This window comes from Clostridium celatum, assembly GCF_021412605.1.
GTDB classification, from domain to species: domain Bacteria; phylum Bacillota; class Clostridia; order Clostridiales; family Clostridiaceae; genus Clostridium; species Clostridium celatum.
The window spans coordinates 1-57,671 of the sequence record NZ_JAJKGM010000019.1 but is presented as its reverse complement, the minus strand read 5'-3'; the positions used below and the strand labels follow the sequence as shown (position 1 = coordinate 57,671).

Genomic DNA, 57,671 nt, shown 5'->3' with positions numbered 1-57,671 from the left:
TTGCTAATTTACCAGATTCATTTCTTCCATAAGCTATACTTCCTGTTCCAGCAACCATATTTATTCCAGGTTTACAAGCTGTACCAGCAGCCCAACCATTAACTGCATCATTATCTATCATATATGGAACAGTCATTATTTCTTTAATAGCTTCATCTATTTTTAGCTTGTCCTCTTGACTTTCTCCATATCCAGGAACACCAGCAAATACAAATGCAATGTCCTTTGCTTCAATATTAGCTTCTTTACATAACTTAGATATATTAGTAGTTATCTCTTCCTTTATACCATTTATCCCAACTTGATGAATGTGAATAGTTTTACTTTCACAATCTCCAACCCTTTCAAGTTTATCGTTTACAAGAAGGTAACGAGTTTTTGTACCTCCACCATCAATTCCTAAATAATACATTTTTGTACCTCCAATAATCTCTCATAAATTAAATAATTTGTACTAAATATTTTGATTTTATACTTTTGTATTAAGAATTTATAGTTATACTAGGAAATTTTAATACATATTTATTATACTTTAATTTATTGGGTCTTTAAACAAAATTTTTATTTTTTGTGAGAATATATAAAATTTTTTCAAATTTTTCTAATACAATAAAATATAAAATTGCTTAATATATAATAAAATATATTAAGATAGCATTATTAATAATGGAGTTTAAAGTGGTTATTACACCGGGAATAAATAATTTAGAATTTGACTACAGCAATGGAATTAAATACTTTACCTTAGTAGCAGAAGAAGTTAAATTAGAACTTATAAAAGGATTATATGTAAAGGCATGGGGATATAATGAATCTGTTCCTGGCCCAACTATTATAGTGGATCCAGGGGATAATGTATGTATACGAGTAATAAATAAGCTACCTCAGAGAACTAGCGTACATTGGCATGGGTTAGAGGTACCTAATAATATGGATGGTGTACCACCTATAGAAGATTCACCTTATATAGAACCTAATGAGTATTTTGATTATAAGTTTAAAATTAATAATCCACCAGGAACATATATGTATCATTCTCATGTTGATGTTATGGTACAGGATAATGCAGGTTTATTAGGTGGAATAATTGTTAATGATCCAAAGGATAATAAGAGAAAACATTATAAGGATTATTTAATTTTATTACAAGAGTGGGCTGTAGATAAATTACCTTGGGCAGATATTAATCCAGGAGTTTATGATTTAACATTTAAAATGCCAGAATTTAATTTCTTCACAATGAATGGTAAGTGTTATCCAGAAACTAAACCTATTCCAGTAGAATATGGGGATACAGTTAGAGTTAGATTTGGAAATATACAAATGCATCATCATCCAATTCATTTGCATGGACATCAGTTTAAAGTAGTAGGAGCGGATGGATTTCCAATAAGAAGAAAAACACAAATTTATAAAAATACAATTTTAGTAGCATCAGGAGAAACTTGGGATATTGAGTTTATAGCAAAAAATCCAGGAATTTGGCCAATGCATTGTCATATGCCACATCATGTAACAAATAATGGTGATCCAGGTGTTGGTGGAATGTTTACTACTGTAAACTATGTATAACATAAATCATTGCTAAAAATTTTTTAGCAATGATTTTTTTATTAAAGAAGATTTATAACATATAAGTAATAATAAAAATGCTTGCAAAATTAGTATTAATAGAAGATTAATATGCTCAAAAGAACATTACTATGTATTTAGGAATAACTTATTAATAAATACTTTATGGAGTGAAATTATGGGTTATTATATTAGTGTGGAGTCGAAAATTAAAGTATATGTAGAAGATATTAATGAAAATGGAAATAAGACAATTATCTTTTTACATGGATGGCCAGGAAGCCATGAACTATTTGAGTATCAATATGATTATTTAATACAAAAGGGAATTAGATGTATTGCTTTAGATCAAAGAGGCTTTGGTAAATCAGATAGACCTACATGTGGATATGATTACGATACATTAAGTGATGATGTTAAAGCTGTAGTAGATCAATTAGAGTTAAGTAATTTTACATTATTAGGACATTCTACAGGAGGAGCTATAGCTATAAGATATATGGCAAGACATAAAGGAAAAGGCGTAGATAAACTAATACTTTGTGGGGCAGCAGCACCAAGTTTAATTAAACGTTCATATTTTCCTTATGGATTAAGAAGAGAAGCAGTTGAGGAAATAATAAAAGGAACATATAATGATAGACCTAAAATGTTAAAGGATTTTGGAGATACATTTTTTTATAAAAGACATAGTAAGTGGTTTATGGAATGGTTTTTGCAATTAGGATTCCAAGCAGCAAGTTGGGCTACTGCAGAGGTTGCTAATACTTGGCTTAATGAAGAAAAGTTGTTTGAAGATATTAAAGAAATAGATGTTCCAACATTAATTATTCATGGTATACATGATCAAGTATGTTTATTTTCTTTAGCAGAAGCACAAAAAAATCTTATTAACGATTCTAAGCTAGTAAAATTTAAAAATAGTGGTCATGGAGTCTTTTATGATGAAAAAGATAAGTTTAATGAGGTAATGTTAAGTTTTATTGAAGAGTGAGATAAATACGTGCTTAGTTATACAGTCATTATATATGGCGAGATACACTTTATGTTTTAAAATATATTGATATATATAAATAAAGATACTAGTACTTAAAGAAAAATGGTAATTAATAAGAAAATAGTTTATTTATAAAACATATGTATAAGCTATTAAAAATTAAAGAAAGGAGCTATGATAAGATTTAATTAAATTATTAAATCCTATATAACTCCTTTTTAAAAATTTATAGTTAAAAAATAATTAATCTATTATAGGGAACTATCGCTTGCAACTACACCAGCTGCAGAACAAGTTACACTTGCTGGATCAGAAGTATTTGGAAATGTAAAAGTTCCAGTGAATTTTACTGAACATTGATCTCTAGTAGGTGTGTTAACAGTTGCACGTACACAACTACAGCTTCTTAATTTTAATCTTAAAATTGCACAAGCTTCAATAGCTGCTTCATAAGTGCATACATTATCAACAACATTATTTACAGGTGCATTACATATAGCAGATAAATATATAGAAGAGCCTGTTGGAGTAGTACATTGAGATGCAGCAGTAGCTACTGGAATAGGTGCATTTATAATAAATGGAATAGAACCTACTACTCTTATATTATATCTATTACAACAACTTGCATTACAACATGGTTCAATTTTGCAAAATAAAGCACTTAAATCATATAAAATTGTAGGTGTTGCAAGTGTATTAAGGTGAAAGTTAGTTGGTAAGTTTGCTGAACAGCAAAAGGTAACAGTATTATTAAATGAAGTAGCACAAGTATCGTCAACAGCAACGAATTCCATACATGAACAATCTACTTTTTCAAAATCATTATACATAATTATTTCTCCTTTGTTTTTTATTATTAATCATTAGTTATAGTATATATTATGGGAGAAAAACAAATATGTTACATAAAAAATAATATTATGAGAAAATTTCTTGTTAATATATATATACAATATTTACTTTATAGAGTTTTTACAAATTATATGTTAATATAATTATGTTACTAAATAAATTTAAGAGGAGATAACAGTGATAAAGAAACAATGTAAGCAATGTGGAAAAGAATTTGTATTATCAGATTCGGAAATTAAATTTTTTAAAGAGAAAAAATTAGAGCTACCTAAAAGATGTAGTGAATGTAGAAAAGAAAATAAAAATAGTAAAGTTAATAATAATGACAAAGTTAATAATAATGACAAAGTTAATAATATAAGTAATGTTAAAAAAGATAATAACTATAAAAGCCATAGCTATGATAATAAAAGAAGTGGAAATAAAAAAACATTTAGAAGCATTATAGCAACTGGATTAGTAGTTTTAGTTTTACTTTTAGGTAAAATATTTAATATAGAAATTAACTGGCAAGATTTAAGTACAAGCTTTGGAAATGAACAAACTAATGTTTCTCTTGAATTTAGAAATGAAACTATGTGGGAAGAGCATTTTGTAAAACATGGAAATGAGTTTGATTATGACACAAAAGAAGAATACTTAAGAGGAGCAAATGAAGTTATTAATTCATCATCTTCTAAACATAAAATAGAAGCAGAAGATGGAGATGATATATATTATGATGTTAATAAAAATGAAATTGTATTTGTATCATCAGATGGATACATAAGAACATATTTTAAACCTAGTGATGGTATAGAATACTTTAATAGACAGTAAAATAAATGTTTATATGAAAATATAATAAAAAGTTTAAAGGGACAGTAAATAGATGTGTTAAAAAACAATTTATTTACTGTCCCTATTTTAATAATTTGAATAATATAAGTATGTAGAGAAAAGAGGTGATAAAAATGAAAGCTATAAATGTAGGAGATAAATATTACTTAGTAGAAGCAGATGGAAAAACTTTATTAGAACTAACAGTGAAAAACGTATTAGAAAAAGATAATATTAGATTAATATTTTTTATAAGCGATAATAGTTGTGATTTTTGGAATGGAGCATATTCAGTAGAGGAATCTAATATAGGAAAATTTATTTTTTCATCAAAAGAAGAAGCATTATCACATATTATAAAATAATTATTTGTAAAAAATATCGATAAAAATATAAAAATAAAATATATTTTTAGGAGAATTTAATAAAAAAAGCAATAAAATATTTAAGATTTAATTTATAGATTTAAAGCAGTGTCATATTTTGACATTGCTTTTTGTATATATATTTAATTTTATTTCAATAAAATTAAATATATAATATTAATATAATGAAAATAATATACGATAAAATGTAATAATTTAATAAAAAATAAAATAATAAAATAGCAGAGTGTTAATATTGACAAAGAGGAAAAAGATTGATATTCTTTTAAAAGATGGTAAAAAATAGAATAAAAAGGGGGATAAAAAATGAAAAAAAACAAAAAAGCAAGTAATAATTTGGGGAAAAGGCTTGCAAGTGGTTCATTAGCAGCAACATTAATAGTATCATCAATGATGCCTAGTAATGTATTAGCAAATTCGAAAAGAGAGGAATTAAAGGATATTTTTAATGAATTAGTAAATTCAGAAAAAGAAAGTTTATATTCTAATTCTTTAGAGATTAAATTGGAGGAAAATCCAATAAAGGATGGAGTTGATATAACTACAGACGAATATCAATCAGTAATTATCCAATTCAAATCCTTACCATTAATAGAAGCTATGGAACAAAATAATGGAGTAGCTACATATTCATTAGAAAATGAAATTAATAATGACCATCAAAAGTTTAATGAATTTTTAGCATCTATGACAAAAGAAAGAAGTGCTAGTTATTCAATAAAACATTCATACTATAACACTTTTAATGGAGTAGCACTAGAGGTAAAAGGAACAGATATTGAAGCTTTATTAGAGAGTGGTGTAGTTAAAGCAATTTGGAAAGATGAAGTTGCTATGACTGAACCAGAAGGCCTTGTTACTGAAGTAGAAAGTTATGATTTAAGCTCAAGAATGGTATCAAGTACTCCTTTAATTGGAGTTGATAAGCTTAGAGCAGAAGGAATAACTGGAGAAGGGATTAAAGTTGGTGTATTAGATACAGGGATTGATTATAATCACCCAGATATTAAAGCTAACTATAAAGGTGGATATGATTTTGTAGATGATGATAATGATCCTATGGAAACAACATATGATGATTGGAAAAATAGCGGACAAGTTGAATATTATGGTGAAAGTAGCTATTATACATCTCATGGTACACACGTATCAGGAACTATAGCAGCAACAGGAAGCAATACAGAAAGTGAATTTGCAGTAACTGGTATAGCACCAAATGTTGATTTATATGGATATAGAGTTTTAGGACCATATGGAATGGGCTCAAGTTCAGATATAATAGCTGGTATTGAAAAAGCTGTAGAGGATGGAATGGATGTAATAAACTTATCATTAGGAATATCTGTTATTGATCCATTATATCCATCATCAGTAGCTTGTAATAATGCAGCTTTAGCAGGAACAATTCCAGTAGTTGCTAATGGGAATGCAGGACCAGAATTTTCTACCTTAGGTTCTCCAGGAACATCACCATTAGCTATTTCAGTTGGAGCTAGTAGTACAGCTATTAAATTAGAAACTTTTGATGTTTCTCTTTTAAATGGAAGTTCTGTTAGTGGTAGATTACTTAGTAAAAATTATGAAGGATTAAATACATTTATAAATCAAGAGTTTGAAGTTGTTTATGGTGGCTTAGGTTACGAATATCAACTTGAAGAACTTGATATAAATGGAAAAGTTCTTTTAATAGATAGAGGAGAAATTACTTTCGTTGAAAAGCTTACAAATGCCAAAAATGCAGGAGCAGTTGCTGTAATTATAGTTAATAATATTGAAAATGCAGAGTTAAATGTTTATTTAGGTGAAGCAGTAGATACTCTTCATAGTGTTGGAATAACAATGGAAGATGGACAAGCTTTAAAAGAAGCTATTGCAGATAGTGAAGAACCATTTAAATTAAGCTTTGAAGTTAATGGATATACTGCAACAGAAGCTGATTTATTAGCTGATTTTAGTTCAAGAGGGCCATCGTCTGATGAAACTATTAAACCAGATGTAGTAGCACCAGGTGTATCTATATTCTCAACTTATCCAGAATATATAAATAGTCCAGAGGATGGGATTGATTATAGTGCAGCATATTCAAGAATAAGTGGTACTTCAATGGCAACTCCTCATGTTGCTGGTGTTGTAGCTCTTATGCTTCAAAATAATCCAGAATTATCAGCTTCAGATGTTAAAGTTGCATTGATGAACACATGTGATGAATTAGCTGATGATTATGCTATTAATGCAATGGGCGCAGGAAGAGTAAATGCTTACAAAGCAGTTCACTCTGATATTGCAGTTAAGGTATTAGATACAACTAATAGCTTAAATGAAAATGAAGAAAAAATAGAAATAGATTATATTACAGGTTCATTATCTTATGACAGAATAAGAAAAGGCAATGAAGATTCTAAAAAATCTTTACCAATTCAAGTAGATAATAATGGAACTGAAAGCAAGAACTTTAATGTTACAGTAAGATACTTAGGTGAAGATGAATTAGCTCAAAATGCAGAATTAAATAACGTGACAGTTAGTGTACCAGAAAATATAGTTGTTAATGCTGGAGAGTCTGTTAATTTTGATGCAACTATAAATCTTCCAAAAGATGCAGAAGTGGGAAGATATGAAGGATATGTAATATTAACAAATTCAGCAGATGAAGTTGAAGAGTATGTACTTCCTTTTTCTTCAACGTATGTAGTACCAGGAATTGAATCAATAGAACTTTCAAGACCAGCAGTAAGTAATGATTTAGAAATGATGCATTTTGCTAAGATTTTAGGAGCAACTGCAACAGTATCAGTTTCTTCTCCTTTAAAATCAGTAGCATTATACGTTAAGGATTATGAAACTAAAGAAGTATTTGGATACTTAGGAACAGCAGATTTTTCTAACGTACCTGGTGGTTCAAGCTTTAGCTTTTATGCTTTAAATTCTAGAGCAGCATACTTCCCGATGGAAGATGGAAAAGTAACTGAAAATATTACAAGATCATTAAAAGACGGAAAATATATAATTGAATTTGTAGCAAAAGATTTGGAAACGGATGATGTATATGTAGTTGAGAAAAATATACTAATAGATAATGAAGATGCTCAAATGACACTTGAAAAAGAAGGTGGGGTATATGAAATAAGTGATGATATGTACACTGCTGAAGAGTATTTAGGTCAAGAATATGAAGTTTTCTGGATTCATGGCAATGTTACAGATAATAGTATAAGTGAACTTCAACAAATGGGATATAAAACAGATGCTTCTGATATAATAATAAGTGGATTTGTAAATGGAATGCCATATTTATCATTACCTATAAGTGAAAATGGAGATTTTAAATTTGGTATAGAAAAATCAGATTTAAGGTATGGACAAGTGTATGAATTTTCACCAATGCCGATAGATGTAGCAACCTCACAAAACTTATTTAAGCAACCAAGATACTTCTTTGTTAAGGAAGGTTCTCCATATACAGGGGTAACATTAAGTAAGGATGAAATGTCATTAAATGATACTATTACAGCTACAGTTACAACTCATAATTTATCTGAAGGTAGCACTTTTGATATGACTTTATCTTATGCAAAAGGCTTTGAACTTTTAGATTTAAGAGTTAATAGTGAGCTTCAAAAAATATTAGATGAAAATAACTATACTGTAAATATAGAAAAGAGCATAACTGGGACAGTTATTAAAGCTCTTAAGATAAAACTTTCAGTTATTGATAAAGATGGAAATGCAGTTAATATTTCAGGTACTAATGGAATAATAGATGCAGATTTTAAATTAACTTATGATAGTGAAAGCGAATTCTATAGAGAATATATACAATGTGAAGGCTTAGAAATCAAAGATAAGGATGGAAATTATGCAGATATGTCCTTTAACTCAACTTATGAAGGGGTGGATATAGTTCCAACAACTTCAACAATATTTGTAAGTCAATTAGCCGAAGGATTTAGTGAAGCACTTACAATAGGTTCTTATACTGAAGATTTAGATAAGTATATATGGGTTGAAGATAACAATGGAAATAAATATGAAGTAGAATATGATGATACTATGGCTATATACTTAGCAGTTAATCTTCCTGTAAGTGAAGAAGAGTATACGGTAGTTAGTGCGCTTCCAGGACACTTCAGAAAAGAAGCAAGATTTATTCCATATAGAACTATAGATGGTGAAACAGTTTCAAAGGTATACTATTTATTAGGTTCAGAATTCTATAGATATATTGCAGCAGGAGATGTAAATGGTGATGGATGGGTAGATATCTTAGATGCTTTAGAAGTTGAAAAGTATTATGGTCAAAACGTTGATTATAAGGTAAATCCAGTAGATTTTAACTTTGATGGTGTAGTTAATCAATATGATATGGACTATATTGTATATAATTTTGGACAATACAATGAACAAGTGGCAGAAGGTCAAGCACAAGAAGCTTATGAAGGTAGAACATTAGATGATATATTAGATAATATTGGATATAATTTAGAGATTAGATTAGAATCTGTTTCATTGGATAAGGGAAATCTTTCTTTAGAGATTGGAGAAAGTGATAAATTAAGTGTTACACTTAGCCCAGAAACTTATACAGGAAAAGTTACATGGAAATCATTCTGCGATGATATTGCAACTGTTGATGAAAATGGTGTAGTTACTGCTGTTAATTCAGGAATAACTTATATAAAAGCATCAGTAGATAATGGACAAGCTAATGTATATTGTTATGTGGAAGTAACAAAAGATGGAGTAGTTATTCAAGTAGAAAGTGCAACTACAAATAATGAAGACTACGAAATGAAGGTTGGAGAGGAGCAAGAATTAGAATTTACAGTTAATCCAGAAGATGCTGTTATTAAGTCAGTAGATTTTGTTTCAGCAGCTAATAGTATTGTTACTGTAGTTGATGGAAAAGCAATAGCTAAATCTCCAGGAACTACTATAGTTACAGCAGATATAAATTCAGGTTCGGCAACAGTAACTTGGGAAATAACTGTAACAGAAGCTGATATCGAAAATCCAGAAAACCCAGGGGATTCTGATGATAAAAATGATGGAGGCAATGACTCAGATGATAAAAATAATGAGGATGATGGTTCAGTAGATGTAAAACCTAATCCAAGTGAAAAACAAAATAATAATCATAAGCTTCCTAATACAGGTGGAAGAGCAAGCATGCCAATATTAGTTGCAGCTATAGTTATGATTGGTGCAGGAATAAAAATTAGAAAACGTAAGTAAAAAAATATATTAAATAAATAAGAAGGTATGTATCAAAGTTTATTTTGATACATACCTTTTCTTAGTTTAAGACATTTAATCCTAAGTCTAATAAATTAGCAAATAATGATAGTGTATTAGTTGATGGAACAACATTATTTTTTATGTCTAATAATTTTCCAAGTCCATAGCTAGTATATATATTAACAGTTGGGAAAGTATTTTCATCACCTAAATCACAAATAATATCAGTTTCTTTTAAAGATACCATATTGGTATTATCAGTAGGGTTTATAAACTCATAAAGTCTAGTTTTGTAATTATGTCTTAAAACTTTTACTTTATCAGTAACTTTTATTTTATTAGTTTTATTTTTTATATCATATTTAGATATAGATGATGCTATATTATTAATTACAAAATAACGAACATTTCTTTTAAAATCTACTTTATCTTTAAATTCTTTAAGTCTTTCTAAATTTAAATTAATATCTACTGATATTTCTTCTTTTTTTAAGTTATTAAAGCTTTCTTTTATATAATTTATTTCTTCATTATCATTTACTTCTTTAGCTAATATATCCATACAATTTCTATAGATATCTTCAAAGTAATTAAAAGGAAGAGCATATTTGATATTATTTAAAATTAAATAAACCTTAAATTTAGAATAACTAGCACCAGTTTTAAATGAGTAATTAATGTCAACTAATAACATCTCATTTAAATCAGATGTATAGAAAGTTACTTTTTCAATTCCATTACTATATTGGGAAGTATAATTTTCATTTTTACATAATGATTGTGTATATTGATTTATTATATAAGTACCTTTAAATCCAAGTTCATCAATAGAGGCTACTCTTAGAGAGGTCTTTACTGATAATTTTTTTAAATTAACGTATGGTCTATTTTCACATACATTATTTTCAGATATTATTCTCATAATTTATCTCCTTATTATATGTTATGTAATTAGTCGTTAAAACAATAAAAGTTTAAATTTATACAAAAAAATAAATCTTATATAATATAAGATTTATTTTTGGTAGCGGGGACAGGACTCGAACCTGTGACCTTTGGGTTATTAGCCCAACGAGCTGCCAACTGCTCCACCCCGCGATATTATATTGTGCAAAATTCATTGCTTAACTTATTGAATTAAGTATATCAAAGTAAAGTTATAAAGTCAAAATTGTATTGTCTCATATTTAGTCTTAAGAAGAGATAGCATAGAATATAGTAGTATATGCTACTATATAATCCTTAATGATACTAATTATGTAGTGTATTATAAAATCACATATGATTTCATAAAAGAAATCATTTTAGCAGTTTTCTATATGATTTGTACAGTAATTAAAATAAGCAAAAAAAATAAACCCTATAGTAAGAATAAGATCTATTTATTGGTTGCGGGAGTAGGACTTGAACCTACGACCTTTGGGTTATGAGCCCAACGAGCTGCCAACTGCTCCATCCCGCGATATTATGTTGTGCAAATTACTTTGCCTAACTTGTTACTTAAGTATATATCAATGAAACAATAAAGTCAAAATCAAATTATGTCGTATTTAGCCTTAAGAGTGTAAGAACATAGCATATAGTCTTATATTCAATGATATAAGGCTATATGCTATGAATATTTAAGTACATTTTAATTTAATATTTTAGAAATAGATATATATTTAAATACTAAGAAAATATAAATTAAATCAAAGATAAAGCAAAAGCTACCTAATATTAAGACAAGATTATTTTCAAGTATAATACCAAATAGTATAGTTGGGGTTAAGGTTCCAATACATTTACAGATTGCAATAGTACGGTTTTGACCTAATAAACTATTTCGTTTAAATAACAAAGAAATAAATAAAAGTGACATTATTAAGTTTTGTAAAAAAGCAGAATACCAAGCACCTAAGCTAGTTTCTATAAATGACGAAACTAAAGGTAAGCTTTTAGATGTTGATTCTCCAAATTCAATAAGGAAGCCATATTCTATAATAAATGACATAGCAAATATTAAGATTGACCAAGGAATAAAATACTTTTTAAAGGCTGTTTCTTTAAAATCATTTTTCCCATATTTAAAATAAGTATAAATTATTATAAAGTCAAAAATACACCAAGTTAAATTAACATAATTTTGGATATTAGTTATACAAGTTGAAAATCCTTTAATGGTATAAATAAGCTCCCAAGATATATTTAGAGATAATGCAAATAAAGGCATTGAATAAGTCTTTTCTTTAAATCCAGTTCTAATCATTGAAATATATACAATGGTCCAGCATATTCCACTTATTAAAGATAAAATTAGCCCAAGTATTGTCATAATATACTCCTTTTATATTTTTAATTTAGGATAGTATATTATTGAGTTTTTTTATTTATGAATACAAATAATATTTATACTAAATAGTTAGATGTATTATTACATAATAAAGGGGATAATTATACATAACATGTTTTGGCGATTATAAGATGTGTTAAAAATGTAATTATATTAAATCATCATTAATTTAACGGTGGAGCTTTTGGCCCTGAAGGTGGAATTATTGTAACAGTTATATTAATTATTTCTTTCTTTATTGTAAGAGAATACTATAAAGATAAAAATATAAATAATTTTTTAAATGACAAAATAAATAGTATTATATAAAAAATATCTTTAAATTAGAAATAATAAAAAATTAATAAAGTAAAAACACCTAATAAGAGCAATTAAATTCTATTAGGTGTTTTTGCATTTAGAATATTATAAATTTCACTAGTTTACTTTGATGATAAATGTGAGATAAATGATTTCTTAAAATCTGACATATTTGATTTTTCGTGAGGGGCAAGATTTTTTAAGTATAAGGAGGAAAGTTCCTTAATAAGTTCTATAAACATAGACTTTAGTTCAGCGTCCATGTTTTTTATTGCAGATATTATAATAGGAATATTTTTCTTGCGGTTTTGAGAGAGTTCAATAAAACTTTTAGAGCTAGTTGAATTTAGTATATCAAATAAGGTATTTATAAGTATCTTACGTTTATTATCATCAACTTCGCTTAACCATTTATTTAAAGTATCATTTGTATATTGTGCACTACTAGAGATTTTTTCTAAGTAATTAAAATCACAATTTGATATTTCCCAAGAAAAAGGATTATGTTGTTTTAATCCACCAAATTTATTGCTTTTTATTACATGATAATCTTCATGATTTTCTAATAGCATTCCAATAAGTGATGAATGAGGAAGTGTTTTGTGAATTTTATCTTTTATACTATTAAATTTATCACTTTGTATTATTTCTTTTCTAAAGCCAGGTCCATCATGACTATAAATACTTTTAATACGAGTTGAAATTCTATAATTACAATTCATAGCTGAGTAAACAGCAATATTTCCTCCTTTTGAATGTCCTCCTATATAAAGGTCATGGGGAATTATTTTAGCAATAGTATTAAGATAATTCACCCCTTCTATTTGGGATGGAACAGGACTTGTAAAAGCCATATTAAAATCCTCTTTCCATCCTACGACAGTATAGTCTGTACCACGAAAAGCAATGTAAGCAGCAGTATTATTTAATATAAATGTTATAGCTGAAAATTGTTTTTCAAAAGTAGAATCAGTTTTAGATATATAGTAATTTATTCTTATATCTCTAAATCTTGGACTTGCAGCAAGTGCAAAAAGTAAGGCTTTAGTATTTGTTCCATAAGGAATGGAGTCAAACATCTTAGGGAAACATTCGGTTTTAAGCAAATCTTTAAAAGTAATATGTTTTTTGTTTTCATGGACATGTCCTACTAGACTTCCAAAGTTTATATAGCAAATTTGAGAAAGAACTAACGAATCTACAGGATTAAAAGGTTTTTCAGTTATTGTATGTAACTCATTCTCTACATAATTAATTATATTATCCATAATTATCTCCGTTTAAAATATTAATCATAATTAAATATAATATTTTTTATAATATTGTTTTGTTTCAAAAAAAAATAAAAATACTAAAAAGGATATTTAAAAATTATCTAAAAAGGTATTTTAAATAATAATAAGAACTTTCTTTGGAATATTATAGGAAAAAAGGTTGACCTATGGAATTTATTTAATATAAAATATAAATATATATGCAAATAAGAGAGTTGATATTAGAAATGGTAATAAGAGTAGATGAAGAAATAGTTGCGTTAGACGAATTAAAAAGTGATGGTCAATATGCTAAAATATTAAGTAAAAAAATAAATCTATTAAGTGTAGTTGAAGCAAAGGATGTAATAGATAAATTAATAAATTATTGCAAAGAAAATGATTTACAGCAAGCTTATCCATGGTTTTTAATTGAAAAGGGAAAAGTTTATTATAAGAACATGGATTTTGAAAATGCAATAATATATCATATAAAAGCTTTTAAATTATTTAAAATTCAGGAAGATAAAGATGGTATATTGAACTCTATAGTTTCTCTTATAGCTGATTATGGTAGAGATGGCAAGTATGATTTAGCAATGGAATGGGCATTAAAGGGCATAAATCTTGCTGAAGAGTATAACAATCAAGAAAGCCTAGCGGCCATTAAAGTAAATATGTCAGGGTTATATATGGAATTAGAAGAATTTGATAAAGCAAAAGAAGTTTTAGATGAATTAATAAAAGCAGCTTATTTTGAATATAGAGAACACGAAGTTATTACTTATATAAATAAAGCAGAATGTGAGAGAAATTTAAAAAATTTAGATGAGGCTGTTAAGTCTATAAAAAAGGCATATAAGATTTCTAAAGATTATGCTCCTAAAATACTATTTAATGTTTTAGTAGTTAAGGCAAATATATATGTAGAGAAACAATGGTATAGTGAAGCAGATGATATTTATAAAGAAGCTTTATTAATTGCTAAAAATATAGACTGCTTTATATGGGTTGTAGAAATATTATTTAATTGGATTGCTTTAGATTTAAAGATGAAAAACTTTGATATTGCTATATCTAAGTTGCAGGAAATTGAAAGTATACGAGAAAATAATGGGGCAAGTATAGATGAAGCATTATTTTGTAAGTTTTCTAGTGAAGCTTATAAAGGTTTAGGAATGTATAAGAAAGCATATTTTTATTTGGAAAGATATGTGGAATTTAAGAAAGAGGCTGAAAAAAATAAAAATATTAAGCTAGATATATTAGATGATAAGAAGCAACAATTAATAGAAAAGACGTATAAGGTGTTATATAAACAAGCAGAAGCTTTATATAAAGTTGGACAAAGTATAATATCAAACTTAGAAAAAGAAGATATTTTAAATGTTATAATAAGTGAAGTAAAAAGTTTAATTGAATTCGATTTACTTCAAATAGTTATTTATGATGAAAGTATTTGTAAGTATAAATATGAACTTATTTTAAAGGAAAAAGAGAGAATATCTGTAGATAATAGATATGTTAATGAAAATACTTTTACGTCTTATTGTATAAATAATAAGAAAGAGATATTAATTGGAGATATTATAAAAGAGTATAAAAAATATATAAGTGGAGACATTGAGGCTTTAGAAAATAATAAAATAGATCAAAATTTAGAGTCGGGAAGAATTGCTCAATCCTTAATGTTTGTTCCAATAATTATAGGAGAAAATATAATAGGTGTTATTAGCACTCAACATTGTGAAAAAAGTAAGTATGGAATTAAGGAGTTAACAACTTTAAAAATATTATCTACTTATATAGGAATTGCTTTAGAAAATTCAAGATTATATAAAGAAGTTAAATATTCTGCGACTCATGATGTATTGACAAATATATATAATAGAAGAGAAGTACTTAAAAGATATTATAAATTACATAACAAAGGAAAGCATGAGGGCTTCAATTTATCTGTAATGATGATTGATATAGATAATTTTAAAAATATTAATGATGTATATGGTCATCAATGTGGAGATGAGGCTATAAAAAATGTAGCAGAAGCTATAAATTATTCTATTAGGAAATGTGATATAGTAGGAAGATATGGCGGAGAGGAATTTTTGGTTGTAGTTGTTGATACTGATGATACAAATACAGAGATTATAGCAGAAAGAATTAGACAAAACATAGAAAATTTAAATTTTGTTTTCGAAGATAAAGGACAAGTTGATTTAACTATAAGTATGGGGGTTAAATTAATTGATAATTATGAAATACAAGCAAATAAGATAATTGGTATTGCTGATGAAGCTTTATATAAAGCGAAAAATAGTGGGAAAAATAAGGTTATAATTTCAGAGAAATAAAAAGTAAAGCTTGCACCTTAACTTTATGGAGCAAGCTTTACTTTTTTTAATGTTGCTTATAACCATTACCAGCACCAGTTTTAGCTTTTATTTCATGTAAATTAAGCTTTCTATCGGAAGCATGAAATATTGCATGAATTTTATGGCTCTTATGGGCGTAGGCTCTGGAATCAGAAATATTTTCTTTTATATTATTACTTGAAAGATCTTTAAAACCATTACCAGCACCAGTTTGAGATTTAATTTTATGTAAGTTTATTTTACCTTCAATATTTGTAACTATATCATATATTTTTTTAGATTTATTAGTGTTATTGATAAGTGAGCTTTTAGAAGTAGAAGTATGATGTTTAAATCCATTACCAGCACCAGTTTTAGCTTTTATTTCATGTAAGTTAAGGTCAGTATTACTTTCATTAAGTACTTGAGATATCTTTTCACTTTTTGACATAATTACCTCCTAAATTATTTAAAAGTTATGTTAATATTGTTTTATGTTAAATAAAAATAAAAATACATTATTTAAAGGAAATTAATATTGTAAATTATTTTGAATAAAAGAATTTTTTGTATTATAAGTAAATATAAGAAGCTATTAATAAGTTGAAATAAGAAAAGGTTTGCTCCATAATGTATCGTAAAATACAAAGGTATGGAGCTTTATTATAAATAAAATAATATAAATTATACAAAAGCTTCACCAGACTTATTTAAATAATCTAATTCAGATAATGCACTAACTCTAAGTAAATTCATAAATATAGCTACCCAGTATGAAAAATATAATTTTTGGTATGGTGAAAGTACATAAGTATTTTCGGTAGCTTCATTTTCAAAAATTTTTTCTTCTAATCTTTTTGCTGAAACTATAAATAGTAGTATATATCCATATAAAATTAGTTCGCCACCTTGAAGAGTTATAGAGGTAGCAGTTTGGCCAGTGTTATTTATACCTAAGGTATCAAGAATATCTATATTAGATCCGTACACAAATAAGGCATATCCGATTACTAAAAGGGAAGAACCGAGTTTCTCAAGATTTGCAAGTTGTATATCTAAATCATTTAAATAATTTTCTATGTCTTCAGCCATAGTATCTTTATTCTTACATTTCAATTTAATATCCTCCATGTATTAAGTGATAAAACTTTAGTTACTTTAATTTAAGTAAGGTTAAAAAAATATATCTAGAATCTTATATTATAAATAGAATATAGCTTTATAAGTAATAGTAAATTCAATGAATATATAAAGAAAAGTTAGTATATAAATACTATTTTAATATATGATTTTTATGGCTGTTTTGTACGAAAGATAAAGTATAGATAAAAATATATAAATAAAAAGTAGAAAAATAAAATACGAAATATTTAGTATAAATAAAATAATAGGATTAATTTTGAAAGTAGATTAATATAATCTAATATGTAAAGGTATACATTAAATGTTTGGAGGGATAAATATGAAAATAAAAGTTAATTCACTTTCTATTAAAAAAGATTCAAATTTATCTAATGAAAAGAAATTTATAGTGTGGGATTTAAAGTTTAATGTAGAGGCAGAAACCTTAGTTAAGGATAAATATGATTCTGATATTTTAAAATGTATCAAAGGAGCAATTAATGAAAATAATAATGTAATATCATATAATGAATTAAGTGAGGTAGTAGATAGTAATTGTATTATAGGAAATAATTTTTGGAGTGAGGAGAATTTTCTAAAAGCATGTAAATTTGAATATAGAGATTATTTAGATTTTTCAACTTGCAAAATTTTATATGAATAGAGTTTTAATATTTATAATAAAAAATAGTGTTATTGCATAACACTATTTTTTATTTATTTTAAAGTAGTATTTTTATAGTTTAAGTATTATTAGTAAAATGTAAAATTAAATGATGAATAAAAAGTTTAAAGTATACATAAATTTTAAAAATACGATTATGAGGGGATAAGAAAAAAGTATGAGTGGGTTTGAAATTTTTACAGGTATATTCGGAGGATTAGGTTTGTTTTTATACGGAATGAAGCTGATGGGGGATGGCCTAGAAAATGTCGCAGGTGAGAAGTTAAAAGGTATATTAGAAAAAATAACAAATAATAAAATGATGGGTGTTTTTGTAGGAACTATAGTAACAGCTGTGATTCAAAGTTCTAGTGCAACTACAGTTATGGTTGTAAGCTTTGTTAATGCAGGACTTATGTCATTAATACAAGCAACAGGTGTTATATTAGGTTCTAATATAGGAACAACAATAACAGCACAAATGGTAAGTTTTAAGCTAGAAGTTGTAGCACCAATATTTATAGGAATAGGTGCGATATTAATGTTAGTATCTAAAAAGAAAAAGATACGAGATATTGCTGTGATTTCAGTAGGTTTTGGGATATTATTTATGGGGATGAACTTAATGTCATCATCTATGCAGCCTATAGCAGAACTAGAAGTTTTTAAAGAGATAATCATAGTAATGGGGAAATATTCAATACTTGGTGTCTTAGTTGGTGTTGTAATGACAGCTATAGTACAAAGCTCTTCGGCAACAACATCAATATTAGTAGCTTTAGCTTCGGCAGGAACAATTGATATGAAAATTGCTTTTCCTATAGTATTAGGATGTAATATAGGAACTTGTGTTACAGCCATAATAGCATCTTTAACGGCAAATAAAACTGCTAAAAAAGCAGCTCTTTTACATTTATTATTTAAAATATTTGGAACTATAATATTTTTACCACTTTCAGCTTATGTTATAAGAATTGTAGCATATTTAACCCCGTATAATTTAGGTAGGCAAGTTGCCAATGCTCATACAATTTTTAATATAGTGATAACCATAGTTGTATTACCTATATCAAATTATTTTGTTAAGTTTGTAAATAAGGTTTTACCTGATGATGAGAAAAAAGAAATATGTGGAGCAATATATTTAGATAAAAAGCTCTTAGAAACTCCTGTTGTAGCAAGTACTCAAGTAGTCAAGGAGACTGTAAGAATGGCCCAAATTGCAAGAGATAATTTTCAATTAGCAATGAAAGCATTTTTTTATGGAGATGATAATGATATAAAAAATGTATATGAAAATGAAAATATTATTAATATATTAGAAAAGGATATTACTGATTATTTAGTGGAGTTTTCACAACATAATTTACCTAAGGAAAATGCAGAGTTAATTAGTGAAGTGTATCATACCATTAATGATATAGAAAGAATAGGGGATCATTGTGAAAATATTGTAGAACTGGCTATAAATAAATTTAATAATAAAATTGAAATATCTAAAGAAGCATTAAATGAGATTAAAGAAATTTTTGAAGTAACTTTAAGCTCTGTAGATATAGCTATAAGAAGATTTATTAAAGAAGATGAAAATGAAGATGAAGTTGTTGATGAAGTAGAAGAGCGCATAGATATGCTTGAAAGAAAATTTAGAAATAATAATATAATAAGATTAAATTCTAAGAAATGTTATACAGATGCAGGATTAATATTTTTTGATTTATTATCAAATTTAGAAAGAATTGGGGATCATGCAAATAATATAGCTACAGTTAAAGAAAATCATAACCATAAGATTCATGTTTAGTGATTTATAAATTAGAAAAGTAGTAAAGTTATAAGAAAAATTTATGTTTTGTATAAAATTATTTTTATATAAAATGTTTATTATAAATTTTGTTATATAAATAATTAAAAACTCATATAAATTTAATATGTAAATGTTCAGATTAAATTTATAGGGGGAGCTATAATGCAAAAATTAAATTACTGTTTAGATTGTCAAAGAGTATTCACAATAAATGATAAATGTGAGTATTGTAACTCAACTAATATTAAGGAACTAAAGAGAGGTAAATCTGTAAATGTAATTGGTAGCAAAAGTAAAGGTAATTATTTAAGATATAAGGAAGGAAAGGTTAGTTTAATAATTTATACAGAAGATAATAAAAAGTTAATTAAAGAATATGATATATCTAATATAAGGAAAATATTATAATATCAAATTTAGGCCAAAGGTTATTTTACAAAATATGCCTTTGGTCTAAATTTTAGCAGAGATTATTAAAATTAGGTTTAACATAAAAGATTTCATTTAATAAAGACTATAAAATTAAAATTGACAATAAAATTATATAAATTGAATTATATAACAGGAAAAGCTATACATAAACAGGATAAAATGCTATAATTAAAGTAGAAAAATGTCGAATGAATTATAGGTAATTAAATGATAAAAAAACTTTCAAGAAATATAATTGGAGATTTATCCAAATATAATAACTATACTGAAGAACAAGAAGAGCAAATGGAATATACTCTTAGAGTATTTTTATATGAAGTTATAAAAATTATAATTATTGTGCTGATATTAGCTGTGTTTGGACATTTAAAAGAGGCTATATTAATACTTGGAATTATGTCAATTACAAAACCATTTATAGGCGGATATCACGAAGACAGCCAAATTAGATGTTTTTTGGCTACATTCATTTTGGTATTAGCAATTATTTTATTAGCAAATACTAGTGATTTAAGTTTAGTAGGCTGTTTTATAATAAATTTAATGAGTATTTTTTGTGTATATAATAAGGCGCCAGTTATAAATTATAAAATGCCTTTAACTAGAAAAGATCTTATTAAAAGAAATAGATTTATAGGAATTACTAATATAATAATTTTAAGTATAATTTCATTAATTATGTTTAAAGTTAAATGGTTTTCTCAAATAATAGTATGGGCAAATATTATACAAGTTATGTTTATGTTTAATAAATATGGAAAGTAAGCATAGGATTAGGAGGTGAAGGTATGAAACTAAAAAAATACTTAGGATGTTTTATATTAATGTTAACAAGTGTAATGATAAATTCAGGAACAGCATCACTACTTACAATAGGTGTAGAAGAAATACCAGACTCAATGAAAGGGCTAAGATAGTTTTAAAATGATATTTTTAGTAGATTTAATAAACACTGTATTACAATATGTTATGATTATTGGTATAATAAATTTTTGTGTTGATGAAAAAAGTAAAAAGAATAAGTTTGAAATGATGATTTACATAGTAATTTTATGTATAGTTACTGTGATTATATCTTCAATTATGGGAGCTTCGGGTTTAGGCGCTATTGTAAGCCATATAGTTGTTATGCTTTTCGGAGCAATTACATATAAGAAAGATCATTTAGGAGCAACAATAGGATTTAGTATGATATATTTTGCTATATGCATAAATTTATTAATTTGCTCTAATATATTTTTCCCATTTATTCAGCCAAATTTACCAGCAGAGTATGTAGAATTAGGTATGGTAATATTTATGTACATGCCACAATTTATAATGGCATTTTTGGTGCTTAGTAAAAGGGAGTTATGCTATAAAATTTATAAAAGTATTAGGTCAAAAGTATCATCTATAGTAACATTGATTATAATAACTGTAGTAGTGGATTTTATAGCATCTTTTAATAGCATAATTCATGGGAGAGATAATCCTATAATGCAAGAGATAATATTTATATTATTAGGAGTTTTTATAATTGGAATTACTATATATTTTTCTTATATAGAGAAAAAGGCAAAGGAAATAGACTTATTAAATGTAGCCTTAGAAGAAAAAATAAATGAACTTAAAAAGGTTAAACATGATTATGGAGCTCAAATTTCATACCTTTATGGTCTTCATCTTATGGGTAAGCATGAGAGGTTAGGAGAGTTATTAAAAGATATAATAAATGGACATAATACTATTAAACAAGAGATAAAGATAGCAAATAGTGATTGCTCAACTATAGCTATGATTATGAGTAGTATAGAGCATACAGGAATTAATGTAATTATAGATGAACAAGCTAAATTAGAAGATACAAGTTTAACAGAGTTAGAAATACAAAGAGTTATATCTAATATTGCGAGAAATTCTGTTACAGCTATGAATAAAAGAGGAATTATAACTATTAGAACATATTACGGAATTAAAGATGTTATTATTAAGATTACAAATGATGGTCCTAAAATAGATGATAATATTATAGAAAAAATATTTAATGCTGGATTTACAACCAAAAAAGATATAGATAAAGAACATGGTTTAGGACTAGCTATAGTAAAAGAAATTATAGAAAATCATAGAGGAACTATATCTGTACATAGTACCGTAGAAATAACAGAATTTATTATTAAACTACCAAGGGTAATGGATATTATAAAAGTTAATGAGATAAGCTAGAATTAGTTTATCTCATTAACTTTTTTATTTATATTTCTATTAGTAATTAGTTTTATATTAAAAATAGTAAATTAAGTTTTTATTATATGAATTTATTTTTAAGAATAGAAACTTTTTAATTTATTATTTGTATAGGATACATACTATGAATTAAGTGCTTATGTGACTTAATCACACATTTTATATATTTAAGGTATAAAATAGTAAATAATATATATTAAATATTAAAAATATTTAATAGCTTAGAATTTTAGTTATTAGGGGGAAGTATAAAATATGATTAATGAAATTAATAGCAATATAAATAGTAATATAAATAAGCTTTATGAAACATATCCAATACTTGCACAAATAGATGAAAAAAATGAAGGAATTTTAAAAGAAAAAACTATATTTAAAGAACTTATTGCTGATGAATATTTAACTGCAAATGAAGGAGAGTGTATGGGATTCTTATTTGTTATAAGTGGAATGATAAAGATTAGTAAGATAAATGAAAAGGGCGAAGAAACTAATCTTTATAATATAGAAAGGGGTCAGTTATGTCATGAAGCACTAAGCTGTTTTATGAATTGTAAATCTTTAAATATTATAGGAAAAGCAATTCAAAATTCTAAAATATGTGTTATTCCATTTGATATAGTAAATAGATATCTATTACAAGATAAACTATTTTTACAGTATATATATAAGGATTTATATGAAAAATTTAAGCTTATTATAAATGTTAAGGAAGAGGTTAAACATGAATCTTTAGAGAAGAGATTAGTTAAATTACTTATTGAAAAAAATAGTAGAAATATTTATATAACACATAATGATTTAGCATTCGAGCTTGATTCTGCAAGAGAAGTGGTAAGTAGAAGGTTGAAGGAATTAGAAAGACAAGGATATTTAAAATTAAGTAGAGGAAAAATAACAATAGAAAAAGATTTAAATGATATTTTAAGGTGATATAATCACAAACTATTTTTAAAATGCAGAATAAACTATAGTAGTAAGGTAATTACACAAAGAAGTTTAAGAGAAAATTTTTAAAAATTATACGAAAGATAAAATTAAAGTTTTGGAGGAAAAATTTTATGTTTGGATTTTTTAATAGAAATAGTGGAAAAGTAGTTAATGTAAATGATATTGATAATTTAATTGGGAATATAGAGCTTATAGATATAAGAGAAGCTTATGAGTATAAAGAAGGTTCAATAAAGACAGCAAAAAATATACCGATGCAAACACTTTTAAGTAACCCTGATAAGTACTTAAAAAAAGATAAGGAATATTATATAATTTGCCAATCAGGGGGAAGAAGTTCTATGGCTTGTAATGATCTTAGAAAAAAAGGGTTTGATGTAATTAATGTTGATGGTGGAGTTGGTTCTTATTTGGGAAAGCATAGAGATTAAGTAAAGTATAAATAGGGATAAAAGAGTTAAGATACATTACCCAATCAATGAGTTTAGTGATAGTAATAAAAGATGTACTTAATAAATTAAGTAGTTAGAGAATTTAGGATAAGGGATAGGTGAAGTAATATGAAAAAAAGAATTTTAATTGTTGGTGGAGTTGCTGGGGGTGCATCAGCTGCTGCAAGACTTAGAAGAAATAGTGAAGATGATGAAATTATAATGTTTGAAAAAGGTCCTCATGTATCATTTTCAAACTGTGCTCTTCCATATCATTTAAGTGGAACAATTCAAAGTGCAAATAGATTAGTTTTAATGAGTCCAGAAAAGTTTAAAGCTCAATATAATATAGAAGCAAGAGTTAGTAGTGAAGTTTTGTATATAGATAGAGAAAATAAAGAAATTGAAATTAAAGATTTATTAAGTGGTGAAATTTATAAAGAAAAGTATGATAAGCTTATTCTTTCACCAGGGGCAAAACCAATAGTTCCTAAGATTAAAGGAATAGAAAATATTAATGTATTTACTATAAGAAATGTTGTAGATATAGATAGATTAAATAAATTTATTAAAGATTTAAATGTAAAAGATGTAGTTGTAATTGGCGGAGGTTACATTGGAGTTGAAGCAGCAGAAAATTTAATTAAAGGTGGATATAATACATCTTTAATAGAAGCTACACCACAAATATTAAAACCTTTTGATTATGATATGGTTCAAATACTTCATAAAGAAATGGTAGACCATGGGGTTAATTTAATTGTAGAGGATAAAGTTGCTAAATTTGAAAAAGATACAGTTGTTTTAGCTTCAGGAAAGGAAATAAAGGCTAATGCTGTAGTAATGGCTATAGGGGTAGCACCAGAAGTAGAGCTTGCAAAGAATGCAGGAATTAAGCTTGGTGAAACAGGAGCTATAGCTGTAGATGCAAACTATAAAACAAATGATAAGGATATTTATGCAGTAGGAGATGCTATAGAAGTATATAATGCATTAACTCATAGCTATACTAAATTATCACTTGCAGGTCCAGCACAAAAGGCAGCAAGAAGTGTAGCAGATAATATAAATGGAAAGGTTACTGCAAATAAAGGATATATAGGTTCAAGTGCAATTAAAGTATTTGACTATAATGCAGCATCAACAGGATTAAATGAGTCTTTAATAAATACTTTAGGGATGAAAATAAATTATGATATAGTTAGAATATCAACAAATGATAAGGTAGGAATAATGCCAGATTCAGCACCTATGCACTTTAAGCTTATATTTGAAGTTCCAACAGGAAGGGTTTTAGGGGCACAAGCTATAGGAAAAGGAGATGCTGTTAAGAGAGTGGATGTAATTGCAACAGCTATTAAGTTTAAAGCTACAGTGGAGGATTTAAAAGACTTAGAATTATGTTATGCGCCACCATTTGGAACAGCAAAAGATGTTGTAAATTATTCTGGATATGTTGCATCTAATCTTTTAAGTGGTTCATTTAAACAAGTTAATGTTGATAAAGTAAGGGATTTAGTTGAAGAAGAGGCTTATATAGTAGATGTTAGGGAAAGAATGGAGTTTGAAAACGGTCATATTAAAGGAGCGATAAATATTCCTCTAAGCGAACTAAGAGAAAGGGTAAATGAAATTCCTAAAGATAAGCCAGTTTATTTACATTGCAGAACTGGTCAAAGAAGCTATAATGCAGCTTTAGCTCTTCAAAATTTAGGATATGATAATGTAATAAATATAACAGGAAGCTTTTTAGGTTTATCTTTCTATGAGGCATATAATGATAAATTAAAGACTAGAGAACCTATAGTAACTAATTATAATTTTAAATAATTTATAGTAATATTAACTCCTAATATAAATACAAATATTGTATTTATATTAGGAGTTTTTTTATATTTACTTAGAATTTTTAGAAATAGTAATAATTAAAACAAGACATAATACATTAGTGGATGTATAATTATAGTAAATAAAGTAAAAAAAGCAAAAGAAGTACATGGAAGGAGAGATAAAATGAAAAAAAAACTACTTATTATAGTATTGTTAGTTACAACGATTATTTTACTTATAGCTGTTGGAGTATATGCTAAAAGTATTAGCAATCTTAAGCTTGAAATTGAAGGTGTAGATATTAGCAAAGATGAATATATTCGTGCCATGAATAGTAAAAAATATGATATTACGCAGTATTTTATAAAAGAATATGGTGCAAAGATAACTAAGAATTTTTGGGAAGAGGAATTTAATGGCGAATATCCATATAAGATGCTTGCTGATAGTACTATAGATGAATTAGTAAGAATTCATAGTATTTATGAAATAGCGAAAGAAAATGGGTATGTTTATTCTGCAAAATATGAGGACTTTATAAACCGTTTAGAAAATGAAAATAGGACAAGAGCAGAGAATATAAAAAATGGTAAGCCCATATATGGACTATCTAAATATTCAGAGGATTTATTTTTAGAATATGAAACAGACCAACTTCAAAAAACTTATTGTAATGATTTAAGTAATGAACGTATGGAAATTACAAATAATGAAGGAAAAGAATATTATGATAAAAATAAAGATAGATTATTTATAAAAAATGATGATTTTGAGCTAGCTTATGTAAAGGTATACTATGGATATTTAGAGTTAGATGATGAAGAAGTCAAAAATATAAAAAAACATATGATAGAGATAAGTAAAAAGATTGATGATAATAATTCATTAACAAGCTTAGTTGAAAATGATGAAGTATTAAAAGAGTATTTTACAAATGAAACAATTTTATCAGAAGAGTTATCGGCAAAGGCGAAGATTATAGAAGACATAATAGAAATTTCTATGGAACTTTATAGTGGAGATGTAACACAAGTCTTAGATCAAAATGGGTGTCTATATTTGATACAGTGTATCAATAGAATAGATTATGATTATATTCCATATGAGGAGGTGGTGGATAATGTGAAAAAGGCATTGCGTGAAGAACATTATGACGATATTGTTGCAAAGCGTGCTGAAGGTTTAAAGGTTATTAAGGATGATAATAACGTATATAATTTCACAAAAAATAATATAAAATAGGGGGATAGTTATGCGAAAAACAATGTTACGGTCACTTAGTTTAGTACTTACTGTAGGTATATGTACTTCTTTATTTACAGTAAAAGCATATGCCGCAGATGATAATAAACGTACTATAGGTAGAGATTATTATATAAGTAGCATTAGAGGAGATAATAAGAATGATGCAACTACTGAAAATAAACCATGGGAAACATTAGACAAGCTTGAAAGAATAGAATTACAGCCAGGAGATAGGGTATTGTTAGAATCAGGTTCTGTATTTAATGGATTTATTCATCTAAAAGATGTCAGTGGTACAAAGGAAAATCCAATTGAAATTACTAAATATGGTGGTGATATAAAGCCAATCATTAATGGTAATGGGGAAGGGATTTGGTATCAAGATTATATACAGTCAATGGCTAATTCTGGTCATAGAAGTAAGGGATATGTTTCTTCTACAATATTACTTTATGATACTGATTTTATAAATATAAATAATTTGGAGATTACTAATAAATCAGATGATTTTAATTACTTAAATTCAAATGATAAAGTGTCAGAAAGAATGGATCGTACAGGTGTTGCTGGTATTGCAAAAAATGGTGGAACTATGGAAGGTATTCATTTAGAGGATTTATATATCCATGATGTAGATGGAAATATTCAAGATAAACACATGAATAATGGTGGGATCCAAATGAATGTTTTAAAGCCAGATAATGAGACTGAGACTGGAATAGCAAGATATGAAGATATACTAATAAAAGGATGTCATGTTAAGGATGTATCTAGAGGGGGAATTATTTTTGGATACACCTATAATCATAGTAAGTTTACTGGAGCTGAAATTAGTGATGAGATAATTGAAAAGTATGGACACAGTAAAATTACAATAGAAGAAAATTATGTACAAAATCCAGGAAATGATGCGATTTGTGTTATGTACTCAAATAAACCATTAATACAAAAGAATGTTTCTGATAAAGCAGGAGTAGATATGTTAGAGTATAGCTATTGGCAAAACTTCTGTGCAACAATTTGGCCATGGAAATGTAAAGATGCCATTTTTCAAAACAATGAGGCTTTTGATACAATAGGACAAAATAATGGAGATGGACAAGCGTGGGATATTGATTGGTCCGATGGAACAATTTATCAATATAATTATAGTCACAATAATGGTGGTGGAGCTATGCTTATATGTTTAAATGAAGCATATAATGGAACGTTCCGATATAATATAAGCCAAAATGACTTAAAAAGTTTAATTACATTTCAAGGAAATCCATTAGTTAAGATATATAACAATATATTTTATATTGGTGGAGATTTAGAAACTAGAATTCATAATCTGCAAAGCGAAAAGACTACAGGAGAAGGATATTTAGCAAATAATATTTTCTATAATGTTAGTATAGCTAATCCTAATGATGAATGGGAGCCATCAAATAATAAAGAGTTTACACATAATATATATTATGGATATAATACAGTGCCTAGTACAGATAAATTTGCTATAACTGAAGATCCTATGTTTATAAATCCGGGATCAGCTCCAATAACTACAATTGGGAGTGTAAACGATTTGAATGTGTTTGATGGATATAAGCTTGAAGATAGCTCACCAGCAATAAACTCTGGAATATATATTAATGGAAATACAGATAGGGATTTCTTTGGAAATATAATTGGCCTTATACCTGATATAGGGGTATATGAAACAGATATTGGTAATGAAGAAGCTGTAAATGAAATTTATTCAGATATTTATAATATTAGTGAAGATACAATTAGTGGTGTACAGAATAAAACAACGGTAAAAGATTTTTTAAATAACTTTAGATATTCCAATGGAGTTAAGCTATCTGTAAATAACGAGAATATAACTGTTGATGAGAGTGATTTTATAAGCAATAGATATAAATTAAAAGTAGAGTTTATAAATGGGACTATTAAAGAGTATAAAATTAAAATTGAAAAGGTAATTGTAGAATATAGTCCAGAGGGAATGGTAGTCACAGCAGGTAGCGTAGAAATGCAGAATGTTCAAAGACCAGCATCAAATGTTTTAGATAATAACACTTCTACAGTATGGCATAGTTTATGGGCAGGAGATACATTAGAAAATCTTTGGATAACAATTGATATGAATAAAGTACAACCTATATCAATGTTAAAATATGTTCCTAGACAATCTGGAGGAAGTAATGGAATTATTACAAAGTATGAAATTTATGTGAAAGAAAATGAAAGTGACCAATGGGTTAAGGTTAATACAGAGGGAGATACGTGGGAAAATAATGGTGAAACTAAATATGCATATTTTGAAACTTTAAATGCACGTTTTGTAAAACTTCAAGTTGTTGAAAGTGTGTCAGATTCGGAAAAGAAGTTTGGGTCAGCAGCTGAAATAAGACTAGGATTAGAGAAAGAGAATTAGGAGGTGATAAGTATGAAAAAGAAAATTCTATCTATAGTGTTAACAGGTGCAATGGTATTTCAAGTATTTACTTCAACATTAATAGTTAAGGCAGAAACTATAAAGAATGAAATAGGTACAACTTATTATGTAAGTACATTAAATGGAAGTGATAATAATGATGGATTATCGGAAAATAAGGCATTTTATAGCTTACAAAAGATTAATGAAATAGAGTTAGAAGAAGGTGATAAAGTTCTATTAGAAGCTGGTTCAGTTTTTACAAATGACTTTTTACACATTAAAGGTAGTGGTTCTGAAGAGGCTTCAATTGAAATTGATAAATATGGAGAAGGAAATAATCCGAGAATTGATACAAATGGGCAAGGTATATGGTATCAAGATTATGGAAAGCAATTAGGAAATGTTTCTCATAAGTATAAGGGCTATGTGTCATCATCAATATTATTGTATGATGTAGAGTACATTAATATTAAAAATTTAGAAATAACTAATAATGCTCCAGAAATAGAAGCAGATTATAATTCTTCACAAGTTATGAATCGTACAGGGGTTGCTGTAGTAGCAAAGGATAAGGGAACAATTGATCATATTTATTTAGATAGTTTGAATGTTCATGATGTTGTTGGAAATGTATATGATAAGCATATGAATAATGGAGGAATTTATTTTACTGTATTTTTACCAACTAATGAAGAGGAGACAGGAATACCAAGGTATAATGATGTGAAAATTGAAAATTGCATAGTAAATAATGTTAATCGATGGGGAATTGCAGTTGGATATACAGCGTATTTTAATAAGTTTTTAGGTGGAGAAATTTCAGATGAGACAATAGCAAAATATGGTTCAACTGGAGTTGAAATAAGAAATAATTATGTAAAAGATGCTGGTGGAGATGCTATTACAACAATGTATTGTGATAGACCAATTATTGAGTATAATGTATCAGATGGTGCAGCAAGGCAGATAAATGATGTAGATTATAGTGAAACAGGATTTGGTAAGGTTGCAGCAGCAATTTGGCCATGGAAATGTAAAGATGCAGTATTTCAATTTAATGAAGCTTTTGATACTTGTATAAATGGAGATGGTCAAGCTTGGGATGCAGATTCAGGTGATGGAACAATATATCAGTATAATTACAGTCATAATAATGGTGGTGGAGCTGTGATGATTTGCCTTGGAGAGGCTGTTAATTCAATTTTCCGATATAATATTAGTCAAAATGATTTAACAGGTATATTAAATTTACCAAGTCATCCAAATGCACATTTTTATAATAATACATTCTATATTAAGGAGGGTGTACCATTTATCCGTTCAGGTATGACTGGAGGAGTTGCAGTAATAGAAAATAATATTATTTATAATGCTGGAGCTGAAAAGTCAGAAGATTGGACAAAGGGCGGAACTAAAGCAACTTATAGTAATAATTTATACTATAACTATACTAATGTACCAGATACTGATACCTGTGCAATAGTAGGAGATCCACAGTTTATAGATGGTGGAAATGGTCCTATAGCATATACAGGAAGTGAACCAAGTAGTGGAGAAAATATTATCAATGATTTAGTTGCTTTTGAGGGATATAAACTGCAAGATAATTCTCCAGCAATAAATGCAGGTAAAACAATTGAAAATAATGGTGGACGCGATTTCTTTGGTAATAAAATAAATGGAGATACTGATATTGGAGCTTATGAATCAGATATCATTGCAGCTAGCAATAATAATGACATTAAAGGAACTATATATATGCTTGATGAGGTCAATAAGGTTTTATATGTTCCAAGTTTAGAAAATAATCCAATGACTGTAGCTGAAATTAAAGAAGGAGTGGAAATCCATAGTGATGCTACTATTAGAGTGTTTAATGATGAAGCTGAAATAGAAAGTGGAAATATAGAAAGTGGGATGACTTTTAAAATTATAGCTGAAAATGGTGAAGAAAATATATATTCAATTGATGTTAAAAATAATTATCAATGGGCACTAGACTATACAGGTAAACAAGGTAATGTTTGGTTTGCTCAAAAGAAAGCTTTAGGAAAATATTATAATCTTACAAACTATAATACTCAATATCCACAATGGGATGGAAATAATTATGGGGGAGTAGGTATTGCAGCTGCAAATCATTCAGTAGTGCCAACGGAGCATACACATGGCTTATTAATTGATACTTTAGGTACAGCACAACGTGAAGAGGGATATTCTATGGTTTATAGAGTTCCTAAGTCTGGAACAATAACTTTATCAGTTAAAGATGATGAGCCATATTTACGTCAAGCAGGAAATGTAGGTGGAAAAGTTAAGTTAAGCTTTACTATTAATGGAGAAGAAATTAACTCATATGAATTATCAGAAAGTCTAGTTAAAGTAAATGTTGAAGCTATGGAACTTGTTGTGAATAAGGGAGACTTTATTCGCATAGAAGCACAAAATATAGAAAATCCATCAAAACCATCTATTTATATTACACCAAGTATTCAATATAAAGATATTGAAGAACCTGAAATTTCAGATGAAGAAAAGGTAGATTTAAATAAAAATGGTAGAGTTGATATAGGTGACTTAGCTATTGTATCAAAATACTATGGAAAAAATAAACCAGAGTATGATTTAAATGGAGATGGCTTAGTTAATGAATATGAAATCAAGTTTATAACTAATATTATATTAGAAATTAAGTAATTAAAAACTTCTAGGATAAATACAAATATTTGTATATTTCTTAGAAGTTTTTCTTTTTAGAGAAGTAGAATAAATAAAATATAATAACTATGATTATGAAATAATATTTAAAAGAGCTGTTGCTTGTTGATGGGAAAGAAAATATTAAATTTATTATAGGTATTTTAAAGTGAATAATTTGCAAAAATATAAATACTCGTTAACAAAATCCATATATGATTATAAGATAATAATAGATATATTTTTAGGAGGAGTATTGTGAGAAATATATTAAATAATGATTACAGAAGGATAAAAAGAAATGTTATACTTGCTATACCTAGTTTATTTATATTAAGTATTCCAATTCACTTGGTATATAACTTAACAGGTAAAATACAAATTGTTGGAGCATTCGCTCCAGTAAATGAAAGTGTAGCAGAGCATTTTAAATTGGCAATTCTTCCTTTAGTTTTATGGTGGGTTATAAGCTATTATATACTAAGAAAAAAAGTTGATATAGATTTTAAAAAGTGGATATTTTCAGCGTCAATTGCAACCTTAATGATACCTATTGTTATTGCAACCTTTTATTATACTTATACAGGAGCATTAGGAATATCACTATTAATAATAGATATATTTTCATTATTTTTAGCACTGTTAGTAGCACAATGTCTAGGATTTCACATATATAAACATATTAGAATCACAAATGAAAAATTTTATATAGGATTACTTATTATCATAATACTAATATCATGTACTATAATATTTACATTTTATCCCCCACATATTCCAATATTCAAAGATACAAAAACATTGCTATATGGCATTCAAATTTAATATTATTAATTAAATTTAATTTTTAGTATTATCTATTTATTGTATTTTCAAAAAATAGTTTTATATAAAAAAGTTTATGATATTTTCCTAAGAAACATTGGTGAATTTGTGGCTAAATTATAATAGTTCATAAAGATAATATCATAAACTTCTTCTATTGACGTTGATTGTAATTTAACTAAATAAAGATTTAATTTCTGTTAGATGGCGTATAGCTAGGTCGTAGCCGTGATCATATCCTGCTTTTAGTTTATTCACATCTTTTTCGAAACTTTCGATTGATTTATCTGCATCAGGTCTTAGAATTAGTGCTTTACCTTGCTTTTCTAATTCTTCACAAAATTTAACTGTTTCGTTATAAGTATCATGTCTTGTTAAAAAAGGTTCTTTTAATTTAGGATATTTATTGCATAATAATTTTGAAGCATAAACATTTTTTTTACTAAATTCTTTTTTATAGCCTTTTGGTCTAGTTAATATTATTAAGTGTTTTTCATTTCCATCAAGTATTGCTTTTCTTATTGGAATAGGATCGCATATTCCACCATCATAGTATTCTTCACCATTAATTTTTATAACAGGAAAAAATACAGGAATAGCGCAAGTTGCTCTAAGCATAGTAGCTTTATCATCTAAGTTTTTTCCATCAAGGTATTCTGTTTTGCCTGTTTTAGCATTTGTTACTCCAACTAAAATCTTACCATCATATTTTTTATATGTATCCATATCAAAAGGAACAAGCTTATTTGGAATTTCATCAAAAACAAAATCTAATCCAAAGATACTTTTACATTTAAGAAAATTGCTATATCCAAAATATTTTTTATTATTTCTATATTTGGTTACTACTTCTAAATTTCTTCCTCTTTGTTTGGAAATATAAGATACACCATTTGTAATTCCAGCAGATACGCCAATGCAATAAGGAAAAATAATATTATTATCTAATAGTGCATCTAATATTCCGGCTGTAAAAATTGGTCTAAATGTTCCACCTTCTAAAATTAAACTAGGCATAAAGTTATCCCTCCTAAAAATCATTATTAAGATATTATAAATGAAAAGTTAAATTAATACAAATTATGGAATGAAATTTCTTTGGTGTATTTATAAATATATAATTTGTTAATATTTAATATGTATTAAATTTGGTCTATAATAGAAATGAAATATTTATAAGAAGGTGAAATTATGTTTTTTATAGGAATATTTGGTGTAGATAATAAAGAGAAAGAAATTAAAATATTAAATAATATAGTTTGTAAAAATTGTAATATTTCAAATGGTGGAAAATTAATAAAAACCTTTACTTATTTTCATTTTTTCTTTATTCCTATTTTTAAATGGAATGAAAAATATTATGTAATATGTAGTGGATGTAATTCTATTTTTAGCATTTCCAATGAAAAAGGAAAAGCAATTGAAAAAGGTGAAAATATAGAAATTACTTACTGGGATTTAAATGAGGTTAATGATAATTATAGCAATTATTATGCTATACAAAGATGTCCTAAATGCAATAGAGAAGTAGATAGAACTTTTGAATATTGTCCATATTGTGGTGAAAAAATTAAATAGTTAAAATTTCAGATATTCAGAAGAAAGTAGATAGATTTAAATTATAAGTTAACTGAAAGTTTAATATGTTAGTATGTAGCAAAGTTATGAAACGGCAAAAGAAGTAAAAAGTATAAAATTATTGGAAAGATTACTAAAATAAATTTTATTATAAAAAGATGCTTTTTGCTTTTTTTATATTATAATAATAATTAGAATGAAAAATTAAGATAATAAAGTAATGGGAAAAGGAATATTTTATTATGAAGAAGAAATTAATTAGTAACAGTATATTAGGAGTTATAGTATTAGTTGTAGCAATTTGTATTATATCGGTTAAAAAAGTTACAATAGATATAAATGGAAATAGCAAAGTTGTATATACATATGAGAAAAATTATCAATATCTATTACAAAAGGAAAATATAAATTTATCATCTGAAGATGAGGTATCAGTTGATTTAAATGAAGAGATAAAGAGAAATTCGACAATAGTTATAAATCAAGTAAAAAATATTACTATTATTTTAAATGGAAATATTCAAGAATATAAAACAAAAAGCAATACTGTTGGACAAGTGTTAAAGGAATTAAATATTTCTATATCCAATAATGATAAAATTAATAAAAATATTGAAGATTATATAGTAAATAATGATGAAATAGTTATAAATCAATTAACTACAAAAACAGAGGAAGTCTTAAAAGATATAGATTTTAATGAAAAAACAGTAACTGACTATAAAACTCCAGTTGGTGAAACTAGAGTTATTAAAGAAGGAGAAAATGGACAAAAAAAAGAGTACTATACAGTTGTGTATGAAGGAAATAAGGAAATTAGTAGAACTTTAATTAAAGAAGAGATAGTAAAAGAGCCTAGTGAAAAAATAATTGGAGTTGGAAATTTTGATGCAAATAGTCTAACTGTTTGTGTAAATAAAAAAAGTCAATTATCACAAGATTTTGTTCCTTCAGATTTAGTTTTACCAAATGTAAGAATGGCAGTAAGTTCTGATAGATTATATATGAGGAAAGAGGCAGCTAATGCTTTAGAAAGCTTATTTAATGCAGCAGATGCTGATGGTATATATCTTTATGCTGTTTCAGGGTATAGATCATATTCATATCAATCAAGCATATATAATCCATACTCAGGATATTCAGCGCCACCAGGAGCTAGTGAACATCAATTAGGATTAGCTATGGATGTAACAGCAGCTCAATATGGAGGCAATTTAGTTACTGAATTTGGTTATACAGATGAAGGAAAATGGCTTGCAGAAAATGCTCACAAATACGGATTTGTTGTTAGATATTTAGAAGGAAAAGAAGATATAACAGGATATTATTATGAACCATGGCATATTAGATATTTAGGAGTAGAGCTTGCAACAGAGTTAAAAGAAAAAGGCCTAACCTTAGAAGAATTCTACGGGGAATATTAAGGTAAAGCGAAAAAAGAATGAGATAACTATAAGAAATTATAATAATTTCTGAAATGTTATCTCATTCTTTTTTTTATTAATTTTTATCAACAGGTTCTTGTTTTTTTACTACGAAGAAAGCTATTATTAGACCTATTAATGTTAGTGTTGCAGTTGAAGCAAAGGAAATATTCATTCCGTGAACTTGTGCTTTTAATGGATCTTTAATGCCAGAGGAAAGACTTACTTTGCTCATTAGTGTTACAATTATTGAAGTTCCTATGGAACCAGCAACTTGCCTTAAAGTATTATTAGCTGCATTACCATGAGCATAAAGTCTTTTATCTAAACTGTTTAAACCAGATGTTGTTAGTGGCATCGTAAGCATAGAAATTCCTAGCATCCTTATTGCGTATACAATAATTACATAAGTAATAGTTGTAGTTGTTGTTAAGAATGAAAGCCCAAATGTACCTAATGTAAGTATTGTTAATCCTGTTAGAGCAAGATATCTAGCACCAAATCTATCAAAAATCTTACCTGTTATAGGGTTCATAATTCCCATTACTATGGCTCCAGGCATAAGTATTAATCCTGTATTAAAAGCAGAAGAACCCCTAACATTTTCAAGATACATAGGTAGTATTAATTCTGATGAAATAAGTGCTGCATAGGAAATCATTACTATTATAGTTGAAAATGTAAAGGTGCTACTTTTAAATACACTTAAGTTAAGCATAGGCTCCTTCATACTTAATTGTCTCCAAACAAATATTATAAGAAAGATTATACCTATAATAAGTGCGAGATATACATTAGGATTACTCCAAGGATAATTTCCTGCATTACTAAAGCCAAAAAGTAATGCACCGAAGCCTATTGTAGAGCCAATAAAGGAGATGATATCAAAGGATACATCTTTATTCTCAGTTACATTTTTTAACAAAAAGAAAGCAAGAATTAAATCTACAATTGCAAAGGGAGCTGTTACATAAAATAGATTTCTCCATGGATATCTATTTATTATCCAGCCGGATAAGGTAGGACCTATAGCAGGAGCAAATGCAAGAACAATACCTACTATACCCATAGCAAAGCCTCTTTTTTCTATTGGGAAAATTATTAAAAATACAGTTTGCATTAATGGTACTATTATTCCACTGGCTAAACCTTGGATAAGTCTAGCAGATAACAACATTGGAAAATTAGTTGCAAAAGCGCCTATAAAGGTTCCTATGGTAAAAAGCCCCATAGCTATAAAAAATAAAGTTCTATTTTTAAATTTATCTATAAGAAAAGCTGTAAAAGGAATTACTATACCAGTAGCAAGCATATATCCTGTACTAAGCCACTGGACGGTAGATACACTTATATCTAAATCCTTCATTATATCTGATAAAGCAACATTCATAAAGGTACTATTTAAAAAGCAAACAAAAGAACCTAAAAGAAAAACTCCGGCAATAATAACTACATTATAATTTTTATTGCTATTTTTTACTTCGCTCATAAAATCACCTCATTTTTAAATTTGGAGTTTCGCATACATAGTTATATTTCCAAAAGTAAAATAAACTTATACTACTATATAGAGACATATATATGTAGTATAAAACTAATTTGCAAGTAATGTAAAAAGGTGTTATTATATTTGTAATGGTATTAATGTATATAGTGAGTAATATTTATTTGTATAGAAATGAGGTGATAAATTATGAAAAAAACAATTATTTTTATAATGTTAGTAGCAATGAACTTTTTTATAAGTTGTGGAAATAGTACTAATAGTGAAATTACAACACAAAAGGAAAATGAAATAGTAAGTAATAATGAAGAAAATAGTGATAAAGAAAATGATGAAGGAAAAGAAGAACAAATTATTAAAATAGAAGATAATGAAGAAGATGAAGTAGTTATAAGCAAGTCACAAGCTTATTTGGATAGATATTTTCAGTTAGAAAAAGAATTAGAAGATTCTTTAGCGGGTAAGTATAGTGGAACAACTATTGATATGAAGGAAGCAGTAAGTATTGAATATGATAGTTGGGATGAGTTATTAAATGAAATATATGGGGTATTACAAGAACAATTATCAGAAGAAGAAATGAAAGCTGTTAGAGAAGAACAAATTCAATGGTTAACTATAAGGGATTCAAAAGCAGGGGAAAGTGCAAATGAGGTAGAAGGGGGTACAATGGAACCTTTAGTATATGAATCTAGTCTTGCACAAAGCACAAAAGAGAGATGTTATGAATTAATAAATAATTATATGAAGTAAAAGTTATTATTAGAAAAACTATATATGAATATAAATAATTAAAATTCATGTATTACTATTGGTTAGTTTTATTAAGTAAATTTGATAAAAATTGAGGTGAAAATATGGAGCTTAGCCCTAAAGGGATAAACATTCAAAATATAGAGCCTTGCTATAAGTTAATAAATGAATTAGATTTAGATATAGTTCAATATAACTTTGATGTAATTATAGAAAAATGTTATAGGAAGCTTTGAAGTAATAATAGAAAGAAATACGGAATATGTTAATCCAAGATTTAGTTTAATGTGTGATAATTACAAAAATAAATTAATGAGTATTATGGCAGAGATACTTTTATATCAAGGAGTTACTAAAATAGATATTGATACAAAATCAGAAAGATTTTTTAAATATGTTATAACAAGAGGTTTTTATTCTAAATATATATAATAACTATTTTGTTATTAGTTAAAAAAGTATAAAATATAATAAAACTGGATATTCATTGACTTTACGAATAAAAATTAGTCAATGAATATCCAGTTTTTACTTTAAATTATATTACCATCTTTGTTGTCTATTACCACCAGGATTACCACCAGGGCCACCCATACCTCCACCTGAGCCTACAGAGCTTACAGTATTAGATGTTGTAAAAGTACCAGCATCACTTCCACCGCTATAGCTTCCATCGTTATAAAGTCCATCTGCAGAACTTCCAGTTGAACTACCACCAACAGAAACAGTATAAGTAGCATTACTTTCTAATTTAGGAGATGATATTACAACTGATTGATAAGTTTTTGATGGTGCAAAAGTAATTATATCTTCACCATTTGTATTTTTAATATTAATTAAAGTATTTGCTGATTGTGATGTAAATATATTAACTGAATTTTGAGTTGATGATGAACTTGGAGATTGAGCCATTTGTGAGCTACCAGCAGCTATAAATAATCCACCAGTTATATCAAATGAAACATCATAGTCTAAAGCTCCATTTCCACCATTTTCAGGACCATTAACAATAACAGTACCATCATTCATAACAATTGAACCATTTGAGTCAACACCATCACCAGCAGCATCAACATAAAGATAACCACCATTAATAGTTATTGAGCCATTAGAAGATGAATTAAATTGATTTTCACCAGGTCTACCATTAGTAGAAGAACCATCATTTCCACCAGCGGCATTTAAACCATCATCACTTGCAACTAAATAAATAGTACCATTATTTATTGTTATAGTTTGACTTTCAATACCTTCATAAGATTTAGTAATATTTATATCTCCACCATTGATTTCAAGTGTAGTATCAGAATGGATACCATCATCTCCAGATGCAATTTCAAGTGTACCACCATTTATAGTTAAGGAGTTATTTGAGTGAATAGAGTCATCAGAAGAATCTATATTAATTAAGCCGCCATCAATTACTATATCATTTACTGCTTTTATTGCTTTTGCACTAGAGGTTTCTTCTGTAGAAGAAGAACTTCCACCCCAAGAACCCCAAGGGGTATCATTATTAGATTTACTACTACTATTTACACTTCCACCACCAGTTACTATATTAATAGTACCATCGATTATGTTTACTATATTTTCAGCTTGAATACCATCTGTTCCTGCAGTTATATTTAAGTTTCCACTTTCTATAATTATATTACCTTTTTCTGTATCTTCAGCATTAGTTGATTTTAATCCATCGCCTTCAGAATTAATTGTTATATCTCCACCTTTAATAGTAATAGAGTCTTTTCCCATAAGCCCATCATCTTTAGAAGCTATAGAAATAGTACCACCAGTTATTTTTAAATCATCTTTACTAGTTATACCATTATTATAATTTGCAGTTACAGTTAAGCTTCCATTTCCTTTAATAGTTAAGTCATCCTTACTAAATATTGCTGCATTTGGCTCATCTGTAGTAGCATCTTCAAATATATAAGTTTCACCATCAGTAATAAAGTTATCAGTATTATCTTCTAATACTATTATTGTATTTTTTGCATTTTTAACATAAATAGGAGCACTATTAGAACAGGTAAGATTTACTCCATTAAAAACTAAATAAACATTCTCTTCAGAGGCACTATCTACTATAATTTGACCATCAGATAATGTTCCACTTATGTTATAAGTACCTGCATTAGCAATAGTAACTTTATTTCCATCTACAGATACATTAGATCCATTAATAGTAATATTATCACTAAGATTAATATCGGCAGTAATCTCAGCGCTTAATTCTGTATTTTCTTTATTATTTTCAGTAACAGTATTTTGAATGTCATTACTTATATTTGTATCTTTATTAGCACAACCTGTAACATTTAAACATAATGCACAAACAGTTAATGCTAAAATAAGTTTCTTTTTCATAACAAACCTCCAATTAAATATTTTATCTCTTTATCTATAAAAGTAATAATACTATACGAACCTTAAATTAATCTTAAGTGAACCTCAAAATTTCAATTTTGCTAGTTGAAGTTACGCCTAGGTGTACTTATTGGATGTTAAGAGAAAATGCTTCATTAATAAATAGACTTGAATTTGATTATTGGAAATTACATTTAAGTTAATGCAATTAAGAAAATTAGTATATGAAGTACATGTGAATTTTGTGATTTATAGTTACAAAGTTAAATTCTTGTAAAATTTTTTAAGATTTTTTTAAGGTTTGAATTTTATAATTAAGTCAAAGATTAGAGTAAGTTAGGGAGGTAAATATATGGCAATAAAATCATTTAAAAGATATGAAAAAAAATATCTATTAAATAAAACACAATATGATGACCTTGTAGAACGTTTAAGCGAATATATGGATTCAGATGAACATTGCAAGGATGGGAAGAATTATAGTATTTACAATATTTATTATGATACAGCTGACAATCAAGTAATTAGACATTCAATATCTAAACCTTATTATAAAGAAAAATTAAGACTTAGAAGTTATAAGGTACCAAGAAGTTTAAATGATAAAGTTTTTTTAGAACTGAAAAAGAAGATAAATGGAATAGTAAATAAAAGAAGAGTTGTTCTTACATTAGGTGAAGCTTATAATTTTTTAAATTCAAGGATTAGACCCAATAAGACAGATTATATAAGTAATCAAGTGTTAAATGAAATAGAATATTATCTAGATAATAATGAAGTTTATCCTACAGTTTATATAGGATATAGTAGAAAGGCATTTTTTTGTAGAACAGATAAAAATTTTAGATTGACATTTGATTCTAAGATAACTACAAGAAGGAGTGGATTATCGCTAGAGCTTGGTAATTTTGGAGAACAACTTTTAGAAGAAGAACAGTATTTAATGGAAGTAAAAATATTAGGTGCTATTCCGTTATGGTTTGTAGAAATCTTATCAGATTTAAAAATATATAGTGCTAAGTTTTCTAAGTATGGAAACGAGTATATGAGGTATTGTTTAAATAAAAATCAAAATAAAAATATAGAAGCAAGGGGAGAAAAAATATGTTAGAAACGATAATTTCGTCAACAACAGGAGAATCATTTACTTTGGTGAATGCATTATTAGTAATAGGATCATCTATACTTTTAGGCTTTGTAATAAGCTTAGCTTATATGTATACACACAAAAGGGAAGGATATACACCAAGTTTTACAATAACACTTATAATGTTACCTGTAATAATTTCAATAATAATACTTTTAGTTGGAAATAATGTAGCAAGAGCCTTTAGTTTAGCTGGAGCATTTTCAATAATTAGATTTAGAAGTGCGCCTGGAGATCCAAAGGATATATCATATATATTTTTTACTTTAGCAGTAGGTCTTGCAAGTGGTATGGGATATATAGGATATGCTGTTATATTTACAGTTATTTTATGTTTAGTTATGATTATAATAGAAAAATCTAACTTTGCAATGCCAAAAACTAGATCATTAAGACTAAAGATATTAATACCAGAAGATTTAAATTATGAAGGTTTATTTGATGAAATATTAGATAGACATGTACATTCATGGAAAATAGAAACAGTAAAAACAAAAGATTTTGGAGCTTTATTTGAATTAACTTATAGATTAAATGTTAACGAAGAATTAAAGCAAAAGGATCTTATTGATGAATTAAGATGTAAAAATGGTAACTTAAGCATTTCGCTTACATCAGTTGGTATAGAAGAAAAGGTGTATTAAAAGAATATTAAATAAATTATTACCTTTATTTAAAAGAATTTAAATATTATATTAATTTAATTAATCTGAATTTTATATTTATTAGGTAGTTATTAATGAAATGCCTCTGTCTAGTTAGACAGAGGCATTTCATAATTATACTACTTTAATTTTTTTATAGTTTATGAACATTTATAGCCATTGGACCTTTTTCACCATCAGCAATAGAAAATGATACATTTTCACCTTCATGTAAGTCACTATGAGGTCCATTATCTTTTACTTGGGATTGATGAACAAAAATATCATTTCCATTGTTTGCAGAAATGAATCCATAACCTTTTTCAGTATTAAACCATTTTATAGTTCCAGTATAATTTGACATAATATCTCTCCTTAACATATAAACTTATAAAGAATATCTAAGATAAGTATTTAGTTAGCAGTAAAGTTATTTGTAGTAATTCTTACTAGATATTCATAGTTTTAGTATGTGAAGTCGGACAAGATTTATACGTTGTTAATTTTATCCTTATCCCATATAAATAATTGTTCAGAATTATTTAATGCTGAAAATAGCTTATCCTTTAAATTAGGGAAAGTACCATTTAAGTTTTTAATTAATTCCTTCATATCTTGCCTTTTAGTATGTCCATCAGCAGGACAAGGGTTTTTTATTATAGGGTAGTTATTATCTTTTACATTTCTTTTAATCATATATTCATCTATGTAAACCATTGGTCTAATTATAGTTAAGTCAAATTTCTCCATATATGATTTAGGTGAGAAGCAATTTACTCTACCTTCATAAAAAATAGTCATAGCAAAGGTTTCAACAGCGTCATCTTTATGATGTCCAAGAGCAACTTTAGTACAACCAAGCTCTTTAGCAGCTCCATTTAACGCACCACGTCTTAATTTTGCACAAAGAGAGCATGGATTTTTTTCCTTTCTTATGTCAAATACAATTTTCGCAATATCAGTTTGAATTTCATAAAAAGGTACATCAAGTTCCTTACATAACTTATGTAGTGGACTGTTATCTACACCACCTGGATTTAAGGTAATTGCAATAAGCTCAAATTTTACTGGTGAAAATTTTTGATAATTTTTTAATATATGAAGTAGTGTTACACTATCTTTTCCACCAGAAAGGCCCACAGCAATTTTATCATTTTCTTCTATCATATTAAAATCATTAATGGCTTGTCTAGTTTTGCTAAGTAATTTTTGCATCATAGGTTTTTTACCTCCGAAATTTAATCTTTAGATATTTTATCAAACTTTATATTTTTACACAAAGGATAACATTAAAATATATGCAAAATCTTAACAATAATTTACATATAATTTAATGCTATTTCAAATATTAAGAATATATGATAGCTAAAGTATAAGAAATTTATAATATTTATATTATCTATAAGTATCGCTAGCTAGCTCTTGTAGTAAAGGTAAGTTTAATATTTTTATAGTATTTTTATTTTTTTCAATAATATTATCAGAACACAGCTTTTTTATTACTCTAGTTAAATGTCTATAACTAGAACCTAAAAGTTGAGATAGATTGTTTATATTTTCAATTTCTATAGTAGTTTCTGATAAATTAGATGGTAGAGAGGAAAGTAAATATATAGCAAATCTATTTTCTAAAGGATATAGAATATTTATTGAACTATACACAGAATTTTTTCTCAATTTTTCTTCAAGGGATGAAATTATAAATCTTAAAAAAATAGGATCATTATAACCATAAATATGTATTTTGTTTATTGGAAGTCCAAGGCAAATAGACTTTTCTAAAGTTATTACGTTACAGTCGGCAATTGGATTATCTAAAAGCTCTAAATCTCCAATAGTGGATAGTGGATTGTTGAAGCATATTAATAGTGACTTACCATTTGATAAAAGTGTAGTAACTTTTGCTTTACCAAAAACCAAAAAATACATATAGTTTAATTCTTCGTTTAGAGTACAGATATATTCATTTTTATCAAAAGTATAGATTTCTAAGCTTTCCAGTAAATTTTTATTTAAATATTTATTTAATTGGTATTTAGTTATATAGGAATTAAGAAGAGCTTGATTATTTAATTTTTTCATAAGGACTCCTTAAAAAAGATATTTTTAGTTAAAAATATTATACTATTAAATTTTAAATAGGACAAATGTCCTATTTGTAAGTGTAAGAATTTGATAATATGTTTCTAGAAATTTTATTGGAGGAATTTAAATGTATAATATTTTGGCATTATTAATTGGAGCACTTATTTCTATTATGATTTCATTTAATGGAGCATTAGAAACACGTGTAGGAAGTGCGTATTCTGTAGTTATTATTCATGCAGTGGGACTTATTGCAATACTCATAGTTGCAGCAATTAAAAAAGAGAAATTTGTAATAAAAGAAAGTTTACCTTTTTATTTATATCTTGGCGGTATATTTGGAGTTGCCCTTACATTAGTTAATGTAATTACAATAGGAAGTATTGGAGTTGCATTAACTACAGCATTAGCAGTGTTTGGACAACTTGTCTTTTCATCATTAGTAGATCATTTTGGATTATTTGGTTTAACTAAATATAAATTTAATCCTAAAAAGCTTATAGGGTTTATGATAGTTTTTATTGGATTAGTTATTATGACTATAGCTTAAGGAGGAGATTTTAATATGTTAATGATTTTATTAGCTGTTTTAGGTGGAGTGTTAACTACTTTATCAATGGTAGTAAGTTCAACACTTGGAAAGAAAATAGGTTTAATACAAAGTACAATAATTCATTATATAGGCGGGCTTATAGGTGGAGTGTTTATTTTAATAGGACTTGGAAGTAAAATAGCACCATCTATAGCGGAAATGAGTAATATGCCTTTTTACATATTTTTAGGTGGAGTTATTGGAGTAATGGTAGTATATACTTCGAATGTAGTAATACCTAAAATACCGGTAGTATATAGTACACTTTTAATGTTTTCAGGACAAATGCTTTGCGCAATTATCATTGATGCAATTGTAATGAAGGATTTTTCAATACTAAAGCTTATAGGAGCAATTATTGTAGTTTTAGGAATACTTTATAATTCAAGAGTTGATGCAAAGGAAAATAAAATAGAAAATCAAAGTTTAAAAGAAGTAGAAAATATTAATTAGATATAAATCCATAATGTGTAGTAATAAGTATTATTGCATATTATGGATTTAACTTTTTTAGCTATTGAAAAGTTTTATCAAATATATTTAAATTTTCATATTCTTTAAGTGAAGATAGGATATTAATATATATATAAGAAATAAATTATGAGGGTAGGGTGTAAGAATAGATTAAAAAGAAGTTTATATTGATATATCAAAATAGAAGATTCAATATAAATAAAGATAACATATAAATTTGAGTTAACAAAAATTATATGTTATCTTTATTATTTTATTTATTGCTAATTTGATAATTCAGAATGAGTATTTCTAAATTTATAAACATTATTAATTATAGATATAGCAACTACGTTTATTACTAATTGACTTCCACCGTAGCTTATAAAAGGCATACTTATGCCTAATATAGGTGATAGTGAAAAGTTTGCTAAAATATTTAATATAAATTGAATTGTAAATAATGAACATAGACCACTTACTAATAATTTTCCATAAGTATTTTTAGTATTAATAGAAATAAAGCACATTCTTATAATAAAAGATAATACTAATGCTATAATTATTATCCCTACGATCCATCCAAAACAATAAATTATAGAAGTAAGTACAAATTCCATATTAGAGTCAGGAATAAAATTACTATTAATATTAATGCTATTACCAAATAATGTAGCAGAATTCCTTATAGTATTTAATTGATTATAAATCCATCCAGAACCTTTAGAATCTTTTAATGGGTTTAAAATGCAAAGAATCTATCTTTTCTATAATAAGGACCACTAAAAATGGCTAATGAAAATATAGTAGCAAAAAAACTAAAGGTCATAACTAAATGCTTTGTTTTAAGTCCTGAAATATGCATTACTGTAAATGATGCAATTAAATATATTAATGTTGTAGAAATTGAACTTGTAGCTAAAAATAGCATTGATGGTATAAATACTAAAGTAAAGCCTTTTATTAATGATTTTCTATTATTCCAATTATAACTATCAAAGATTCCTGCAAGAGAAACTATTAATAAAATAGGGGTAATGGTTAAAGTATCAATAGAAAGAGAGCCTATAAATAACCATCGTCTCATACCATTTACATATGGAGAAAGAAAAAGTGTTAGCACAATTAAAATAATATTAAATATATACAGAGAAAGTGAATAGTTTTTTAATTTTCTATAATCAAGCTTTAAGCTTAATAGTGCTAAAACAATGGACACACCTAAAAATACTAATAATTTACCAAAATAATTTGGAGAATAGTCTTCAGTTAATGTAAAAGAATTAAATTGAAGAAATCCTGTAGTTAAAAAACCAAAGAATATTAAAGCACTAGTCATTGTTAAGAGTATCCAATCAGAGTTGCATTTATGAGCTTTATTTAGGTCACGACCAATAACCTCAGCACTTCCCATTTGGAGCAAGGCTTTATCTATTGCAGCGTCTAATGATATACCGCTTTGTATAGAGTCATAAATAATATCTTCAATATGACTCAATAATTCTTCTTTAATTTCAGCATGGACTTTTTTATTTTTTATTAAGCTACAAACTTCATTTATATATTCATTAACTTTAGTATTTTTTACACTAGACATAATTTAGCCTCCCATAAAACACTATTTACTGTGTTGCTAAATAATTTCCATTCAGATTCTTTTTCAAGTAATATACCTTTTCCACATTCAGTAATTTTATAGTATTTTCTTTTTCTAGCACCTGTAGAATTATCCCAATACGCTTCAATGTAATTTGCATTTTCTAAATTATGAAGTATTGGGTAAAGAGTACCTTCCTTAAATGAAAAGATGCCGTTTGAACGGAGTTCTATTTCTTTAATCATTTCATAACCATACATATCTTTACGATTAAGTAAGCTTAATATTAATACTGTAGTACTTCCTTTTAAAAGTTCTTTGTTGATTTTCATAAATTCACCACCATACATTGTAGTTAGATACATAGTATATCTATGTATAATTATATTTGTATATTATGGAAAAGTAAAGCGATGAAAAGATAAAATACAGCAATATACTATTGAAAAATAAAAATAAAGGGTATATTATAATAAGTGAAAATAAATGATAATAAATGAGAATAAATAATAATTGATATGAAAAATAAATCTATGTAGGGAAGAGGATATCTACTTATGTTTATGGAAGAAAGACTAAATGAAATATTAGAAATAATTAAAAGGGATAAGAAGGTTTTAGTTAAAGAGCTAAGTGAAAGATTTAATGTTTCTGAAAGTATGATTCGTAAGGATTTACAAAGGTTAGAGAGTGAAGGCAAGATAAAGAGAACATATGGTGGAGCAATATTAGAAAGAGAGAAGTCTTTTAATGATAATACTATATCAAGAGTTTTCGTTGATTTAGAATCCAAAGAATATCTTGGAAAGTTAGTTTTAGATATTATTGAGGAAAATGATATAATATTTTTAGATATATCTACCACAAATCACACAATTGCAACTATCTTAAAAAGTACAACGAAAAATATTACAGTGATAACAAATATGAATAGAATAGCTATGGAATTTGATCATAATTCTAATATTGATGTAATTTTAATAGGCGGAGAATATAATAAGAAATTAGGTGGAACTATAGGGGCTGGAGCTATAGATCAAATAGGAAAAGTTAGGATAGATAAGGCTTTTATTGGTGTAGGTGGAGTTAATGTAGAAGAGAATTTTATAAGTAACTTTAATTATGATGAATCATTTACTAAAAATAAAATTTTAAAGAATAGCAAGAAAAATTATATAGTAATGAATGATGAAAAATTTTATAAGGATGGTAGTTTTAAGTTTGGAACTTTAGATGATATAAATTATATTATAACAGAAAAGGAACCAGAAGATAGTATTAAAAAAATGTTAGTACAACATGAGGTAAAGATAATATTTTAATTTAATAATAAAAAATATATAGGTAGTTTAATTAAGTAGTAGGAGATGAAGTTATGATTAAATTAATAGCAACGGATATGGATGGAACATTATTAAATAGTAAAAATGAAATACAAGAAGGATTCTATGAAATTTTTAATGAATTAAAAGAAAAGGAAATTATATTTGCAGCTGCTAGTGGAAGACAATATTATAACCTTTTAGAAAGATTTAAAGGCTTAGATAGGTATATGATGTTTATAGCTGAAAACGGAACTTTTGTAGTTTATAAAGGTGAGGAGTTAGTTGTAAATCCGTTAGATATTAATTTAGCTAGAGAAATAATAAAAGTAGTAAGAAATATTGATAATGCTTATGCAATTCTTTGTGGAAAAAACTCTGCATATATTGAAAGTAATGATGAAAGAATAATTGAGCAAACTGAAAAGTATTATGCTAGATATGAAATAGTTGACGATTTAACAAAGGTAGAAGATGAAGTTTTAAAGGTAGCTATTTGTGATTTTGATGGTGCAGAGCATAATAGTAATAGATATTTTGATGATTTTAGAGATAAAACTCAAGTTGCAGTATCAGGTCAGCTTTGGTTAGATATAATGGCTAAAGGGATAAACAAAGGTGTTGCAATAAAAGAAATTCAAGAACAATTAGGAATAAGCTTTGAAGAAACTATGGTATTTGGAGATTACTTAAATGATTTAGAAATGATGGGAAGTGCATATCATAGTTATGCTATGGAAAATGCTCATGATGATTTAAAAAAAGCTGCAAGATTTATAACTAAAAGTAATGATGAAAGTGGCGTTGTACATGCTATAAAAACATTCCTAAACAACTAAATTATAAAAAATTATAACCTTCAGGTAAAGTTAAAACCCTACCTGAAGGTTATAATTTAGCTTATTTACAGTAAAGGTCTGAAGGTTTAACATTTTCTTGAACGTTAACTAATGCTTCTCCAAATCTTTGATAATGAACAACTTCTCTTTCACGTAAGAAGCCTAATATTTTTTTTACTTCAGCATCATCAGTTAAATTTATTAGCCATTCATAAGTTGTCCTAGCTTTTTGCTCAGCAGCCATATCTTCGTGTAAGTCCGCAATTACATCACCTTTTGCTTGAATATAGGTTGCTGTCCAAGGATTACCTGTGGCATCAGTATAAAAGAGAGCTTTTCCATGATCGGCATAATGACCTGCTAAACCTGCAGCTTTAATTTCATCAATTGATGCATTTTCCATTAGTTGATAAACCATAGTTCCTAACATCTCAACATGAGCCATTTCTTCCGTACCTATATCAGTTAATAGTCCCTTAGACTTATTAGTAGGCATTGTGTATCTTTGATTTAAATATCTTAGAGCAGCCCCTAGCTCCCCGTCTGGTCCACCGTATTGAGTAATTAAAAGTTTAGCCATATTTAAATCATTACATTTTAAATTAATTGGATATTCTAATGTTTTTACATAATACCACATAAACTAATCCTCCTTATTATTTTCCCAAGGCCAAGGAGTATCAATCCAAGCTTCAGGATTTTGAATATACGCTGTACCAAAGTTAGTTAAAGGACCATATTCTTGTTCATAATCCCAAATTAACTTTCTTAGTTTTGAAGAAATTAGTTTATAGTCATCTGTTGCATTTTTGCAATTAGGAAAATTATCTAAATACAAATTTAACTCCAAAGAATAAAATTGTAATTTTCTTATTGCTTCTAAACACTCATGTTGATTCATATTTTAGCCTCCTTTGAATACTTAATATCACAATAAGGATTATAAAGATCCTTAAATATGGTTCCAGCATCAAAGGCTGAATTTACATCAAATAAGTTTTGGTAAGGTTGTAAAACTATATTTGCTTTAGCATAAATATTAGGAGAAAAAACTTTAAAAGATTCATAACAGTTTTTCTTATGGTTAGCACAAGCAACATTACAATTTACATCAGAAGTATCGTTTATACAATCGCTGCAGTCAATACAGTCATTGTTTCTTTCATAGTACATAATAGTATATCCCTTCGTAAAATTATCTCAATAATACTTTATGTAGAAATACAAAAAAATGTGTAGAAATAAAAATAAAAATAAAAATAAAATAAGCTATAGTACACTCCGAATATACTATAGCTTATTTCATTTATTTTTAAGAGAGATATATAATTATGGTTGCATATATTTACTAATAATTAAACAAATGAGGAAAAGGAATGTGGCTAAAATTTGGTAAAAGTAGTAGCTGTAAAATATGCAACCATAAATGGAGATAGCTAAAATAAATATTAAATTTATAGAATCAAATAGCTACATTTTCGATTATATCCATATTGTAAGATAATATACAAAAAATAAAAATAAAATTAAATTATTTTACTTTCTTTATGCCCACAACAATCACACTTGAAATAAATTTTTCCATGAACTTTGTTATCATAACCATATTCATATTCTTTCATTTCTTCTCCACAAATGGGACAAGTGAATTTTAATATTTCTTTTTTGTTATACATTTTAATTCTCCTTTGCAACAAACTATAAGTATAAAATTATTGTAATAAATAATTTTATACTTATACTTGTAATAGCAATTTTAAATTATATTAATATTTAAATTATATAAGTTTAAGGTTTATTATGAAGTGAAATTTTAAAAAATGCAAGAAATATTAAAAATATTTCATAATAATATATATTTTTAATATAAAAGCTTTATTAATAAGTGAAAAATAAAATTAATTACATAAAGAGTTGCAAAAGGTGTAAAAATATAAATTGATTATTTTTATATTTAGTGTACAATATTAATTTATAAGAGGAAAAATTATACCAAAGAAAACTAAAATAGAAAGAGTTGAAAAAGATGGAATTAAAATTTAATATTTTTGAAACAATGGCTTTGGTAACAGCAGTATATTATTTAGGGAAATATTTAAGAACGAAGATTAAATTTTTATCAAAGTATTGTATACCAGCCCCGGTAGTTGGAGGACTAGTGTTTGCTATAATAACATTAATATTAAAGTTAACTAATATAGCAACTATAAGTATGGATACTACACTTCAAAATTTATTTATGACTGCGTTTTTTGCAAGTGTGGGATTTACAGCTAGTCTTAAAATATTAAAAAATGGTGGAATTAAGGTTGCTATATTTTTAGGGCTTGCCATACTTTTAATTATATCTCAAGATATAGTTGGGGCTACTTTAGCAAAGTTATTTAATTTAAATCCTTTATTAGGATTATGTACTGGCTCTGTTTCAATGATAGGAGGTCATGGAACAGCAGGCTCTTTTGGACCATTATTAGAAGAGCTTGGAGTTAAGGGGGCAACTACTGTTTCCTTTGCATCAGCAACTTTTGGATTAGTAATGGGAAGCTTCATTGGAGGTTTTGTAGCTAAGAGTTTAATAGATAACAATAACTTAAAAACACCAAAAGAATCTCATGATAAGGAAATTCCTTTAAGTGATTTCCATGAAGACAATCAAGCACTTCTTTGTCAAAAAAGACTTATGAAAGGTTCAGCATTTCTTTTTATTTCAATGGGAATTGGGTCAGTTATTTCAGGCTTCATTCAAGATAGTGGATTAACATTCCCTTCATATATAGGGGCAATGATAGCTGCTGCTGTTATAAGAAATTTCTGTGATATAAGAAAGATAGAAATTGAAGAAAAAGAGATAGAGGTAATAGGAAATATTAGTTTAGGATATTTTTTATGTATAGCATTAATGGGATTAAAGCTTTGGGAATTGTTTGATTTAGCACTTCCACTTGTAGTAATGCTTGTAGCACAATCATTACTTATGGCTATGTTTGCATATTTTATTACATTTAAAGTAATGGGTAAAGATTATGATGCAGCAGTATTTGCATCTGCAAATTGTGGTTTTGGAATGGGAGCAACACCTAATGCTGTAGCTAACATGGATGCATTAAGTACAAAATATGGTTTTGCACCAACACCTTATTTTGTTGTTCCAATTGTAGGAGCACTTTTTGTTGATTTTGTAAATTCAGCAGTAATAACTTTGTTTGTAAATATACTTAGTTAAGAATATATATATAGTGAATAGATTATATTAAAATAGAAATATAAATAGTTAAAGTGTTATAAAATTTAATTATTTATACATAGTTTTGATATAATCTATTTTTTTATAAATATAAAATTTTTAGTTTTACTTGTGAAGTTTTTTATTTGTGTATTTTAAATATCAATATATTGGTATAATAAGATAATAAATAAAGTTTAATTAGAAGGTGATTAAAATGTACAAAAAGCAAATTGAAGAATATTTTAACTTGCATAAAGATAAAATGTTAGAGGATATCTGCAAAATACTAAGAATAAAAAGTGATAGGCAAGAGGCTAAAGAAGGTATGCCTTTTGGAGAAGGTGTAGTAAAGGCTTTAGAAGAGTCATTAAAGATGGCTGAAAATATGGGATTTAAAACTAAAAATTATGATAATTATGTAGGAACTATTGATTTTAATGATAAAGAAAAGGCTTTAGATATATTAGCCCACTTAGATGTAGTTCCAGCAGGTAATGAATGGACAGTTACTAATCCTTATGAGCCATTAATAAAAGATGGTAAGTTATATGGAAGAGGATCTGCTGATGATAAGGGCCCTGCAATAGTGGCTTTATATGCATTGAAAGCAGTTAAGGATTTAAATATACCTTTAAATAAAAATGTTAGATTAATATTAGGAACTGATGAAGAATGTGGAAGTTCTGATATTGAATATTATTATAATATTGAAAAAGAAGCACCTATGACATTTTCGCCAGATGCGGATTTCCCAGTGATAAATGTTGAAAAGGGAGGATTAAAAGGAAACTTTAATTCAAACTTTAAAGAAGATGAAACGCTTCCTAGGGTTACTTCTATAAATTCAGGAGTTAAAGTTAATGTTATTCCAGATAAAGCAAATGCAGTAGTTGAAGGATTAAGCAAAGATATAATATTAGAATACTGTGATAAAGCTACAAATAAAACTAAAGTAAACTTCACTGTTACTGAAGAAAATAATAAGTGTATAATAAATGCTAATGGAGTAGGTGGTCATGCCGCTTATCCAGAAAGTGCAAATAATGCATTAACTGCAATATTAGAATTGTTATCATCTATGCCATTTGCCAAAAGTCAGGGGTTTAACAAGATATGTGCTATAAGTAAACTATTACCTCATGGTGATTATAAAGGAAAAGGTATTGGTGTTAAGATGAGTGATGAAATATCAGGTGAATTAACTTTATCATTCACTATTTTTGAATATAATACTACAAGCTTAAAGGGAACTTTTGATTGTAGAGCACCACTTTGTGCAAATGATGAAAATTTAAGAGATGTTATAGATAAGAATTTAAGTGATAATGATATTACACTAGAACCTTGTCATGTATTTGAAGGGCATCATGTAGATGAAAATTCAGAATTTGTTCAAACTTTATTAAAATGCTATGAGATGTATAGTGGTAAAAAAGGTGAATGTATTGCAATAGGAGGAGGTACTTATGTGCATCACTTAAAAAATGGAGTTGCATTTGGATGTACAATGCCTGGAACTGATAACAATATGCATGGAAATGATGAATTTGCAGTTATAGATGAGCTTATACTTAGTGCTAAAATATTTACACAAGCAATTATTGAACTTTGTAGCTAGGATAAGCTCTAAATTTAACTTTTGATTACTATTTAGATTATCTAAATTAAAGCTTAATCATCACTTAGTTGGAGGTAAACTGTAGATGAATTTTACTGAGGTAAAAATAGAAATATATGTTCCTATAGAATTTGTAGAAGTTTTAAGAAATGGATTAAATGAAATAGGAGCATGTAAGATAGGAGATTATGATAATTGTGCTTCAATAACAGAAGTATTAGGATATTGGAGATCGCTAGATGGTGCCAATCCGTATAATGGAACTATAGGAGAAATTTCAGAAGGAAAAGAATGCAAAATGGAAGTGCGTTGTAAAATTGAATATGTAAAAAATGCAATAAAGGTTATAAAAAAAGTTCATCCTTATGAAGAGCCTGTTTATAATATAGTACCGTTATTAAATAATATATTTGAATAAAAGTAAATTTGTTATATTATTGAATTAAAGCAATATTTTCTATATAAAGGAGACAAAAGAATGAAAGCTTATGAAAGATTAATAAAATATGCAAAGATATATACAACTTCTGATCCAGCATCAGAAACAGTTCCTTCAAGTAAAAGACAATTTGATTTAGCTAATATATTAGTAGAAGAAATGAAAGAAATAGGAATTGCAGATGCTAGAGTTGATGATACTTGTTATGTTTATGGAAGTATTCCAGCAACTCCAGGATATGAAAGTAAGCCTAGTATAGGACTTATAGCTCATGTTGATACTGCTCCAGCAGCACCAGGAGAAAATGTAAATCCTCAAGTTGTTGAAAATTATAATGGGGAAGATTTAACTCTTTTAAATGGAACTGTTTTATCAGTAGAAAAATTTCCACACTTAAAGAATTTAAAGGGAAGAACTTTAATTACTACAGATGGAAATACTCTTTTAGGTGCTGATGATAAGGCTGGTATTGCTGAAATAATGACAGCTTGTGAAAGAATAATAAATGAAAATATTCCTCATGGAAAGATATGTATAGGCTTTACTCCAGATGAGGAAATTGGTAGAGGTGCTCATAAGTTTGATGTTAAAAATTTTGGGGCTGACTTTGCTTATACTATTGATGGGGGAATAGAAGGAGAAATTTCTTATGAAAACTTTAATGCATCAGCAGCAAAGATTGAAATTCATGGAGTTTCTGTTCATCCAGGTTCAGCTAAAAATACAATGATTAATGCAACTTATGTAGGTATGGAATTTGATTCTATGCTACCAAAAGGAGAAAGACCAGAGCATACTGAAGGGTATGAAGGTTTTTATTATTTAGATAGCTTTAACGGAAATACAGATCATGCAACATTAACATATATTTTAAGAGATCATGATGCTTGTAAGTTAGAATCTAAAAAAGCTACTATGGAATTAATAGCAAAATTATTAAATGAAAAATATGGCGAAGGTAGAGTTAAATTAACAATTACAGATCAATATAAGAATATGGTTGAACATGTTAAGCCTTGTATGCATTTAATTGATAATGCTATAGATGCTATGAAATCATTAAATGTAACTCCAGTAATTGAGCCAATTAGAGGTGGAACTGATGGAGCAACACTTAGCTATATGGGATTACCTTGTCCTAACTTAGGAACTGGTGGATATGCATTCCATGGTGAATATGAGCATATTACAGTAGAGGGTATGGATATTGCTACAAATATAATAATTGAGATTTTAAAAAGATATGCTAAATAATTTTATGTAATTAGTATTAGCTTAAAAGCAGAGTAGATAAAATACTCTGCTTATTTTTATGTTAAAATTTAAAATGAGGTGAAGTTTTTATGAGGAGAATAATTGTTATAGGAGGTGGTGGAGCTGGAAAATCAACTTTTTCACGTGAACTTTCTAGGAAATTAGATATACCATTATATCATTTAGATAAAATTTTTTAGAACAAAGGATGGGTGGGAACGCCAAAAGAAAAATTTGATGAAAAAATTAAATAGATGTACTGATAAAAATGTGATAATTCTTAATAATAAAAAAGAAGTTAAAGATTTTATAGAAAGGTAAGTTTTAAGTAAATTATATTTAAAATATTAATAATATATGGATAAAATAGTTTAAATTATGATATTATCAAAAAGGTAATATTATAATTTGAATTATTATACAATAGATAAAAATATAAGGACTATTTATATATTTTAAGTAAATAGCATTAGCGAGGTGAAACATGATTAACTTTGATTATAAGGGGCTAACTGGAGATATAGTTACAAGAGATGATTTTGAATATGAGGAATGTAGGAAAGCGTGGAATAGAGCTATTGAAAAATACCCATTAGTAATAGTGTATTGTTATACTGAGGTAGATATAAAAAATGCTATAAATTTTGCAAAGGTTAATAAATTAAATGTAAGAATAAGAAGTGGTGCACATCATTATGAGGGATATTCTACAGGAAATGATATTATTGTTATTGATATTAGTAGAATGAATGGAATTTACATAGATGAGGAAAAAGGAATAGTAGCTATTGAAGCTGGAGTTCGTAATAGGGAGTTATATGAGCTTACAGGACAAATGGGATATCCTTTTCCTGGAGGCGGATGTCCAACGGTTGGTGTAGTGGGATTTACACTAGGTGGAGGCTGGGGATATTCAGCTAGAATGTTAGGACTTGGTTGTGATAATTTAATTGAAGCAGAAGTTATAAATTTTAAAGGCGAGACATTACTTTGTAATAAAAGCTGTAATGAAGATTTATTTTGGTCTTTACGAGGCGGTGGTGGAGGAAACTTTGGTATAGTTACTTCTATGACATTTAAATTGCCACAAAAAATAGAAATGGCAACATTAGTAGAAATTGATTTTCAAAATATAGACATTGAGGAAAATATAAAACTAATAGAAGTTTGGCAAGAAAAATATAAAACTTTAGATAAAAGAGCAAATTTTAAGCTTGCTATGTATAATTCAAGTGAAAGAGGAATTGGAGTAAAGATAGTAGGGTTGTTTTATGGAAATAAAGAAGAAGCAAATGAAGTTTTAAAACCTATTAAAGATATAGTTAGTTGTGGAAGTTATAATTTAAGATATATGACAGTCCTTGAAGCTAACAGAATAATTCAAGATAGTCATCCAGATTATGAAAGATATAAAAGTTCAGGAAGATTCGTATATAGAGATTATAGTAGAGAAGAGATTATGAATCTTTTAAAAATAATAGAAAATAGAGCCGAAGGGGCAACTTATACTGCTATTACTTTTTATGGGTTAGGTGGAGCTATCAAGAATGTGGGTAAAGAGGATACCGCATTTTATCATAGGGATGCAAGGTTTATCTTAGGTTTCCAATCAGTTTGGGAAGAAGCTAAATATGCACCTACAAATAGAGACTGGATTGTAAAAAACTTAAAGTATATAAAATCTATAACAAAAGGAGCTTTTGTTAATTTTCCTTGTGCCGAGCTTGATGATTATGAAGAAGAGTATTATGGAAAAAACTCTAAATTATTAAAGCTTGTAAAAGAAAAATATGATAAAAGTGATTTTTTCAACTTTGAACAAGATATTAGAATTGAAAATAAATTACAATATAATTTTGTTGTGAGATAATAATGTAATATAGCTGTATAAAGATAACTATAAAAAATTTAAATAATTTGAATAATAAGGTTTCTTATAAATTAGAGAGAAGAGTATATATATTTGTATAATAAACAAATATATATCAGACTGCTGACAAAGTGTCAGTAGTCTTTAATTTTATACAAATATGTAATATAATTTAAAATATATTAATTTATT

General features: G+C 27.1%; 52 protein-coding genes, 2 tRNA genes and 1 pseudogene (1 of these 55 running past the window's edge). 34 read left to right on the top strand and 21 right to left on the bottom strand.

The genetic code is table 11. The annotated features are described in order from the left end of the window. Positions 1–412, bottom strand: the beginning of a protein-coding gene (locus LPC13_RS09650) for an N-acetylglucosamine kinase (RefSeq protein WP_005215436.1). Its footprint begins 545 nt before the window's first position; the window shows 412 of its 957 coding nt (coding positions 1–412); the start codon lies at positions 410–412; its stop codon lies off the left edge, out of view. A 266-nt stretch (positions 413–678) separates the two neighbouring features. On the opposite strand from LPC13_RS09650, the gene LPC13_RS09645 reads away from it, so the two are divergent. Next, complete coding sequence (locus LPC13_RS09645) at positions 679–1,572, top strand: multicopper oxidase domain-containing protein (RefSeq protein WP_234088769.1); 894 nt, start codon at positions 679–681, stop codon at positions 1,570–1,572. A 178-nt stretch (positions 1,573–1,750) separates the two neighbouring features. After that, positions 1,751–2,566, top strand: a complete 816-nt coding sequence (locus LPC13_RS09640) for an alpha/beta fold hydrolase (RefSeq protein ID WP_005215433.1) — start codon at positions 1,751–1,753, stop codon at positions 2,564–2,566. Between the two features lie 254 nt (positions 2,567–2,820). Here LPC13_RS09640 and LPC13_RS09635 read toward each other — a convergent pair whose 3' ends face one another. Next, positions 2,821–3,402 (bottom strand): hypothetical protein, encoded by a 582-nt coding sequence (locus tag LPC13_RS09635; RefSeq protein ID WP_005215431.1) that lies wholly within the window; start codon positions 3,400–3,402, stop codon positions 2,821–2,823. 199 nt (positions 3,403–3,601) lie between these two features. Between LPC13_RS09635 and LPC13_RS17175 the strand changes: the two genes are divergently transcribed. The 3 genes from LPC13_RS17175 to LPC13_RS17105 all read left to right on the top strand — a co-directional run bounded on the left by LPC13_RS17175 (position 3,602) and on the right by LPC13_RS17105 (position 9,861). Beyond that, positions 3,602–4,243, top strand: coding sequence for a zinc-ribbon domain containing protein (locus LPC13_RS17175; protein WP_005215430.1), 642 nt, complete (start codon positions 3,602–3,604; stop codon positions 4,241–4,243). A gap of 134 nt (positions 4,244–4,377) precedes the next feature. Next, positions 4,378–4,608, top strand: coding sequence for a hypothetical protein (locus tag LPC13_RS09625; protein ID WP_005215428.1), 231 nt, complete (start codon positions 4,378–4,380; stop codon positions 4,606–4,608). A 327-nt stretch (positions 4,609–4,935) separates the two neighbouring features. Next, the gene (locus LPC13_RS17105; protein ID WP_320414755.1) at positions 4,936–9,861 is read left to right on the top strand and encodes a S8 family serine peptidase; all 4,926 of its coding nucleotides are present in this window, start codon (positions 4,936–4,938) and stop codon (positions 9,859–9,861) included. Positions 9,862–9,922: 61 nt separating this feature from the next. Here LPC13_RS17105 and LPC13_RS09605 read toward each other — a convergent pair whose 3' ends face one another. The 5 genes from LPC13_RS09605 to LPC13_RS09585 form a co-directional block, all read right to left on the bottom strand. Further along, positions 9,923–10,786 carry a hypothetical protein gene (locus tag LPC13_RS09605; protein ID WP_195245052.1) on the bottom strand — a complete coding sequence of 288 codons (864 nt, stop codon included), beginning with the start codon at positions 10,784–10,786 and terminating at the stop codon, positions 9,923–9,925. A gap of 100 nt (positions 10,787–10,886) precedes the next feature. Continuing rightward, a tRNA-Ile gene (locus tag LPC13_RS09600) sits at positions 10,887–10,962 on the bottom strand. A 288-nt stretch (positions 10,963–11,250) separates the two neighbouring features. Beyond that, positions 11,251–11,326, bottom strand: a tRNA-Met gene (locus LPC13_RS09595). Between the two features lie 171 nt (positions 11,327–11,497). Next, positions 11,498–12,178: a transmembrane-type terpene cyclase gene (locus LPC13_RS09590; RefSeq protein WP_005215418.1), complete on the bottom strand. Its 681-nt coding sequence runs from the start codon at positions 12,176–12,178 to the stop codon at positions 11,498–11,500. Between the two features lie 440 nt (positions 12,179–12,618). Beyond that, positions 12,619–13,764 carry a DUF2974 domain-containing protein gene (locus tag LPC13_RS09585; protein ID WP_005215416.1) on the bottom strand — a complete coding sequence of 382 codons (1,146 nt, stop codon included), beginning with the start codon at positions 13,762–13,764 and terminating at the stop codon, positions 12,619–12,621. A 206-nt stretch (positions 13,765–13,970) separates the two neighbouring features. Here LPC13_RS09585 and LPC13_RS09580 point away from each other — a divergent pair, with 206 nt between their 5' ends. Beyond that, complete coding sequence (locus tag LPC13_RS09580) at positions 13,971–16,103, top strand: sensor domain-containing diguanylate cyclase (protein WP_234088768.1); 2,133 nt, start codon at positions 13,971–13,973, stop codon at positions 16,101–16,103. 46 nt (positions 16,104–16,149) lie between these two features. Here the strand turns inward: LPC13_RS09580 and LPC13_RS09575 are convergent, their stop codons facing one another. After that, positions 16,150–16,554, bottom strand: coding sequence for a hypothetical protein (locus tag LPC13_RS09575; protein ID WP_195245054.1), 405 nt, complete (start codon positions 16,552–16,554; stop codon positions 16,150–16,152). Between the two features lie 233 nt (positions 16,555–16,787). Further along, the gene (locus LPC13_RS09570) at positions 16,788–17,219 is read right to left on the bottom strand and encodes a hypothetical protein (protein ID WP_040420020.1); all 432 of its coding nucleotides are present in this window, start codon (positions 17,217–17,219) and stop codon (positions 16,788–16,790) included. A gap of 346 nt (positions 17,220–17,565) precedes the next feature. Between LPC13_RS09570 and LPC13_RS09565 the strand changes: the two genes are divergently transcribed. The 13 genes from LPC13_RS09565 to LPC13_RS09510 all read left to right on the top strand — a co-directional run bounded on the left by LPC13_RS09565 (position 17,566) and on the right by LPC13_RS09510 (position 32,761). After that, on the top strand, positions 17,566–17,889 hold the full coding sequence (locus LPC13_RS09565; protein ID WP_040420018.1) for a hypothetical protein: 324 nt from the start codon (positions 17,566–17,568) through the stop codon (positions 17,887–17,889). A 178-nt stretch (positions 17,890–18,067) separates the two neighbouring features. Then, positions 18,068–19,693: a Na/Pi cotransporter family protein gene (locus tag LPC13_RS09560; protein WP_005215406.1), complete on the top strand. Its 1,626-nt coding sequence runs from the start codon at positions 18,068–18,070 to the stop codon at positions 19,691–19,693. A 165-nt stretch (positions 19,694–19,858) separates the two neighbouring features. Next, positions 19,859–20,104, top strand: a complete 246-nt coding sequence (locus tag LPC13_RS09555) for a hypothetical protein (RefSeq protein ID WP_005215404.1) — start codon at positions 19,859–19,861, stop codon at positions 20,102–20,104. A gap of 231 nt (positions 20,105–20,335) precedes the next feature. Next, complete coding sequence (locus LPC13_RS09550) at positions 20,336–20,893, top strand: accessory gene regulator B family protein (protein WP_005215402.1); 558 nt, start codon at positions 20,336–20,338, stop codon at positions 20,891–20,893. Between the two features lie 23 nt (positions 20,894–20,916). Next, a complete protein-coding gene (locus tag LPC13_RS16990; protein ID WP_005215401.1) occupies positions 20,917–21,045 on the top strand; it encodes a hypothetical protein in 129 nt (42 codons plus the stop codon). A 7-nt stretch (positions 21,046–21,052) separates the two neighbouring features. Further along, positions 21,053–22,336, top strand: coding sequence for an ATP-binding protein (locus tag LPC13_RS09545; RefSeq protein ID WP_005215399.1), 1,284 nt, complete (start codon positions 21,053–21,055; stop codon positions 22,334–22,336). Positions 22,337–22,612: 276 nt separating this feature from the next. Then, complete coding sequence (locus LPC13_RS09540; RefSeq protein WP_005215398.1) at positions 22,613–23,290, top strand: Crp/Fnr family transcriptional regulator; 678 nt, start codon at positions 22,613–22,615, stop codon at positions 23,288–23,290. A 128-nt stretch (positions 23,291–23,418) separates the two neighbouring features. Then, on the top strand, positions 23,419–23,739 hold the full coding sequence (locus LPC13_RS09535; RefSeq protein ID WP_005215395.1) for a rhodanese-like domain-containing protein: 321 nt from the start codon (positions 23,419–23,421) through the stop codon (positions 23,737–23,739). Between the two features lie 129 nt (positions 23,740–23,868). Next, positions 23,869–25,569 (top strand): FAD-dependent oxidoreductase, encoded by a 1,701-nt coding sequence (locus LPC13_RS09530; protein WP_195244526.1) that lies wholly within the window; start codon positions 23,869–23,871, stop codon positions 25,567–25,569. 183 nt (positions 25,570–25,752) lie between these two features. Then, positions 25,753–26,811 (top strand): hypothetical protein, encoded by a 1,059-nt coding sequence (locus LPC13_RS09525; RefSeq protein ID WP_005215392.1) that lies wholly within the window; start codon positions 25,753–25,755, stop codon positions 26,809–26,811. Between the two features lie 10 nt (positions 26,812–26,821). Further along, the gene (locus LPC13_RS09520; RefSeq protein ID WP_234088767.1) at positions 26,822–29,236 is read left to right on the top strand and encodes a discoidin domain-containing protein; all 2,415 of its coding nucleotides are present in this window, start codon (positions 26,822–26,824) and stop codon (positions 29,234–29,236) included. A 12-nt stretch (positions 29,237–29,248) separates the two neighbouring features. Next, a complete protein-coding gene (locus LPC13_RS09515; protein ID WP_005215386.1) occupies positions 29,249–31,936 on the top strand; it encodes a dockerin type I domain-containing protein in 2,688 nt (895 codons plus the stop codon). A 258-nt stretch (positions 31,937–32,194) separates the two neighbouring features. Then, the gene (locus LPC13_RS09510; protein WP_005215385.1) at positions 32,195–32,761 is read left to right on the top strand and encodes a DUF6512 family protein; all 567 of its coding nucleotides are present in this window, start codon (positions 32,195–32,197) and stop codon (positions 32,759–32,761) included. 174 nt (positions 32,762–32,935) lie between these two features. Here the strand turns inward: LPC13_RS09510 and LPC13_RS09505 are convergent, their stop codons facing one another. After that, on the bottom strand, positions 32,936–33,778 hold the full coding sequence (locus tag LPC13_RS09505) for a patatin-like phospholipase family protein (RefSeq protein WP_195244521.1): 843 nt from the start codon (positions 33,776–33,778) through the stop codon (positions 32,936–32,938). 174 nt (positions 33,779–33,952) lie between these two features. On the opposite strand from LPC13_RS09505, the gene LPC13_RS09500 reads away from it, so the two are divergent. After that, a complete protein-coding gene (locus LPC13_RS09500; protein ID WP_005215380.1) occupies positions 33,953–34,339 on the top strand; it encodes a zinc ribbon domain-containing protein in 387 nt (128 codons plus the stop codon). Positions 34,340–34,581: 242 nt separating this feature from the next. Continuing rightward, the gene (locus LPC13_RS09495) at positions 34,582–35,763 is read left to right on the top strand and encodes a D-alanyl-D-alanine carboxypeptidase family protein (protein WP_005215379.1); all 1,182 of its coding nucleotides are present in this window, start codon (positions 34,582–34,584) and stop codon (positions 35,761–35,763) included. A gap of 76 nt (positions 35,764–35,839) precedes the next feature. Here LPC13_RS09495 and LPC13_RS09490 read toward each other — a convergent pair whose 3' ends face one another. Then, a complete protein-coding gene (locus LPC13_RS09490; RefSeq protein WP_234088766.1) occupies positions 35,840–37,252 on the bottom strand; it encodes an MDR family MFS transporter in 1,413 nt (470 codons plus the stop codon). 204 nt (positions 37,253–37,456) lie between these two features. Between LPC13_RS09490 and LPC13_RS09485 the strand changes: the two genes are divergently transcribed. Together LPC13_RS09485 and LPC13_RS16985 are read left to right on the top strand one after the other, a co-directional pair. After that, entirely contained in the window at positions 37,457–38,020 is a 564-nt protein-coding gene (locus tag LPC13_RS09485) for a lysozyme inhibitor LprI family protein (protein ID WP_005215375.1), read from the top strand. 104 nt (positions 38,021–38,124) lie between these two features. Beyond that, positions 38,125–38,256: a hypothetical protein gene (locus LPC13_RS16985; RefSeq protein WP_005215372.1), complete on the top strand. Its 132-nt coding sequence runs from the start codon at positions 38,125–38,127 to the stop codon at positions 38,254–38,256. A 307-nt stretch (positions 38,257–38,563) separates the two neighbouring features. Here the strand turns inward: LPC13_RS16985 and LPC13_RS09480 are convergent, their stop codons facing one another. Further along, on the bottom strand, positions 38,564–40,393 hold the full coding sequence (locus tag LPC13_RS09480) for a carbohydrate-binding domain-containing protein (RefSeq protein ID WP_234088765.1): 1,830 nt from the start codon (positions 40,391–40,393) through the stop codon (positions 38,564–38,566). Between the two features lie 352 nt (positions 40,394–40,745). On the opposite strand from LPC13_RS09480, the gene LPC13_RS09475 reads away from it, so the two are divergent. Both LPC13_RS09475 and LPC13_RS09470 read left to right on the top strand, forming a co-directional pair. Beyond that, positions 40,746–41,504: a polyphosphate polymerase domain-containing protein gene (locus LPC13_RS09475; RefSeq protein ID WP_195244518.1), complete on the top strand. Its 759-nt coding sequence runs from the start codon at positions 40,746–40,748 to the stop codon at positions 41,502–41,504. Continuing rightward, the gene (locus LPC13_RS09470) at positions 41,498–42,184 is read left to right on the top strand and encodes a DUF4956 domain-containing protein (RefSeq protein ID WP_005215365.1); all 687 of its coding nucleotides are present in this window, start codon (positions 41,498–41,500) and stop codon (positions 42,182–42,184) included. The genes LPC13_RS09475 and LPC13_RS09470 overlap by 7 nt, the downstream gene beginning before the upstream one ends. 154 nt (positions 42,185–42,338) lie before the next feature. Here the strand turns inward: LPC13_RS09470 and LPC13_RS09465 are convergent, their stop codons facing one another. The 3 genes from LPC13_RS09465 to LPC13_RS09455 all read right to left on the bottom strand — a co-directional run bounded on the left by LPC13_RS09465 (position 42,339) and on the right by LPC13_RS09455 (position 44,266). Then, positions 42,339–42,548: a cold-shock protein gene (locus LPC13_RS09465; protein WP_040420016.1), complete on the bottom strand. Its 210-nt coding sequence runs from the start codon at positions 42,546–42,548 to the stop codon at positions 42,339–42,341. A 125-nt stretch (positions 42,549–42,673) separates the two neighbouring features. Beyond that, the gene (locus tag LPC13_RS09460; protein ID WP_005215361.1) at positions 42,674–43,399 is read right to left on the bottom strand and encodes a tRNA 2-thiocytidine biosynthesis TtcA family protein; all 726 of its coding nucleotides are present in this window, start codon (positions 43,397–43,399) and stop codon (positions 42,674–42,676) included. A 180-nt stretch (positions 43,400–43,579) separates the two neighbouring features. After that, complete coding sequence (locus tag LPC13_RS09455; protein WP_005215359.1) at positions 43,580–44,266, bottom strand: cyclic nucleotide-binding domain-containing protein; 687 nt, start codon at positions 44,264–44,266, stop codon at positions 43,580–43,582. Positions 44,267–44,396: 130 nt separating this feature from the next. On the opposite strand from LPC13_RS09455, the gene LPC13_RS09450 reads away from it, so the two are divergent. Both LPC13_RS09450 and LPC13_RS09445 read left to right on the top strand, forming a co-directional pair. Further along, positions 44,397–44,819, top strand: a complete 423-nt coding sequence (locus LPC13_RS09450; protein ID WP_005215355.1) for a DMT family transporter — start codon at positions 44,397–44,399, stop codon at positions 44,817–44,819. A 15-nt stretch (positions 44,820–44,834) separates the two neighbouring features. Next, positions 44,835–45,314: a DMT family transporter gene (locus LPC13_RS09445; protein ID WP_234088764.1), complete on the top strand. Its 480-nt coding sequence runs from the start codon at positions 44,835–44,837 to the stop codon at positions 45,312–45,314. Between the two features lie 284 nt (positions 45,315–45,598). On the opposite strand, the pseudogene LPC13_RS09440 reads toward LPC13_RS09445, so the two are convergent. Together LPC13_RS09440 and LPC13_RS09435 are read right to left on the bottom strand one after the other, a co-directional pair. After that, positions 45,599–46,911: pseudogene (locus LPC13_RS09440) on the bottom strand (FtsW/RodA/SpoVE family cell cycle protein). After that, entirely contained in the window at positions 46,899–47,243 is a 345-nt protein-coding gene (locus tag LPC13_RS09435; protein ID WP_040420014.1) for a PadR family transcriptional regulator, read from the bottom strand. The pseudogene LPC13_RS09440 and the gene LPC13_RS09435 overlap by 13 nt, the downstream one beginning before the upstream one ends. Before the next feature lie 231 nt (positions 47,244–47,474). Between LPC13_RS09435 and LPC13_RS09430 the strand changes: the two genes are divergently transcribed. Next, complete coding sequence (locus tag LPC13_RS09430; RefSeq protein WP_234088763.1) at positions 47,475–48,233, top strand: DeoR/GlpR family DNA-binding transcription regulator; 759 nt, start codon at positions 47,475–47,477, stop codon at positions 48,231–48,233. A 53-nt stretch (positions 48,234–48,286) separates the two neighbouring features. Continuing rightward, positions 48,287–49,072, top strand: coding sequence for an HAD family hydrolase (locus LPC13_RS09425; RefSeq protein WP_234088762.1), 786 nt, complete (start codon positions 48,287–48,289; stop codon positions 49,070–49,072). Positions 49,073–49,133: 61 nt separating this feature from the next. Here LPC13_RS09425 and LPC13_RS09420 read toward each other — a convergent pair whose 3' ends face one another. The 4 genes from LPC13_RS09420 to LPC13_RS09405 all read right to left on the bottom strand — a co-directional run bounded on the left by LPC13_RS09420 (position 49,134) and on the right by LPC13_RS09405 (position 50,748). Beyond that, entirely contained in the window at positions 49,134–49,712 is a 579-nt protein-coding gene (locus LPC13_RS09420) for a manganese catalase family protein (RefSeq protein WP_005215342.1), read from the bottom strand. 3 nt (positions 49,713–49,715) lie between these two features. Further along, positions 49,716–49,973, bottom strand: a complete 258-nt coding sequence (locus LPC13_RS09415; RefSeq protein WP_005215340.1) for a spore coat protein CotJB — start codon at positions 49,971–49,973, stop codon at positions 49,716–49,718. Then, complete coding sequence (locus LPC13_RS09410; protein ID WP_005215337.1) at positions 49,970–50,245, bottom strand: spore coat associated protein CotJA; 276 nt, start codon at positions 50,243–50,245, stop codon at positions 49,970–49,972. The genes LPC13_RS09415 and LPC13_RS09410 overlap by 4 nt, the downstream gene beginning before the upstream one ends. Positions 50,246–50,598: 353 nt before the next feature. Continuing rightward, positions 50,599–50,748, bottom strand: a complete 150-nt coding sequence (locus LPC13_RS09405) for a hypothetical protein (RefSeq protein WP_005215336.1) — start codon at positions 50,746–50,748, stop codon at positions 50,599–50,601. Between the two features lie 350 nt (positions 50,749–51,098). Between LPC13_RS09405 and gltS the strand changes: the two genes are divergently transcribed. The 5 genes from gltS to LPC13_RS09380 all read left to right on the top strand — a co-directional run bounded on the left by gltS (position 51,099) and on the right by LPC13_RS09380 (position 57,479). After that, positions 51,099–52,295, top strand: coding sequence for a sodium/glutamate symporter (gene gltS, locus LPC13_RS09400; RefSeq protein ID WP_234088761.1), 1,197 nt, complete (start codon positions 51,099–51,101; stop codon positions 52,293–52,295). Between the two features lie 217 nt (positions 52,296–52,512). Then, positions 52,513–53,916, top strand: coding sequence for a dipeptidase PepV (pepV, locus tag LPC13_RS09395; RefSeq protein WP_005215332.1), 1,404 nt, complete (start codon positions 52,513–52,515; stop codon positions 53,914–53,916). Positions 53,917–54,001: 85 nt separating this feature from the next. Then, positions 54,002–54,334 (top strand): hypothetical protein, encoded by a 333-nt coding sequence (locus LPC13_RS09390; RefSeq protein WP_005215330.1) that lies wholly within the window; start codon positions 54,002–54,004, stop codon positions 54,332–54,334. A gap of 60 nt (positions 54,335–54,394) precedes the next feature. Further along, a complete protein-coding gene (gene pepT, locus LPC13_RS09385) occupies positions 54,395–55,609 on the top strand; it encodes a peptidase T (RefSeq protein WP_005215327.1) in 1,215 nt (404 codons plus the stop codon). A gap of 484 nt (positions 55,610–56,093) precedes the next feature. Beyond that, positions 56,094–57,479 (top strand): FAD-dependent oxidoreductase, encoded by a 1,386-nt coding sequence (locus tag LPC13_RS09380; RefSeq protein WP_005215326.1) that lies wholly within the window; start codon positions 56,094–56,096, stop codon positions 57,477–57,479. The last annotated feature ends 192 nt before the right edge of the window (positions 57,480–57,671 follow it).

Coding starts and splice junctions, on each gene's coding strand:
- LPC13_RS16990 (WP_005215401.1), top strand. CDS start 20,917: ATGAAACTAAAAAAATACTTAGGATGTTTTATATTAATGTTAACAAGT.
- LPC13_RS09505 (WP_195244521.1), bottom strand. CDS start 33,778: ATGCCTAGTTTAATTTTAGAAGGTGGAACATTTAGACCAATTTTTACA.
- LPC13_RS16985 (WP_005215372.1), top strand. CDS start 38,125: ATGGAGCTTAGCCCTAAAGGGATAAACATTCAAAATATAGAGCCTTGC.
- LPC13_RS09410 (WP_005215337.1), bottom strand. CDS start 50,245: ATGTACTATGAAAGAAACAATGACTGTATTGACTGCAGCGATTGTATA.
- LPC13_RS09475 (WP_195244518.1), top strand. CDS start 40,746: ATGGCAATAAAATCATTTAAAAGATATGAAAAAAAATATCTATTAAAT.
- LPC13_RS09635 (WP_005215431.1), bottom strand. CDS start 3,402: ATGTATAATGATTTTGAAAAAGTAGATTGTTCATGTATGGAATTCGTT.
- LPC13_RS09555 (WP_005215404.1), top strand. CDS start 19,859: ATGCAAAAATTAAATTACTGTTTAGATTGTCAAAGAGTATTCACAATA.
- LPC13_RS09420 (WP_005215342.1), bottom strand. CDS start 49,712: ATGTGGTATTATGTAAAAACATTAGAATATCCAATTAATTTAAAATGT.
- LPC13_RS09640 (WP_005215433.1), top strand. CDS start 1,751: ATGGGTTATTATATTAGTGTGGAGTCGAAAATTAAAGTATATGTAGAA.
- LPC13_RS09530 (WP_195244526.1), top strand. CDS start 23,869: ATGAAAAAAAGAATTTTAATTGTTGGTGGAGTTGCTGGGGGTGCATCA.
- LPC13_RS09545 (WP_005215399.1), top strand. CDS start 21,053: ATGATATTTTTAGTAGATTTAATAAACACTGTATTACAATATGTTATG.
- pepV (WP_005215332.1), top strand. CDS start 52,513: ATGTACAAAAAGCAAATTGAAGAATATTTTAACTTGCATAAAGATAAA.
- LPC13_RS09470 (WP_005215365.1), top strand. CDS start 41,498: ATGTTAGAAACGATAATTTCGTCAACAACAGGAGAATCATTTACTTTG.
- LPC13_RS09560 (WP_005215406.1), top strand. CDS start 18,068: ATGAGTGGGTTTGAAATTTTTACAGGTATATTCGGAGGATTAGGTTTG.
- LPC13_RS09465 (WP_040420016.1), bottom strand. CDS start 42,548: ATGTCAAATTATACTGGAACTATAAAATGGTTTAATACTGAAAAAGGT.
- gltS (WP_234088761.1), top strand. CDS start 51,099: ATGGAATTAAAATTTAATATTTTTGAAACAATGGCTTTGGTAACAGCA.
- LPC13_RS09445 (WP_234088764.1), top strand. CDS start 44,835: ATGTTAATGATTTTATTAGCTGTTTTAGGTGGAGTGTTAACTACTTTA.
- LPC13_RS09525 (WP_005215392.1), top strand. CDS start 25,753: ATGAAAAAAAAACTACTTATTATAGTATTGTTAGTTACAACGATTATT.
- LPC13_RS09485 (WP_005215375.1), top strand. CDS start 37,457: ATGAAAAAAACAATTATTTTTATAATGTTAGTAGCAATGAACTTTTTT.
- LPC13_RS09500 (WP_005215380.1), top strand. CDS start 33,953: ATGTTTTTTATAGGAATATTTGGTGTAGATAATAAAGAGAAAGAAATT.
- LPC13_RS09540 (WP_005215398.1), top strand. CDS start 22,613: ATGATTAATGAAATTAATAGCAATATAAATAGTAATATAAATAAGCTT.
- LPC13_RS09565 (WP_040420018.1), top strand. CDS start 17,566: ATGAAAATAAAAGTTAATTCACTTTCTATTAAAAAAGATTCAAATTTA.
- LPC13_RS09605 (WP_195245052.1), bottom strand. CDS start 10,786: ATGAGAATAATATCTGAAAATAATGTATGTGAAAATAGACCATACGTT.
- LPC13_RS09450 (WP_005215355.1), top strand. CDS start 44,397: ATGTATAATATTTTGGCATTATTAATTGGAGCACTTATTTCTATTATG.
- LPC13_RS09390 (WP_005215330.1), top strand. CDS start 54,002: ATGAATTTTACTGAGGTAAAAATAGAAATATATGTTCCTATAGAATTT.
- LPC13_RS09430 (WP_234088763.1), top strand. CDS start 47,475: ATGGAAGAAAGACTAAATGAAATATTAGAAATAATTAAAAGGGATAAG.
- LPC13_RS09580 (WP_234088768.1), top strand. CDS start 13,971: ATGCAAATAAGAGAGTTGATATTAGAAATGGTAATAAGAGTAGATGAA.
- LPC13_RS09460 (WP_005215361.1), bottom strand. CDS start 43,399: ATGCAAAAATTACTTAGCAAAACTAGACAAGCCATTAATGATTTTAAT.
- LPC13_RS09495 (WP_005215379.1), top strand. CDS start 34,582: ATGAAGAAGAAATTAATTAGTAACAGTATATTAGGAGTTATAGTATTA.
- LPC13_RS09550 (WP_005215402.1), top strand. CDS start 20,336: ATGATAAAAAAACTTTCAAGAAATATAATTGGAGATTTATCCAAATAT.
- LPC13_RS09455 (WP_005215359.1), bottom strand. CDS start 44,266: ATGAAAAAATTAAATAATCAAGCTCTTCTTAATTCCTATATAACTAAA.
- LPC13_RS17105 (WP_320414755.1), top strand. CDS start 4,936: ATGAAAAAAAACAAAAAAGCAAGTAATAATTTGGGGAAAAGGCTTGCA.
- LPC13_RS09480 (WP_234088765.1), bottom strand. CDS start 40,393: ATGAAAAAGAAACTTATTTTAGCATTAACTGTTTGTGCATTATGTTTA.
- pepT (WP_005215327.1), top strand. CDS start 54,395: ATGAAAGCTTATGAAAGATTAATAAAATATGCAAAGATATATACAACT.
- LPC13_RS09435 (WP_040420014.1), bottom strand. CDS start 47,243: ATGAAAATCAACAAAGAACTTTTAAAAGGAAGTACTACAGTATTAATA.
- LPC13_RS09590 (WP_005215418.1), bottom strand. CDS start 12,178: ATGACAATACTTGGGCTAATTTTATCTTTAATAAGTGGAATATGCTGG.
- LPC13_RS09535 (WP_005215395.1), top strand. CDS start 23,419: ATGTTTGGATTTTTTAATAGAAATAGTGGAAAAGTAGTTAATGTAAAT.
- LPC13_RS09515 (WP_005215386.1), top strand. CDS start 29,249: ATGAAAAAGAAAATTCTATCTATAGTGTTAACAGGTGCAATGGTATTT.
- LPC13_RS09425 (WP_234088762.1), top strand. CDS start 48,287: ATGATTAAATTAATAGCAACGGATATGGATGGAACATTATTAAATAGT.
- LPC13_RS09490 (WP_234088766.1), bottom strand. CDS start 37,252: ATGAGCGAAGTAAAAAATAGCAATAAAAATTATAATGTAGTTATTATT.
- LPC13_RS09575 (WP_195245054.1), bottom strand. CDS start 16,554: ATGTCAAAAAGTGAAAAGATATCTCAAGTACTTAATGAAAGTAATACT.
- LPC13_RS09415 (WP_005215340.1), bottom strand. CDS start 49,973: ATGAATCAACATGAGTGTTTAGAAGCAATAAGAAAATTACAATTTTAT.
- LPC13_RS09380 (WP_005215326.1), top strand. CDS start 56,094: ATGATTAACTTTGATTATAAGGGGCTAACTGGAGATATAGTTACAAGA.
- LPC13_RS09405 (WP_005215336.1), bottom strand. CDS start 50,748: ATGTATAACAAAAAAGAAATATTAAAATTCACTTGTCCCATTTGTGGA.
- LPC13_RS09520 (WP_234088767.1), top strand. CDS start 26,822: ATGCGAAAAACAATGTTACGGTCACTTAGTTTAGTACTTACTGTAGGT.
- LPC13_RS09625 (WP_005215428.1), top strand. CDS start 4,378: ATGAAAGCTATAAATGTAGGAGATAAATATTACTTAGTAGAAGCAGAT.
- LPC13_RS09585 (WP_005215416.1), bottom strand. CDS start 13,764: ATGGATAATATAATTAATTATGTAGAGAATGAGTTACATACAATAACT.